We start from the raw sequence: 57419 nt of genomic DNA, 5'->3' as shown, positions 1-57419 counted from the left end.
GACAACATCGGCGCGGACATCACCCGCCTGCGCCGCTCGCGCAGCGACCGCTGGCTGGGCGGCGTCTGTGGCGGCCTCGGCCGCGTCTCCGGCATCGAGCCGTGGATCTGGCGCCTGTTGTTCGTGATGTTCGTGCTGACCTTTGGTTTCGGCCTGGCGATCTACATTCTGTTATGGATTTTCGTTCCAGACGAAGAACTGATTGGAAAATAAAAAATGAGTAAACAATTTGACGTAGTAGTCATCGGCGCCGGTCCCGGCGGTTATATCGCCGCCATCCGCGCCGCACAACTGGGTTTCTCCGTTGCTTGCGTCGACGCATGGGAAAATGAAAAAGGCGGCCCGGCGCCGGGCGGCACCTGCACCAACGTCGGTTGCATCCCGTCGAAAGCGCTGCTGCAATCGTCCGAGCACTTCGAGCACGCCGGCCACGCGTTCAAGGACCACGGCATCGATGTCGCCGGCCTGTCGCTGAACCTGCCGCAAATGCTCAAGCGCAAAGACCAGGTCGTCAAGCAGAACAACGACGGCATCCTGTTCCTGTTCAAGAAAAACAAGGTCACCTTCTTCCACGGCCGCGCCTCGTTCGCCGGTGCCGCCAGCGCCGAAGGCTACCCGCTGACGATCTCGGCGCCCGCCAACGAGACCATCAACGCCAAGCAAGTCATCATCGCCACCGGTTCCAACGCGCGTGAACTGCCGGGCGCACCGTTCGACGAGCAACTGATCCTGTCGAACACCGGCGCGCTGGCGATCCAGGGCGTACCCGCCAAGCTGGGCGTCATCGGCGCCGGCGTCATCGGCCTGGAAATGGGCTCCGTATGGCGCCGCCTGGGTGCGGAAGTGACCGTGCTCGAAGGCCTGCCAGTGTTCCTCGGCGCGGTCGACGAGCAGATCGCCAAGGAAGCCGGCAAGCTGTTCGCCAAGCAAGGCCTGTCGATCAACCTCGGTTGCAAGATCGGCGCGATCACCAAGGGCGACAACAATGTCACCGTGGTGTACGAGAACGCCAAGGGCGAGTCGATCACGTCCGTGTTCGACAAGCTGATCGTGTCGATCGGCCGCACCCCGAATACCGACGGCCTGGCCGCCGACAAGGTCGGCCTGTCGCTGGACGAGCGCGGCTTCGTGGCGGTCGATGGCGATTGCAAAACCAATCTGCCGGGCGTGTGGGCGATCGGCGACGTGGTGCGCGGCCCGATGCTGGCGCACAAGGCGGAAGAAGAGGGCGTTGCCGTTGCCGAGCGCATGGCCGGCCAGCATGGCCACACCAACTTCAACACCATTCCTTGGGTTATCTACACCTCGCCGGAAATCGCGTGGGTCGGCCAGACCGAGCAGCAACTGAAGGCGTCGGGCGTCGCTTACAAGGCCGGCACCTTCCCGTTCCTGGCCAATGGCCGCGCGCGCGCGCTGGGCGACACCTCGGGCATGGTCAAGTTCCTGGCCGATGCGACCACCGACGAAATCCTCGGCGTTCACATCATCGGACCGATGGCCTCCGAGCTGATCTCGGAAGCGGTCGTGGCGATGGAGTTCAAGGCTTCGGCCGAAGACATCGCGCGCATCTGCCACGCCCACCCGTCGTTGTCGGAAGCGACCAAAGAGGCAGCGCTGGCTATCGACAAGCGCACGCTGAACTTCTAAGACGGTCGCATCAAACCGCGCGCGGCTTCGTTGCGGCTCCTCGCCGTACAGGCGTACTGCCTTCGTCGCCGCGCCTCGCCGCACACGGTTTGAAGCAACCTTCGAGTCCAACAGGCGGACTGCGGGCGGACTGCGGTCCGCCCGTTTTTGTTTGCGCCGCCCACATAGAATCGAACACATGAACGTCGAAGAGTTTTATCAGCAAGCGCTGGAACAGCGCAATTTCAAGGCCGACGCGGCACAGCGCCGCGCCGTCGACCGTCTGCAGCTATGCTACGACGAATGGGTCGCGTACAAGGGCCAGCGCTCGAGCACGTTCAAGCGCCTGATCAACCGTCCCGACGTGCCCAAGGGCGTCTACATGTGGGGCGGGGTGGGGCGCGGCAAGTCGTTCCTGATGGACAGCTTCTATTCGGTGGTGCCGCTGGTGCGCAAGACGCGCCTGCACTTCCACGAGTTCATGCGCGGCGTGCACCGCCAGCTCGACGAGCTGACCGGCGTCGCCAATCCGCTCGACGAGGTGGCCAAGCGCATCGCCAAGAAATACCGTTTGATCTGCTTCGACGAATTCCACATCTCCGACGTGGCCGACGCCATGATCATGTACAACCTGCTGAAGGCGCTGTTCGACAACGGCGTGTCCTTCATCATGACGTCGAACTACGATCCGAAGCTGCTGTACCCGGACGGGCTGCACCGCGACCGCATCCTGCCGACCATCGAGCTGCTGTACGAGAAGCTCGACGTGATGAACATCGACGCCGGCATCGACTATCGCGGCCGCGCGCTCGAGCAGGTCGATTCCTACTACACGCCGATCAACGCCGAGACCGACCAGAAGTTGCGCGACGCCTACACCAGCATCGCCGAGACGGCCGACGAGGACCCGGTGGTGCGCATCGAGGCGCGCGAGATCCGCGCGTTGCGCCGCGCCGGTTCCATCATCTGGTTCGACTTCCACACCCTGTGCGGCGGGCCGCGCTCGCAGAACGACTATCTGGAAATCGCCAGCCGCTTCCATACCGTGATATTGTCCGGGATTCCGATGATGTCGGCGTCGATGTCGTCGGAGGCGCGCCGCTTCACGTGGCTGATCGATGTGTTTTACGACCAGGGCGTAAAGTTGTTGATGTCGGCCGAGGTCGAGCCGGAGGAGTTGTACACCACCGGCACCTTGGCCAACGAATTTCACCGCACGGTGTCGCGCATTGTCGAGATGCAGTCGCGCGAATACATGGATAAGGAACAGCGGGCAGCGGCCGGTTCGCTGGCCTGATGGCACAGGAAAGAATATGAGAGCAAGTTTGAAACCGTTGGGCGACATGATCGCCGTCGCCGTGCTGGCCGCAGTGGCCGCCGTGGCGGCGCCGGCCGTCGCGCAGGAGGCGACGTCGGTGGCGCCGCCGTCGCATTCGGTCGAGGAGGCCGACGCCACCTTGGCCAAGGTGGCCACGGAGCGTGCCGCCGTCAACGCCGAGTACGCATCCCGCGAGGCGGTGTGCAACGACAAATTCTTCGTCAACAATTGTCTCGACCAGGCCAAGGAGCAGCGCCGCGCCGCGTTGGCCAACCTGCGCGTGCTGGAAGTGGAAGCCGAGCATTTCAAGCGCGCCGATTCGGTGGCGCGCCGCGATGCCGAGCTGGCCGAGCGCGTGCGCAAGGACCAGGAGGAGCTGGCCCGGCGCGAAGCGTTGCCGCCCAAGCCGGTCAGGGATGTCGACAGCAAGCCGGAACCGGCGCCGCCGAAAGGCCGTCGCGTGGCCGAGCGCGAAGCCGACCATGCCGCCAAAATGAAACGCGAGGCGGCCGCGACGGCGGCGGCCGCCGACAAGCGCGCCGCCAACGTGGCCCGCTTCGAGCAAAAGAAAATCGACGCCGAGCGTCGTCAGGCCGAAGTCGCCAAGCGGGTGGCGGAGACCGAACGCAAGGTGTCGGCCAAGGTCGCGGCCGAGAAGAAGAAGGCGGCTGCGGCGGCGGCGGCGGCAGCGGCCGCCGCGAAAAAACAGCAGTAAGCCGGCGCCGCCGCGGCGCGCCGGTGTCTCAGCGGGCGGCGGGCGGGGCGGGCGCGACGAACTTGATGATCGCCATCGTGCAATTGTCGCCCTTGCCCTGCGCGCGCTCGGCGGCCTTGCCGATCAAGCGCTCGGCCGCCCGGCGCGGCGTGTTGCGCGCCACCGCGGCCGCCAGTTCCTGGTCGGCGAAACACTGCCACAGCCCATCCGAGCAGAGCAAAAATGCGTCGCCCGGCGCCAGCCCCTCATGCGTTTCCAGCGTGACGAACGGCGCCTTGAAGCTGTTCCCCAGAACATTGCTGAGCAGCCTGGAACCGCGGTGCTTCCTGGCCGCCTCCAGCGGCACCTTGTCGTCTTGCACCAGGTGCGCGATATACGCGCTGTCGTTGCTGCGCCCGACGCTGGTCTCGCCGCTGAAGCGGTAGACGCGCGCTTCGCCAGCGTGCGCCCAGACCGCCTGACCGGCCGGGGTCAGCACCAGCAGCGCCAGCGCGCAGTGCGGTTGCGCGCTGGCGGCGATCGGATTCATCTTGATGACTTGATGGGCCTCCAGCACTATCGCGGCGAGCAACTCCTTCAGCCGGGGGAGGCTGGGCACGTCGCCGACGCGGAACTGATCGAACAAGTGTTTGCTCGTTAGCAGCGCCTGGTCAGAGCCGACGGGACTGTTGTTGCCGTCGGCCAGCACCGCCAGCACATAGCCGGGCGCGCTCGGCGACGTCAGCAGGGCGACGCGGTCGTTTTGCTGTGGCCGGTTGCCGATGTGCTGGGCCGTGCCGGCTTCTATTTTATAAGCGCTCATATGGTTGACACTGTATCCTGAACGGCGGGCGAGCGGCGATATCGATCATTCTGTTGGCGGCGGAGCCGCCGTAGATTAAACTATGCACCGTGTCGCAGTTTGTTTGCAATATGCGTGTTGTTTCGGTGAAACTTTGTGTGGGTAGAGACCTAGAAATATGACTGATGTACAAGATATCCAGCGTCGTCTCATCGAACTCGACGTCGAACACCGCGATCTGGACGCGGTGATCGACATGCTCACCCTGGACGGACACCACGATCAGCTGCAACTGCGCCGCCTGAAAAAGCGCAAGTTGCAGTTGAAAGACCATATCACGCTGCTGAAAATGCAACTGGTGCCGGACGTGCCGGCGTAATGTCCGGCTTCCGCGCGCGCCTCAACTAAGTATATTTTGACCGAACACCTTCCAACGCCCGCCGACGCCACGCCCGCCGTAGTCGGGGCGACCCCAGACCTGCCCCCCGGTAAATACGATTCCGAGGTCGAGCGACTGTTCGGCGCCGGAGGACCGTTGGGTCCGGCTGTCGGCGATTTCAAGCCGCGCCGCTCGCAGACGGAAATGGCCAAGGCGGTCGCCGCCGCGATCGCCAGCCAGACCACCTTGATCGCCGAAGCCGGCACGGGCACGGGCAAGACGTTCGCCTACTTGGTGCCGGCCTTGCTGTGGGGCGGCAAGACGATCGTCTCGACCGGGACCAAAAACTTGCAGGACCAGCTGTTCCTGCGCGATATTCCGACTGTGCGCGCCGCCTTGCAGGCGCCGGTGTCGGTCGCGCTGCTCAAGGGCCGCTCGAACTACGTCTGCCATTACCACCTGGAACGCACGTTGCAGAACGGCCGCATGACCTCGCGCGACGACGTCGGCCACCTGCGCGAGATTTCGCGTTTCCTGAAAATGACCAGTTCCGGCGACAAGGCCGAGCTGGCGCGCGTGCCGGAAAACGCGCTGATCTGGAACCTGGTGACCTCGACCCGCGACAATTGCATGGGCGCCGAGTGCCAGTATTACCAGGATTGCTTCGTCATGAAGGCGCGCAAGGAAGCGCAGCAGGCCGACGTGGTCGTCGTCAACCACCACCTGTTCTTCGCCGACGTCGCCCTCAAGGATTCGGGCATCGCCGAGCTGCTGCCGTCGGCCAACACCATCATCTTCGATGAGGCGCACCAACTGCCGGACACTGCCACCTTGTTCTTCGGCGATACCTTTTCGACGTCGCAAATCCTCGAACTGTGCCGCGACGTGCTGGCCGAAGGCTTGTCGAACGCGCGCGACGGCGCCGATTGGGGCAAGGTCGTCACGGTGGTGGAGAAGGCCGCGCGCGACCTCAGGTTGACATTCCCGCAAGATATCGTGCGCCTGTCCTTGCCGCAAATCGCGCCGTCGAGCGACTTTTTTCCGGCCTTGCAGACCTTGAAGGACGAGCTGGACGGCATGCTGGCCGTGCTCGAAACCCAGGCGGCCCGCGCCGAGACGTTGGAACAGTGCCGCCAGCGCGGCATCGAACTGGCGCAAAAATTGTCGTCCTGGAAATTCGATCCGAAGGCGCGCGTCGAAAAAGGCGAGGAGGCGGTGTTCTGGGTCGAAGCCTACGCGTCGTCGTTGCAGCTGCATAAAACGCCTTTGTCGATCGCGCCGATCTTCAACGGCCAGCGCGAAGGCGTGCCGCGCAGCTGGATTTTCACGTCGGCGACGTTGGCGGTGAAGAATGATTTCAGCCATTTTTCCGAACAAATGGGACTGACGGACGAACCGTCGAAGACGTGGCCGAGCCCGTTTAATTACGAACAGCAAGGCCTTTTATATGTCCCGCAAGGTTTGCCGGACCCCAATTCCATCGGCTATACCGACGCGGTGCTCGACCTGGCGCTGCCGGTGATCGAGGCGGCCGGCGGAAAAACTTTTCTTTTGTGCACGACTTTGCGCGCCGTGAAGCGCGCCGCCGAGCGCCTGCGCGACGAGTTCGAGAAGCGCGGCCTGCCGTATCCGCTGTTTATCCAGGGCGACCGGGGCCGCACCGAGCTGCTCGACCAGTTCCGCAAGGCGGGAAATGGCGTGCTGATCGGTAGCCAGAGTTTCTGGGAAGGCGTCGACGTGCGCGGCGACGCCCTGTCCTTGGTGATTATCGACAAGCTGCCGTTCGCGCCGCCGGACGATCCGGTGCTCGCCGCGCGCATCGAGGTCATGGAAAAGCAGGGCAAAAACGGCTTCATGCACCACACCTTGCCGGAAGCGATCATCAACCTGAAGCAGGGCGCCGGCCGCCTGATCCGCGATGAAGGCGATCGCGGCGTGTTGATGTTGTGCGATCCGCGCGTCATTTCCAAGCCCTACGGCAAGCGGATCTGGCAGAGCCTGCCTTCGTTCAAGCGCACCCGCGAGCAGGCCGACGCGGTCGCTTTCTTCCAAAACAAGAATACCGAACAGTAACTTTCGGTATTTTTTCTCTTGCCCCATGCGGGCGATCACAGCGATTTTCGTCGGGCGGATTACCGCAGAGCGCGTAATCGGCCGGGAGCCGTCGCGGCTCGCGGCCGATGACGCGCCGCCCGCTCATCCGCGCTAGCGCGTCCCGATGCCTTGATTTTTCCTGAAATCATGCCAGATATTGGTGTGTTCTAACCAATTTCTGGCTTTTCTCGCCTGCGCGGCGACCGCTCGCCGCTTGAGCCAAAGCCATCCGACCGCCCGCTTGACCTAAGCCTTGCATATCGCACCCGTTTGCGTTGGCGCAAAGTGGCCGATGAGCGGATTGTTAGAGTTGGTTAAGCGCTGTTCCCCTAAGGAGCAGGATCGGAGGAGGCCATGACTATCCGCCACGGCTGTTTTTTCAGCTATGCACACGGCCAGCATGCATACATGAGCAAGTTCAAGAACGATTTGATCGATGCTCTGAAATGTTATCTGGAACCCCACTTCGACAACGAGAACGAATTGTTTGTCGACAGTGAGCAACTCGGCGGAGGCGACGACCTGGACGAGAAGATTGCCAGGGCGATGTGTGAAAGCGTTTGCATGATTGTGATTTACACACCGAAGTATGAAGCCCATGCCTACACCCGGCGTGAGTTTGCGGCAATGCAACTAATTGAAGACGAGCGCAAGAAATGGTACACGCTGCCCAGTCACTTGATTATCCCGGTCATCATGACCCAGCACCCGTTGAGCTTGCCGCCGCAGATTTCGGGTCCCGGCATGTACGTCGATTTCTCGCGGTACACGTTGGCGAGCGGGGACTTGAAAACCAACCCCGAGTTTTTGCCGGACATAAAAAAGATAGTCCTGCGGATCGCCCAGCATTACCACTACCTGAAACAGTGCACGCCGCCCGGGCATGACTGTGGTCGTTTCGTCATGCCGGACATTCCGCCCGAATGGCGCGCCGTCCCCCCTCCCCACTTCCCTCGTTAAAGGTTTGTTATGGAAACCACATCATTGTCTTTGCCACCGCTCACAGCCAACGGCGAAGTGGTTACTTTCTATTCTTACAAGGGCGGCACGGGGCGCACGATGGCCCTGTCCAATCTGGCCGTGTTGCTTGCAAGACAGCAAAACGCCACCACCCCGGTATTGATGATCGATTGGGACATGGAAGCGCCCGGCCTGCATCACTACTTCGAGCACGGCGAGGAGCGACCCGGCGTGCTGGAGTTTTTCGAAGCGTGCCGCGAGCAACTGCACCGGCGCCGCAAAGGCGCCGACGTGCTCGACGACGAGGAGCTCGCGCACGAAGTGCTGGCCGCGGTCGGATGGGAACAATACGTCAGCCGGGTCGACCAGAGCAGCCAGTTGTATCTGATGCGCGCCGGCCGTTTCGACGAAAGCTATGGCGAGCGGCTGGCGGCGCTGCACTGGGACGCGTTGTTCGACAGCTGCCCGGCGCTGTTCCGTTGCTTCGCCGACAAGCTGGCGCGCCACTTCCGGTACGTGCTGGTCGATTCGCGCACCGGCCGCACCGATACCGCCGGCATTTGCACGACCTTGCTGCCGCGCAAACTGGTGGTGGTGTTCACGCCCAACCGCCAGAGCCTGGAGGGGGTGCAGGCGCTGGTCACCCGCGCCACCGCCTACCGGCGCAGCCACGAGGACGAGCAGCGGCCGCTGGTGGTCTACCCGCTGCCGTCGCGCATCGAAATGGGCGACAGCACGCAGCGCTCGCAATGGCGGCGCGGCGACCCGCAGCATCATATCGTCGGTTACCAGCCGATCTTCGAGCGCCTCCTGTGCGAGTGCTACGGCATGCAGCACCTGTCGCTGGACAGTTATTTCGACGAAGTCCAGCTGCAACAGACCCGTACGTTCGCCTACGGCGAGCAGTTGGCGGTGCGGATGGACCAGGGCGGCGACCGTTTTTCGCTGACGCGCACCTTCGAGGCCTTCCTCGACTGGCTCGGTCCCGGCTATTTCCCGTGGCAGTCGAGCCGCGAGATCCACCTGCTGTCGGCCATCGAGGAGGCGCGCCAGGCGTTGGGGGAGGGCGGCGCGCGCGCCTTGTCGCAGCCGCTCGCGCGCGACCTCAACCTGTTGGGCGAGCTGTATCGCCGCGAAGGCAAGCTGCGCCAGGCGCTGGCCTGTTTCGAGGAAAGCCTGGGGCTGCGGCAGCGCGGCATGGGCGACGACCATGCCGATACGCTGATTAGTAAAAGCAACCTGGCCGGCGTGCTGCGCCAGCAGGGGCGGCTCGACGAGGCGCAGTTCCTGGAGGAGTGCATCGTCGAGGCCCGCGAGCGCTTGCTGGGGGCCGAGCACCTCGACACGCTGGCCGCGCGCGCCAATCTGGCGGCCACCCTGGCCGAGCAGGGCAAGGGCGCCGAGGCACTGGGCATCCAGGACTGCGTGCTGGACGCCTACCTGCGCATGCTCGGCTCGGAACATCTGCTGACCCTCTCCTGCAAGGCGGCGCGCGCCGACCTGCTGTTCCAGCGGGGCGACCTCGACCAGGCGCGGCGCGAGCAGGAGCAGGTGCTGGCCAAGCGCAAGCGCCTGCTCGGCGCCGAGCACGCCGACACCTTGCGCAGCAAGACCGCGCTGGCCTGTACTTTATTGGCGCAAAACGAGCATGACGAGGCGAGGGTGCTGTTCGACAAGGTGCTGCAGGCGCAGCTGCGCCGGCTGGGGCCGGACCACGCGGACACCCGCAGGACCCTGGAACTGCTCGCGCACGTGCAGCCGGACTTCTACGGCGCGGCGCCGGGCGCGCCGGCGGGGGCGCGGGACGGCTACGCGCCGGTGCGCGAACTGCACCAGGACGCGGCGATGGACGACTACGACGACGCGCTGGGGCTGGCGCCCAATCCGCGCGTGGCCATGTCGGTCACCAATCCGCGCCCGCGCGCCAGCGACGACCTGCTGACGCTCGACGAGCAGCTCGCCAGCGGCCGGCCGGCGTCGCGCTAGCGTAAATTTATCTGGTTGCGAACCGGTCCGGGTGCGCAGTCCGGGCGTTGCTTCAGGTAAAATCTCTGCATGAGAATCCTGATCAGTAATGACGACGGTTACCTTGCGCCGGGCATCAACGCCCTGGCCGCCGCGCTGGCGCCGATCGCCGACATCGTCGTCGTGGCGCCGGACAGCAACCGCTCCGGCTCGTCCAATTCGCTGTCGCTGGACCGGCCGCTGTCGGTGCAGCGGGCCGCCAACGGTTTCTATTTCGTCAACGGCACGCCGACCGATTGCGTGCACGTGGCGCTCACCGGCGTGCTCGACTACCGGCCCGACCTGGTCGTCTCCGGCATCAACAACGGCCCCAACATGGGCGACGACACGCTGTATTCGGGCACCGTGGCGGCCGCCACCGAGGCCTACCTGTTCGGTATTCCCGCCATCGCCTTTTCCCAGGGCGCGTTCGGCTGGGAGCACATCGACGACGCCGCCCGTCACGCGCGCGACATCGTCGAGCGCTATTATGAAGCGCTGCCGCGTCCGTACCTTCTCAACGTCAACATCCCCAACCTGCCGTATGCGCAGCTGACCCAGGTGGCCGCCACCCGGCTGGGCAAGCGCCACCAGTCGGAACCGGTGATCCGCTCGCAGGACCCGCGCGGCCGGGAAATTTTCTGGATCGGTCCGCCCGGCGCGACCAGGGACGCCGGCGAGGGCACCGACTTTTTTGCCTGCGCCAACGGCCGCACGTCGATCACGCCGCTGCAGGTCGATCTGACCCATAAAACGCAACTCGCGGCACTGGAAAAGGGCCTGGCATGAGCGACAAACCCCGGACCTTTCCGCTGCCGCTGTCGTCGGTAGTGGACAAGGGCGCCAAGAAGACCACCCTGTTCGCGCCGGTGGCCACGCCGCAGACGGCGACCCAGAACGCGGCGCGCCACGTGCCGCCGCAGCACGGTTATCCGGGGCCGCGTCCGGTGGCGGTGCCGTCCAAGGCCCACAGCTACGCGATGGAGCGGGCCCAGCCGGCGGTGGCGCCGGCGCCGCGCCAGAACCCGCTCGTGTCGGACGCGGTGCGCCGCGCCATGGTGCAGCGGGTGGCCAAGCAGGGCGTCAAGGACAACGTCGTGCTCGGCGCGCTGGAAAGCGTGCCGCGCCACATGTTCATGGAGGAGGCGCTGGCCTCGCAGGCCTATATCGACGCCTCGCTGCCGATCGGCCACCAGCAGACCATTTCCCAGCCATATATCGTGGCCCGCATGATCGAGGTGATGCGCAACGGCGGCCAGCTCAAGCGGGTGCTCGAGATCGGCACCGGCTGCGGCTACCAGGCGGCGGTGTTGTCAAGAGTGGCGCAAGAGGTTTATTCTATCGAGCGCATCAAGCCTCTGCATGAGCTCGCAAAGCACAACCTGCGGCCTCTGCGTGTGCCGAATCTACGGTTGCATTACGGAGATGGTATGCTTGGCCTGCCGCAAGCGGCGCCGTTCGATGGCATTATCCTGGCCGCGGCCGGTTTGGAGGTGCCGCGGGCATTGCTCGAACAGCTCGCCATCGGTGGCCGGCTGGTGGCGCCGGTCGGCGCCCGCGCGCAGCGTCTGGAACTGATTACACGCATCGGCAAGAAGGAATGGACCAGCGAAACGCTGGAAGATTGCCATTTCGTCCCGTTGCGTCCGGGCACGGTGTGATCGTTCACCGGTCCGCCTACGCATCAAACTGAAATTTAAGATGAGAATGACAACTAAAAGTAATGTGCTCGTACTGAGCCTGGCGCTCGCTTTGCTGAGCGCCTGCGGCACCACCCCGAACCAGGCCCCGGTGATCGACCGTCCGGTGTCGACCCCGCCAGTGAAATCCGCCACGCCGAGCGAAACGGCGCAAGTGTCGCGCGACGAGCGCGGCCTGTATACGGTCAAAAAGGGCGATACCTTGATCCGCATCGCGCTCGAATACGGTCAGAATTACCGCGATCTGGTGGCCTGGAACAATCTGGCCAACCCGAACGACATCAAGGTCGACCAGGTGCTGCGCGTGCTGCCGCCGGACGCCGCCGGCAACGGCAGCGGCGTGGAGACGGCCGCCGTGGCCATGCCGCCGAGCGACAAGACGCCGCCGCCGGCGCCGGTGGTCAAGAAGACCGGTCCGAAAGGCGAAAAGCGTCCGTACACCGACGCTGCGCTGGCCGAGCTGCAACGCGCCGACAATGGCAAGGACGTCGCCGCCAACGGCGCGGCGTCCCCGGCACCGGCCCCGGCCGCCGCCGCGGCGCCGGCGGTCCGTCCGCCGGCCGCGCCGGCGGCCCCGGCGGCCGGGTCGGCCGCCGCCGACGACGAGAAACTGAGCTGGATGTGGCCGTCCGAAGGCAAGGTCATCGCCACCTTCGACGAGGGCAAGAACAAGGGCGTCGACATCGCCGGCAAAGCTGGCCAGCACGTCGTGGCGGCGGGGGCCGGAAAAGTCATGTATGCCGGTAGCGGCATCCGTGGTTATGGTAATCTCGTTATTGTGAAGCACAGTAATAGCTTGTTGTCGGCCTACGCCCATAACCGCAGCATCGTGGTCAAGGAAGGCCAGACCGTGACCAAGGGACAAATGATTGCCGAGATGGGCGATTCGGACGCCGACTCCGTCAAGCTGCACTTCGAAATACGGCAGCAGGGCAAACCGGTGGACCCGTCCAAATTCCTGCCTAACCGCTAGCTGAGCCATGAAACCTACGCCGCACGACCCAATGGATGACGACTCGGCCCCGGAAGATTTCCAGGACGAGTCCAGCGATGATGAAGTCATCGACGCCATGGACGGTGCGGAGGGGGCGGACGGCGAGCGCGACGGCGCGCGCCTGCCCGAGGCGCCGGCGGTGCTCGAGGTCGACGAACTGAAAAAGGTGCTGGCGGCCGAACTGTCGACCGACACCACCCAGCACTACCTGAACCAGATCGGCACCCGGCCGCTGTTGACGGCGCCGCAGGAGGTGCACTACGCCACCCTGGCCAAGGCCGGCGACTTCAGCGCCCGCCAGACCATGATCGAGCACAACCTGCGCCTGGTGGTGTCCATCGCCAAGCACTACATCAACCGTGGCGTGGTGCTGCTCGACATGATCGAAGAGGGCAACATCGGCCTGATGCGCGCCATCGACAAGTTCGAGCCCGAGCGCGGCTTCCGCTTCTCGACCTACGCCACTTGGTGGATCCGCCAGAGCATCGAGCGCGCCATCATGAACCAGGCCCGCACGGTGCGCCTGCCGGTGCACATGGTGCGCGAACTGAATCAAATCCTGCGCGGCAAATACCATCTGGAAGCGCAGCACCACAACGGCAAGGACGCCACCGCCGAGGACATCGCCGAGCTGGTCGGCCGCCCGGTGGAGGAGGTGCAGGACATCCTGGCGCTGTCCGAGCACGCCACCTCGCTCGACGCCCCGCTCGACAACGATCCGCAATCGTCGCTGATGGACATGCTGCCCGGCGACAGCGAGGACAGTCCCGACGCCCGCGCCGAGCACCACGAAATGACGGTGCTGATGCGCGACTGGCTCACCAAGCTGCCCGACAAGCAGCGCATCGTCATCATGCGCCGCTTCGGCCTCGACAATGACGATCCCGCCACCCTGGAAACCCTGGCCGAGGAGATGGGCGTGACCCGCGAGCGCGTGCGCCAGATCCAGCAGGAAGCGCTGGTCAAACTCAAACGGGCCATGGCCGCGCGCGGCGTGGTGCGCGATTCGCTGCTGTAGCCCCTTCCCATTCTGCTATCATATCGGCCCCGGCACGAACCGCGGCCCGTGGCCCGCTCGTGCGACCGGCGCCGGCCATTCTTTCTCTAAAATTAAATTTTATGCAAGATATTATCCTCGACATCAAATCGCTCGACATGGACGCCCGTGGCGTCGGCCATTTGCAGAATGAAGACGGCTCGCAGGGCAAGGTGGTGTTTGTCGAGGGCGCTTTGCCGGGCGAAAAGGTCAGTTTCTACACGTTTAAAAAGAAGAAGAATTGGGAAATGGCGCGCATGACCGCGCTGCACCGCGAATCGCCGATGCGGGTCGCGCCCAAGTGCAAGCATTTCGACTACTGCGGCGGCTGCTCGATGCAGCATCTGGAGCCGACCGCGCAGGTGGCCATCAAGCAGCGCGTGCTGGAGGACAACCTGCGCCACATCGGCAAGGTCAGGCCGCTGACGGTGATGCGGCCGATGTACGGGCCGACCTGGGGCTACCGCTACCGCGCCCGGCTGTCGGTGCGCCACGTGGCCAAGAAGGGCACGGTGCTGGTCGGCTTCCACGAAAAGAAATCGGTGTTCGTCGCCGACATCGACAGCTGCGAGATCCTGCCGCGCCACGTGTCCGACCTGCTGCTGCCGCTGCGCGCGCTGATCGGCTCGCTGTCCCTGTACGACCAGGTGCCGCAGATCGAAGTGGCGATCGGCGAGGGTGTCACCGCGCTGGTGCTGCGCATCATGGCGCCGCTGACCGGCGACGACGAAGCCAAGTTGAAAGCCTTCGCCGACCTGCACGCTATCCAGTTCTGGTTGCAGACCAAGGGGCCGGAGACGGCCGCGCCGTTCTATCCGCTGGACCACGACCTGCATTACCTGCTGCCGGAATTCGGCATCAAGATGCCGTTCAAGCCGGTCGATTTCACGCAGGTCAACCACTACATCAACCGCGTGCTGGTGGGCAAGGCGCTGCGCCTGCTGGAAGTGCGTCCGCAAGACCGCGTCGCCGACCTGTTCTGCGGCCTGGGCAACTTCACCCTGCCGCTGGCGACGCAGGCGCGCGAGGTGGTCGGCATCGAGGGCAGCACCACCTTGTCGGAGCGGGCGCTGGACAACGCCAAGGCCAACGGGCTGTCGGACAAGACCACGTTCTACACGCGCAACCTGTTCGAGGTGACGGCCGACGATTTAATCGCGCTCGGCAAGTTCGACCGCATGCTGATCGACCCGCCGCGCGACGGCGCCATGGCGCTGAGCGAGGCGCTGGTGGCGTTGAGCCAGGCCCGCGCGGACCTGCTGCCCAAGCGCATCGTCTATGTGTCGTGCAGCCCGTCGACCCTGGCGCGCGACGCCGGCATCCTGGTCAACGCCGGCTATGTGCTCGACAAGGCCGGCGTGGTCAACATGTTCCCGCACACGTCGCACGTGGAGTCGATGGCGGTGTTCAACCTCGGCTAAGCGCGTGGCGCCGCGCCAATAAAAAAAGCCGGCGCTGGGCCGGCTTTTTTGCGTGCTGCTAACTTGCGATCTTAATCGCGGCTACCGCCGGCGATGCCCAGCAGCGACAACAGGCTGGTGAAGATGTTGTACACGTCGAGGTACAAACGCAAGGTGGCGCTGATGTAGTTGGTCTCGCCGCCGTTGACGATCTGCTGCACGTCATACAGGATGTAGGCGGAGAAGATCGCGATCGCCACCACCGAGATGACGATGCCCAGCGCCGGGATGTTCAGGAAGATGTTGGCCAGCGACGCCAAAATCAGCACGATGACGCCGGCGAACAGCCACGTGGCCATGCCCGAGAAGTCGCGCTTGGAGACCGTGGCGATCGATGCCAGCACCGCGAACACCGACGCCGTGCCGCCGAAGGCCGTCATGATCAGGAAGCCGCCGTTGGAGAAGCCCAGGATGCGCGACAGCAAAGGCGTCAACATCAGACCCATGAAGAACGTGAAGCCCAGCAGCAGGGCCACGCCGACGCCGGAATCCTTGTTCTTTTCGATCGCCCAGATGAAGCCGAACGCGCCGGCCAGGAACACCAGCGCCATCAGGCCGCCGCCCAGCGGCAGGTGCAGCGACACGCCCAGCGCCGCGCCGAACACGGTCGGTATCATCGACAACGCGAGCAGCCAGTACGTATTGCGCAGCACGTTGTGCTGTACGGCACGGCGACTGCCAGCCGACAGATCGTAAGTTTTTTCCATATTTATCATAGTGCCTCCCTCAAAGTGATTCGGTTTACCGCTTGTTAAAAGCATAGCACGTACGCGCCGAAATACCCAAAAACATGTACCAAAAGCACTTAATCCGGGCTTAAACGCGCATGGCGCCGTCAAAACCGGGCGTTTTCGCCCCGAAACGGGGCGTGCGCCTGCCAGCTTACATCCTTATCTGGTGCCCTTGCTCGGAATATGGGGTGTTCTATGGTAAAATCAAAGGTTGATTGAGCTATCAATTTTGTTTTAAACCTTTCTTTTTATTGGAGTTTTTCAAATGGCAATCGAACGCACCCTGTCGATCATCAAACCAGACGCAGTTGCAAAAAACGTTATCGGCCAAATCTACAGCCGTTTCGAAGGCGCTGGCCTGAAGATCGTTGCTGCTCAAATGAAGCAGCTGTCGCGTGAAGAGGCTGAAGGTTTCTACGCCGCGCACAAAGAGCGCGGCTTCTTCAAAGACCTGGTCGACTTCATGGTCTCGGGCCCAGTCATGATCCAGGCACTGGAAGGCGAAAACGCCGTCCTGAAAAACCGCGAACTGATGGGCGCCACCGATCCTAAGAAGGCTGAAAAAGGCACCATCCGTGCCGACTTCGCCGACTCGATCGACGCCAACGCCGTTCACGGTTCCGACGCTGTCGAAGCCGCCGCCGTTGAAATCGCTTACTTCTTCGGCAAGTAATTCGCGGTCGGTAATCCTGTAGTGCCCCGTTTCCGCCTCGCGCGGAAACGGAATTTTTTTAGAACTGTTTTGAAAACGACTATGAACGCACCTCTGACCAACTTGCTGGACTTCGATCCCGCGCAGCTCATCGCTTATTGCGCCGAGTTGGGGGAGAAGCCGTTCCGCGCCAAGCAACTGCAACGCTGGATCCATCAATTCGGCGCGTCGGACTTCGACGCCATGACCGATCTGGCCAAGTCGCTGCGCGACAAACTGAAAACCCGCGCCCATGTCGCCGCGCCGGCCATCATCAGCGACCACACGTCCACCGACGGCACGCGCAAATGGCTGGTCGACGTCGGCAACGGCAACGCCGTCGAAACCGTGTTCATCCCGGAAGAAAACCGCGGCACGCTGTGCATCTCGACCCAGGCCGGCTGCGCCGTCAACTGCCGCTTCTGCTCGACCGGCAAGCAGGGCTTTTCGCGCAACCTGAGCGTTGGCGAGATCATCGGCCAGCTGTGGATGGCCGAGTTCGAACTGCGCCGCACCAAGGGTATCGAGCCGGGCCCGAAGGGCGAGCGCCAGATCACCAACGTCGTCATGATGGGCATGGGCGAGCCGCTGCTGAACTTCGAGCCGACCGCCACCGCCCTCAAGCTGATGCTCGACGATAACGCCTACGGCCTGTCGCGCCGCCGCGTGACCCTGTCGACCTCCGGCGTGGTGCCGATGATGGACAAGCTGTCGCAGGAAGTGCCGGTGGCGCTGGCCGTGTCGCTGCACGCGTCCAACGACGAGCTGCGCAGCAGCCTGATTCCGCTCAACAAAAAGTATCCGCTCAAGGAGCTGATGGCCGCCTGCAAGCGCTATCTGGAGTTCGCCCCGCGCGACTTCATCACCTTCGAATACTGCATGCTCGACGGCGTCAACGACTCCGACGAGAACGCCCGCGAACTGATCGCGCTGGTGCAGGACCGCCAGTTCGGCGTCAACTGCAAATTCAACCTGATTCCGTTCAATCCGTTCCCGGAGTCCGGCCTGCTGCGCTCGAAGAATCCGCGCATCAAGGCCTTCGCCCAGATCCTGGTCGACGCCGGCATCGTCACCACCATCCGCAAGACCCGCGGCGACGATATCGACGCCGCCTGCGGCCAGTTGGCCGGCGAGGTCCAGGACCGCACCAAGGTCGCGCAGCGGATGGAAAAGATGGCCGAGTACCAGCAAAAGTTCGGCGCCAATTTCGGCAAGATCGTGGAGATCGCTTCCTGATGACGCTCCTGGCGCAGCGTAGCCGGCGGCTTGTCGCGCTCGGGTTGATCCCGGCGCTGGCGGGGACGTTGGCCGGTTGCGCCTCGGGGCCGGAACGCGGCAACAGCGGCCAGACCGAATTGACCACCGCGTCGGACCAGACCAGCGCCCAGCGCAAGGTCGAGATCCGCATGCAGCTGGCGGTCGGTTATTACGAGCAGGGCCAGTACCCGTTCGCGCTCGACGAGGTCAAGATGGCACTGCTGGCCGATCCGCAGCACGCCGACGCCTACGGCATGCGCGGCCTGATTTACCAGGCGATGGGCGAGAGCGGCCTGGCCGAGGACAACTTTGTCCGCGCGCGCAAACTGGCGCCGGCCAATCCGGATCTGGCCAACAATTATGGTTCCTTCCTGTGCCAGAACGGCCGGGTGGCGGAAGCGATGCCGCTGTTCGAGGCGGCATTGGGCAACCGCGGCTATCGTTCGCCGGCGTCGGCCGCGAACAACGCCGGCGCCTGCGCGCTGAAGTCCAGGGATTACGCCAGCGCGGAGCGTTATCTGCTGCAAGCCTTGCAGTGGACGCCCGACCTGCCGGCCACCAACGCCAATCTGGCGCGGGTATATTTTGAAAAGCGCGATTATGTGCGCGCCAATTTCTTCATAACCCGTCTGAACAAGGTGGCAAAGATGGAGAGCCTGACGGCCGATGTGCTGTGGCTCGGGATTAAGGTGCAGCATAAGGTGGGCGACAAGGGGGCTGAAGATGGCTGGGCGACGCAACTGCGCCGCCTCCACCCCGGCTCGACCGAATATGCTGCTTATCAACGTGGGGCGTTTGATGAGTGAGACAGGGATACCAATGAATTCAGAGTGGGCAGAAGCGCCGAAAAGAGACCAGGGCGGCACCAGCCTGGCCACGCCCGGAGCACAACTGGCCGCCCAGCGCGAAGCGATGGGCATGTCGGTGGAACAGATCGCGGACCAGCTCAAGCTGGCGCCGCGCCAGGTCGTCGCGCTCGAAGCGGGCGATTACGCCTCCTTGCCTAACATGGCGGTGGTGCGCGGCTTCGTGCGCGCCTACGCCAAGGTCGTCAAGCTGGACCCGACGCCGCTGGTGGCGATGATCGCGGTGATCTCGCCGACCAGCCCCGAGGCCGCGCCGCCGCGCACGCAGCGCGCCGCCGAGTTTTCGGAGTCGCGCTTCCCGCTGATGACGGACCGTTCGTCCGGCCGCGGCGGCTGGATCGTGGGCGCCGTCGTGGTGGCCGCCGCGCTGATCGGCGGCGGCGTGTACGCCTACCAGAGCGGGTTGATCTCGACCTCGATGTTCGAGCGCGCCGGCGGCGATGCCGCCTCCAGCGCCAGCGCCGTGACCGAGCTGCCCAAGCCGATCGATGCGACCATGCCGCTGGAGACCACCTTGGTCAAGCCGGGCCAGGAAACGGCGCCGCTGCAGTCGCCGAACGTGCCGCTGATTTCGGTGCCGCCGCCAGGCACGTCGACCAACCCGGCCGACGCCGCCAGCGCCCCGGCAGGCACCGCCGCCGCGGCTGCCGCGACGACCACCACCGCGCCGGCCGCCGCGACGACCACCACCGCGCCGGCCACCACCAGCGCGCCGGCCGCGCAGGTGCTGCCGCCGGCCGCCGCGCCGGCAGCGGCCAGCGGCACCCAGCTGGTGCTGGAAGTGACCAGCGATTCGTGGGTGGAGATCCGCCGTCCCGGCACCAAGCCGCTGATTTCGCGCCTGGTCAAGGCGGGCAGCACCGAGACCTTCGACATCAAGGACCCGGCGCTGCTGATCGTCGGCAAACCGGATGGCGTGAAAGCGACCCTGGGCGGCGCGCCATTGGCGCTGCCACCGGTCGCCGGCGGCACGATCTCCCGCGTGAATATCAAGTAATTTAGTCAGCAAGTAGTCAACAAGTTAAACCAGCCAGCACGAGCAAACAGCCATGTCTTCTACGCAAACAGCTATTCCTTCGGGACCGTCGAATCGCCGCGCCAGCCGCAGCGTGCTGGTCGCGCACGGCCAGCGCAAGATCTGGGTCGGCGGCGACGCCCCGGTGGTGGTGCAGTCGATGACCAACACCGATACCGCCAACGCGATCGAGACCGCGATCCAGATCCGCGACCTGGCGCGCGCCGGTTCGGAGCTGGTGCGCCTGACGGTGGACCGTCCCGAGGCCGCCGAGGCGGTGCCGTACATCCGCGAACAATTGGACAAGATGGACGTGGACGTGCCGCTGGTGGGCGACTTCCACTACAACGGCCACACCTTGCTCAACGATTATCCGGAATGCGCCAAGGCGCTGTCGAAATACCGCATCAATCCGGGCAACGTCGGCAAGGGCGCCAAGCGCGATACGCAGTTCGCGCAGATGATCGAAGTGGCCGCGCGCTACGACAAGCCGGTGCGCATCGGCGTCAACTGGGGCAGCCTGGATCAGGCGCTGCTGGCGCGCATCATGGACGAAAACGCCGGCCGCGCCGAGCCGTGGAGCGCGCAGGCGGTGATGTACGAGGCGCTGATCACCTCCGCCATCGAAAACGCCGTGCGCGCCGAGGAACTGGGCCTGGGCCGCGACAAGATCATCCTGTCGTGTAAAGTCTCGGGCGTGCAGGATTTGATCGCCGTCTACCGCGAGCTGGCCAAGCGCTGCGACTACCCGCTGCACCTGGGCCTGACCGAGGCCGGCATGGGCAGCAAGGGCATCGTCGCCTCGACGGCGGCGTTGTCGGTGCTGCTGCAAGAGGGCATCGGCGACACCATCCGCATTTCGCTGACGCCGGAACCGGGCGGCGACCGCACCAAGGAAGTGGTGGTCGGCCAGGAGATTTTGCAGACCATGGGCCTGCGCAAATTCACGCCGATGGTGATCGCGTGCCCGGGTTGCGGCCGCACCACCTCGACCACGTTCCAGGAACTGGCCGACAACATCCAGACCTATCTGCGCGACTCGATGCCGGAGTGGAAAAAGACCTATCCGGGCGTGGAGGCGATGAACGTGGCCGTCATGGGCTGCATCGTCAACGGCCCGGGCGAATCGAAGCACGCCAACATCGGCATCAGTTTGCCGGGCACCGGCGAGTCGCCGGCGGCGCCGGTGTTCGTCGACGGCGCCAAGTTCGCGACCCTGCGCGGTGAGCGCATCGTCGAGGAATTTCAAGAGATCGTCCTGAATTACGTTAAGAAGAACTACAGTAAAGAATATGTCCAAAACTGAAAAGATCACCGCCGTCAAAGGCATGAACGATATCCTGCCGACCGATTCGCATATGTGGCAGCTGTTTGAAAACACCGCGCAATCGGTGGTGCAAAGCTATGGCTTCCAGCAGATCCGCACGCCGATCGTCGAAGACACCGCGCTGTTCAAGCGCGCCATCGGCGCCGTCACCGACATCGTCGAGAAGGAAATGTACTCGTTCACCGATTCGATGAACGGCGACGAGCTGACCCTGCGCCCCGAAGGCACGGCCGGCGCGGTGCGCGCGGTGATCGAGCACAATCTGGTCTACGAAGGCCCCAAGCGCCTGTGGTACACCGGCCCGATGTTCCGCCACGAGCGTCCGCAGCGCGGCCGCTATCGCCAGTTCTACCAGTTCGGCTGCGAAGCCGTCGGCTTCAACGGCCCGGATATCGACGCGGAACTGATCATGATGTGTCGCCGCCTGTGGGACGACCTGGGGCTGGAAAACATCCGCCTCGAACTGAACTCGATCGGCGACGCCGAAGAGCGCGCGCGCCACCGCGTCGACCTGATCGCCTACCTGGAAAAGCACGAGGACATCCTCGACGCCGAAGCCAAGCGCCGCCTGCACAGCAACCCGCTGCGCATCCTCGACACCAAGAATCCGGCGATGCAGGAGATGGTCGACGGCGCGCCCAAGCTGATGGAATACCTGGGCGAGGAGTCGCTGGCCCACTTCAACGGCGTGCGCAAGATCCTCGACCACAACAACATCCCCTACGTGATCAACAACCGCCTGGTGCGCGGCCTCGATTACTACAACCGCACCGTGTTCGAATGGGTCACCGACGCACTGGGCTCGCAGGGCACCGTGTGCGCCGGCGGCCGTTACGACCCGCTGATCGCGTCGTTCGGCGGCAAGCCGACGCCCGCCGTCGGTTTCGCCATGGGCATCGAGCGCCTGCTGGAACTGATGAAGGAAGCCGGCGAGCCGGAACAACCGAACCAGTGCGACGTCTACCTGGTGCACCAGGGCGAGGCCGCGCAGATGCAGGCCTTCGTGCTGGGCGAGCGTATCCGCGACGCCGGCCTCGATGTGGTCATGCACGCCTCGACCGCCAACGGTGCCGGCAGCTTCAAGACGCAGATGAAGAAGGCCGACGGCAGCGGCGCTTCGTTCGCCGTCATCATCGGCGAAGACGAAGTGGCCAAGCACACCGCCACCGTCAAGGCGATGCGCGCGGAGGAGGGCGACATGCAGCAGTCGACGGTGCCGTTCGACGACGTCGTCGATTTCCTGGTCGACCAGATCACCGGCAGCGGCGATCACCACCACCACGTGCACGACGAGCATTGCAATCACTAAGCCGCAACCAGGCTGACACCGAGCGGTTTTATTAAAACGCATTCATTAATCCTCTAGCAGACGAACTGACATGGCATACGATCTCGAAGAACAAGAACAACTCGCTACTCTTAAAGCTTGGTGGGAAAAATACGGCAACCTGGCCTCGTGGGTGCTGATCGCCTGCCTGGCCGCCTATTCCGGCTGGGCGGGTTGGAACTACTACCAGCGCAACCAATCGAACCAGGCCTCGGCGCTGTATGAGGAACTGCAAACGGCCGTGCAAGCCAAGGACAACGCCAAGGTGCTGCGCGCCGCCGGCGACATGCAATCGAAGTTCGGCAACACCACCTACGCGCCGATGGCCGCGCTGGTGGCGGCCAAGAGCAGCTTCGACGCCAACGACGTCAAGTCGGCCAAGGCGCAGCTGCAGTGGGCGATCGACCATGGCGCCGACGAATTCAAGGCCCTGGCCAAGATTCGCCTGGCCGGCATCCTGCTCGACGAAAAAGCCTACGACGAAGCGCTGAAGGCGTTGTCGGGCGATGTGGCGCCGCAGTTCGCCGGCGCCGTCGCCGACCGCAAGGGCGACATCCTGGCCGCGCAAAACAAGATCGCCGAAGCCCGCGCCGCCTACCAGGCCGCGCTGGACGCGACCGACAAGAAAAACCCGGGCCGCCAGCTGATCCAGCTGAAGTTCGAGGCCATCGGCGGCTCCGTGCCGGCCGAAGCCAAGGACGCCAAAAGCGCCGCCTGATTGACGCCGTCACGACGTCATGCCGCAAGGGCGCCACGGCGCCCGCTTAGCTCTCCAGATCAAGGTTAAAAAATGCGTATTACCGAAAAAGTTATTGCTGCAAGTGTGTTCGCGATGTTGGCCGGTTGTTCCTTGTTTGGTTCGAAAGACACCAAGAACCAGCCGGCGCCGCTGGTGGAGCTCAAGGGCGGCATGGTGCCCAAGACCGTGTGGAAGTACTCGATGAACAAGGCCGGCACCGCCGTCTTCACGCCGGCCGTCGTCGGCGAGCACGTCTACGTGGCCGATGGCGACGGCGTGCTGGCGCGCCTGGACGCGGCCACCGGCAAGGAGGCGTGGCGCATCAAGACCGGCGTCGACCTGACCGCCGGCGTCGGCAGCGACGGTGAAACGGTCGTCGTCGGCGGCAAAAAGGGCGTGATCCTGGCCTATGACGCCAACGGCAAGGAACTGTGGAAGGGCCAGGCCAGCAGCGAAGTGCTGTCGTCCCCGGTGGTCGGCGGCGGCGTGGTGGTGGTGCGCAGCGTCGACAACCTGATTACCGCCTACGACGCCAAGACCGGCGTCAAAAAATGGAGCGTGGCGCGCACCACGCCGGCCCTGACCCTGCGCAACGCGCCGGGCATGGCCATCAACGGCCCCAATGTGTACGTGGCCCAGCCGGGCGGCAAGCTGCTGGTGCTGGCGCTGGCCGGCGGCCTGCAGCGCTTCGAGCTGGTGGTCGGCGAGCCGCGCGGCGCGACCGAGCTGGAACGCGTGACCGACATCGCCGGCACCCCGGTGATCTTCGAAAAAGATGTCTGCGCCGTGTCGTACCAGGGCCGCGTGGCCTGCTTCGACGCCACCAACGGCGCGCCGCACTGGAGCAAGCCGACTTCGTCCGACGTGGGCGTGGCGGTGGACCAGCGTTTTGTATTCGTCTCCGACGACAAAGGCGAAGTTGCAGCCTACAGCCGCGAAAGCGGCGGCAACGCCTGGAAGAACGACAAGATGTCGTATCGCCGCCTGTCGACCCCCGTGTCGTTCGGCCGCGCTGTGGCCGTTGGCGACTACCAGGGCTACGTCCACTTCCTGTCGCGGGAAGATGGTTCGTACATAGGTCGTGCCGCGACCGACGGAAGCCCGATCCAATCGGACCCCGTCATCGCCGGCGCGAATTTGATTTTTCAAACCCAATCAGGGACAGTGACCGCTCTCGCGGTCGAGTAATACAATGAAGCCGGTAATCGCACTAGTGGGTCGACCCAATGTAGGGAAATCGACCTTGTTTAATCGTCTGACCCGCTCGCGCGATGCGCTGGTGGCGGACTTGCCTGGGTTGACGCGGGATCGTCACTATGGCGAGGGCCGTGTCGGCGAACGTCCCTTCCTCGTCATCGACACGGGCGGCTTCGAGCCGGTCGCCAAGGAAGGCATCATGCATCAGATGGCCAAGCAGACCAAGCAGGCCGTGGCCGAAGCCGACCTGGTCGTCTTCCTGGTCGACGGCCGCCAGGGCCTGACGCCGCATGACAAAACCATCACCGACTTCCTGCGTAAAAGCGGCCGTCCGGTCATGCTGGTCGTGAACAAGTCCGAGGGCATGCGCTACACCGCCGTCGTCGCCGAGTTCTACGAGCTGGGACTGGGCGAGCCGTACTCGATCTCGTCGGCCCACGGCGACGGCGTCGCCGACCTGGTGGAGGAGGCGCTCGACCTGGCCTTCGCCCAGCGTCCGGACGACCCCGAGGAACTGGGGCGCGCCGACCACGGCATCAAGATCGCGCTGGTGGGCCGCCCGAACGTGGGCAAGTCGACCCTGATCAACACGCTGGTCGGCGAAGAGCGCGTCATCGCTTTCGACATGCCAGGCACCACCCGCGATTCGATCGAGATTCCGTTCGAGCGCGAAGGCAAGCAGTACACCCTGATCGACACGGCCGGCATCCGCCGCCGCGGCAAGGTGTTCGAGGCGATCGAGAAATTCTCGGTGGTCAAAACGCTGCAGTCGATCTCGGAGGCCAACGTGGTCGTGCTGATGCTCGACGCCCAGCAGGACATCTCCGAGCAGGACGCCCACATCGCCGGCTTCGTGCTCGAGACGGGCCGCGCGCTGGTGATCGCCGTCAACAAGTGGGACGGCTTGCGCACCGACGAGCGCGACGAGATCAAGATCGATATCGACCGCAAGCTCGACTTCCTGTCGTTCGCCAAGATGCACTTCATCTCGGCGTTGAAATCGCAGGGCATCGGCCCGCTGATGAAGTCGGTCGACGCGGCCTACGCCGCCGCCACGGCCAACCTGTCGACGCCGAAGCTGACGCGCGCGCTGATCGAGGCGGTGGAAAAGCAGGAGCCGCGCCGCAAGGGGTCGATCCGTCCGAAGCTGCGCTATGCGCACCAGGGCGGCATGAATCCGCCGGTGATCGTTATCCACGGCAACGCCCTGGACGCCGTCGGCGAGCCGTACAAGCGTTATCTGGAAAAACATTTCCGCGACACGTTCCAGCTGGTCGGCACGCCGTTGCGCATCGAGCTGCGCACCGGTAAAAACCCGTTCTCGAAGACGCCCGCCAAATAAGAAAAAAATAAGAGAATTTTGGCTCTTTTGTACGGGACTCCCCTGCAAAAATTGTCAAAACAGGTTACAGTGGCTTAGAAGCACCATTCCCGGCGTGGCGAGCGGTGTTTCAGCGGAAATCATTTGACTTTCGCTGGGCCACGTACTTGAAATTAAGCGTTTCGCCTCCAATTCCAACACAACAACATAAAATGGAGCTGTTATGAGCAACAAAGGGCAACTGTTACAAGACCCATTCCTCAATGCCTTGCGCAAAGAGCATGTTCCTGTCTCGATCTATCTGGTCAACGGCATCAAGCTGCAGGGCCACATTGAATCGTTCGATCAGTACGTCGTACTGCTGCGCAACACCGTGACCCAGATGGTCTACAAACACGCCATCTCCACGGTAGTGCCGGCCCGCGCCGTCAATCTCAACATTGAATCCGAAGCGGAATAAGCGCTTGCATCTCGGCTTCTTCCCAACTTGCCTGACCGTCTTATGCGCGCAGCTCTAGTCGGTATCGATTTCGGTCAGGGCGACTTTGCCGCCAGCGTCGAGGAACTGCAACTGCTGGCCCGTTCAGCAGGCGCGGAGCCTGTCACGACGATCACGGCAAAGCGTTCATCCCCTGACGCGGCGTATTTCGTCGGTAGCGGCAAGGCCGACGAGATCGGTCTGGCCGTGCTCGACCACGCCATCGAAATCGTCATCTTCAACCACGCGCTGTCGCCGGCCCAGCAACGCAACCTGGAAAAGCGCCTGCAGATCCGGGTGCTCGACCGTACCAGCCTGATCCTCGACATTTTCGCCCAGCGCGCCGCCTCCCACGAGGGCAAGCTGCAGGTGGAACTGGCGCAGCTGCAGCATCTGGCCACGCGCCTGATCCGCGGCTGGACCCACCTGGAACGGCAAAAGGGCGGTATCGGCTTGCGCGGTCCGGGCGAGACGCAGCTTGAAACCGACCGCCGGCTGATCGGCGAGCGGGTCAAGGCCCTGCGCGCGCGCCTCGGCAAGCTGCGCAAGCAGCACGAGACGCAGCGCCGTTCGCGTGGACGCAGCCAGACGTTCTCGGTGTCGCTGGTCGGCTATACCAACGCCGGCAAATCGACCTTGTTCAACGCGGTGACCAAGGCCGGCGTCTACGTCGCCGACCAGTTGTTCGCCACGTTGGACACGACCTCGCGCCGCGTCTACATGGGGCAGGAAGTGGGCAACGTGGTGTTCTCGGACACCGTCGGTTTCGTGCGCGAGCTGCCGCACCAGCTGGTGGCGGCGTTCCGCGCCACGCTGGAAGAGACCATCCACGCCGATTTGCTGCTGCACGTCGTCGACGCCTCGTCGCCGGTGCGCATGGAGCAGATCGAGCAGGTCAACCTGGTGCTCAAGGAGATCGGCGCCGATCATATTCCGCAGATTCTGGTGTGGAACAAGATCGACGCGGCCGGCCTGGAGCCGTCTGTGGAAAGGGATGAATATGCTAAAATTTCCCGCGTTTTCCTCAGCGCGCGCACCGGCCAGGGCGTCGATCTGCTGCGCGAAGCGGTGGTCGAATGGGCCAAGGCGGCGCCCGGCGCAAGGCTGAACCAGGCCTACCCGACTGGCGACATGGAAGAATTCGAACAAGCGGATCAAGCGGACGACGACGAGGCAGCCGACGGCGGCGCCGACCCGGCCTCCGATTCGGAAGCAGATAGCAGTCCCACCCCTAATCACGTTGGATCACACTGATGCGTGTCTCCTCAATTATGAAACGTCTTGGCCTCAAGCCGTCGCTGAACGATCCCCGCTGGGGCTCGGACAAGAAGGACGGCGAGCCGCAAGCGAACGAAGGCAAAAAGCCCGGCGAAGGCCCTCCCGACATGGAGCAGCTGTGGCGCGATTTCAATCAGCGCCTCAATAGCTTCTTCGGCCAGAAGAAGGGTCCCGAGGGCCCGAACAACGGCGGCCCGGCCGGTCCCGGCGCGCCGCGTCCCGACATGGCCGGCATGCGCGCCACGGCCGGCGCCATCGGCGTCGTCGCGGCGCTGATCTGGCTCGCCAGCGGTTCGTTCATCGTGCAGGAGGGCCAGACCGGTATCGTCTACACCTTCGGTAAAGTGAGCCACACCACCGGTTCCGGTTTCAACTGGCGCTGGCCGTATCCGTTCCAGAGCGACGAGACGGTCAAGGTATCGCAGATGCGGATGGTCGAAATCGGCTACCGCGGCAACGTCAAGAACAAGCAGGCGCGCGAATCGCTGATGCTGACCGACGACGAAAACATCATCGACATGCAGTTCGCCGTGCAATTCAAGCTGAAGGACCCGGTGGCCTGGCTGATGAACAACCGCGACGAGGAGGACACCGTACGCCAGGTGGCCGAGACCTCGATCCGCGAAATCGTCGGCAAGAACAAGATGGACTACGTGCTGTACGAAGGCCGCGACAAGGTGGCCTACGAGACGCAGCAGCTGATGCAGCTGATTCTCGACCGCTACGCCTCGGGCGTGCTCATTTCGAACGTGACGCTGCAGGCGGTGCAACCGCCGGAGCAGGTGCAAGTCGCCTTCGACGACGCCGTCAAGGCCGGACAGGATCTGGAGCGCCAGAAGAACGAAGGCCAGGCCTACGCCAACGACGTCATTCCAAAGGCGCGCGGCTACGCTTCGCGCCTGCTGCAGGAGGCCGAAGCCTATCGCTCGATGGTCACCGAGAACGCCACCGGTAACGCCTCGCGCTTCAAGCAGGTGCTGACCGAGTACCAGAAGGCGCCGGGCGTGACGCGCGACCGCATGTATCTGGAAACCATGCAGCAGATTTATTCGAGCGCCAGCAAGGTGATGGTCGACGCCAAGAGCGGCAGCAACCTGCTGTATCTGCCGTTGGACAAGCTGATCGCCCAGGCGGCGGCGACCGACGCGACCGCGGCCCAGGCCAGGGCGGCGCAGGCTTCGCCGCCACCGGTGGCCACCTTGCCGTCGGAGGTCATGCCATCGGTTGAAGTAACCCGCCAGCGCGATTCGCGCTCGCGAGAGTCCGGACGTGACCGGGAGGGTCGTTAATGAATCGCATAGCTAGTTCCCTCATTGCTGTTTTCGTCGTGCTGCTGTTGCTGTCGTCGATGGTGTTCGTGGTCGACCAGCGCAAGTACGCGATCGTCTTCGCGCTGGGCCAGATCAAGGAAGTCATTCGCGAGCCGGGGCTGCATTTCAAACTGCCGCCGCCGTTCCAGAATGTGCTGTACCTGGATAACCGCATCCTGACCATCGAGTCGGCCGACGCCGAGCGCTTCATCACCGCCGAGAAGATGAACATCCTGGTCGACAGCTTCGTCAAGTGGCGCATCGGCCGCAACGAAGGCCAGGCCAAGCTGTACTACGTCACCTTCGGCGGCGACGAGACCCGCGCGCGCGACCGCATGTCGGTCATCGTCAAGGCCGCGCTGAACGAGGAAATCACCAAGCACACCGTTAGCGAAGTCATTTCGGGCAAACGCGGCAAGGTGATGGAGGCGATCCGCACCAAGGTGGTCCAGGAAGCGGCGCAGATCGGCGTCGAGATCATCGACGTGCGCCTCAAGCGCGTCGAATACGTCGAGCAGATCAACAACTCGGTGTACGACCGCATGAAGGCCGAGCGCCTGCGCGTGGCCAACGAGCTGCGTTCGACCGGTTCGGCCGAATCGGAGAAGATCCGCGCCGACGCCGACCGCCAGCGCGCCGTGATCCTGGCCGAAGCCTATCGCGAAGCGGAAACCATGCGCGGCGAGGGCGACGCCAAGGCGTCGGCCATCTACGCCGAGGCGTTCGGCCGCAATCCGGAGTTCTACAAGTTCTATCGCAGCCTGGAAGCCTATCGCGCCACCTTCAAGAACCACGGCGACGTGATGGTGATGGATTCGAGCTCGGACTACTTCAAGTACTTCAAGAGCTCGGGCACCGGCGGCGCGCCGTCGGCGCCGGCCGCGCCGAAGAAGTAAGCCGGCGGCGGCAAAAATGGAGGGGCGGATACCGGACTGGTATCCGCCCCTTTTTACCTGCGCGGCCGCTTCGCTCGGCGGGTTGGATCGTTCAATCGAGACCGGTCTTGCCGGGCGCCCAATACGCCTTGCTCTGGCGCCGTCCGGCGGCCAGGTTCTCCCGCTTCAGCAGCTTGCCCATGCGTTGAATGGCGCCGGCGCGGCCCGTCAGGACGACGTCCGCCTCCGGGTGCGCCCGCAGCAGGTCCGCCAGGCGCGCTTCCATCCCGGCGACATGGCCGTCGTTCTCGAGGCGCGGGCACAGCGCGGCGCCTTGCATCTGCAGCCGTTCGATCACCGGCGCCGCATCGGCGGCCCGCCAGACTTCGAACAGGCCAAGGACGGCCGGCGCGGCCATCTGATCGGCCAGCGCCGCCGCCAGGCCCAGTGACGTCTCGTCGCCGACCACGATGACGGTCGATTGCGGCCGTACCGGCTGTAACAGCCGCACCGACCTGCGCGGGCCGAAGACAACGCAGTCGTCGCCCGGGCGCAGCGCGCCCGCCCACCGGGCGCCCGGCCCCCCGGCGTGCAGGTAGACCAGGATGCGGGTGCGGCCGCCCACGGCGTCCCAGCCCATCGGCGTATAAGTGCGCCGGGTCCAGCCGCCCAGCTGGACCTGGATCTTGTCTCCGGGCGTCCAGCCGGCATCGCGCAGCGCCTCGCCGCCCAGTGTGACGATGCGGAAGGCGTCGCCGATATCCTCGATGTCCAGCACCCGCGCGCGGCGGGTGAACATCTTGAGCAGCGCCGATTCCAGCAGGCCGGCGCGTTTTTTCAGGGGAGGGATGGCGAGGTCGTTCATTGGGGAGGCTCCGGGTCGTGGTCAGGGATCGGTGCTATCGGCGTCCGGCGCGGATAGCGTATCGATAGCAGGTAGACGTATCAGGCGCCCGATTTATTGTGGGGCGGGACGCCGGCGCGATCGGCTCGCCGGCGCGCCCGTGGCCCGCTTCGGCGGCTCCCGGCCCCGCGGCGGGCGGCGATTTTTTCCCGCCGGTCCGCCATTTCGCGTAAAATATCAGGTTCGGCCCGCCGCTTTTATGGCAGCGCCACGTTCGCCGCATTATTCGTTTTTTAATTTTTCCGTATCCAGTTTCCCATGCCGAATTGGCTTTTGCCCGAGAACATCGCCGACGTTTTGCCGTCGGAAGCCCGCAAGATCGAAGAGTTGCGTCGTCTGATGCTGGATAATTTCCGTCTCTACGGTTATGAACTGGTCATGCCGCCGCTGCTCGAATACGTCGAGTCGCTGCTGGCCGGCGCCGGCGAGGACACCGATCTGCGCACCTTCAAGCTGGTCGACCAGATCTCCGGCCGCATGCTCGGCATCCGCGCCGACATGACCACGCAAGTGGCGCGCATCGACGCCCACCTGCTGAACCGCGATTCGGTCACCCGCCTGTGCTACGCCGGCAGCGTGCTGCACACCCGTCCTTCGGGCCTGCACACCACCCGCGAACCGCTGCAGATCGGCGCCGAGATGTACGGCCACGCCGGCCTGGAGGCCGACGCCGAGATCTTGGAGCTGTCGCTCGCTTCCTTGGCGCTGGCCGGGTTCAACGAGGTGCGGCTGGACCTGACCCATGTCGGCGTGCTGCTGGCGATCATCGAAGGCGACGCCGCCGCCGTCAAGGACGAAGCGGCGTTGTATCTGCTGCTGCGCTCCAAGGACGTGCCGGGCCTGCAGGCGATTTCCGCCAACTACGCGCCGCCGGTGCGTGCAGCGTTGCTGGCGCTGCCGAACCTGTACGGCGACGTCGGCGTATTGAAGAAGGCGCGCGAGACGCTGCCGGAACTGCCGGGCATCGCCAAGGCGCTGGCCGAACTGGCCGCGCTGGCCGCGTCCGCGCTGGGCCGCGCCGAGGTGGCGATCGACTTGGCCGACCTGCGCGGCTACCAGTACGAACGGGGCGCGATGTTCGCCCTGTATGTGCCAGGCTTGCCGAACGCGGTGGCGCGCGGCGGCCGTTACGATCACGTAGGCGAAGCTTTTGGCCGGGCGCGTCCCGCCACCGGCTTCTCGCTCGACCTGCGCGAGCTGGCGCGCCTGTTGCCGACCGCGGAACGCAAGCATTCGATCCGCGCTCCGTGGGGCAACGCGCCTGAATTGAGGGAAAAAATCGCCGAGCTGCGCAAGTCCGGCGAAGTGGTGATCCAAAGTATGCCGGGTCACAGCAACGAGCTGGACGAGTTCGAGTGCGACCGCGCTCTGGTACTCGACGATAGTGGTAGCAACTGGATTCTTAAAAACTTAGGTTAGTGTGATGTCAAAGAAAAACGCAAAGAACGTCGTCGTCATCGGTACCCAGTGGGGCGATGAGGGCAAGGGCAAGATCGTCGACTGGTTGACCGATCATGCACAAGGTGTGGTCCGCTTCCAGGGCGGCCACAACGCCGGCCATACGCTGGTCATCGGCGGCGTCAAGACCGCGCTGCAGCTGATCCCGTCGGGCATCATGCGTCCGGGCGTGGCCTGCTACATCGGTAACGGTGTGGTGGTGTCGGTGCCGGACGTGCTGCGCGAAATCGACAAGCTGGAAAAAGTCGGCGTCGAAGTCGCCTCGCGCCTGAAGGTGTCGGACGCCGCGCCGGTGATCCTGCCTTACCACGCCGCGCTGGACCTGGCCCGTGAAGCCGCCCGCGGCGAAGCGAAGATCGGCACCACCGGCAAGGGCATCGGCCCGGCCTACGAAGACAAGGTGGCGCGCCGCGCCATCCGCGTCGCCGACCTGCTGAACGAAAAGCGCTTCGCCGAAAAGCTGGCCGAGAACCTCGACTACCACAACTTCGTGCTGGAGCACTACCTCAAGGCCCCGCGCATCGAATACCAGAAAACCCTGGACGACGCGCTGGCCTACGTGCCGCGCCTGCGCCCGATGGTGACCGACGTTTCGAGCGCGCTGTACGCCGCGCACAAGGCCGGCGCCAACCTGCTGTTCGAAGGCGCGCAAGGCTCGCTGCTGGACGTCGACCACGGCACCTATCCGTTCGTCACCTCGTCGAACTGCGTGGCCGGCAACGCCGCCGCCGGCGCCGGCGTCGGTCCGAACATGCTGCACTACATCATGGGCATCACCAAGGCCTACACCACCCGCGTCGGTTCCGGCCCGTTCCCTTCGGAGCTGCCGACCGATGCCGGCGTCGGCCACCACCTGGCGCAAGTGGGCCACGAGTTCGGCACCGTCACGGGCCGCGCACGTCGCTGCGGCTGGTTCGACGCCGCGCTGCTGCGCCGCTCGGTCCAGATCAACGGCGTGACCGGCATGTGCCTGACCAAGCTCGATGTACTGGACGGCCTGGAGTCGCTCAAGCTGTGCACCGGCTACACCATCGACGGCGTGGCGGTCGACATCTTCCCGTCGGGCGCCGAGGAAGCCGCGCGCTGCGTGCCGGTGTACGAAGAAATGCCGGGTTGGACCGAAAGCACCGTCGGCGCGAAGTCGCTGGCGGCGCTGCCGGCCACCGCCCGCGCCTACATTAAACGTATCGAAGAGTTGGTCGGCGTGCCGGTCGACATGGTATCGACCGGTCCGGATCGTGAAGAGACGATCGTCCTGCGTCATCCGTTCGAATAACAGGGAGTCAATATGAGCGATCCGCAATCGAACGAAAAACACCTGTGGGTATCCTGGGACGAGTACCACCGCCTGATCGAGCGCCTGGCGCTGAAGGTCCATGAATCGGGCTGGAAGTTCGACATGGTGCTGTGCCTGGCGCGCGGCGGCGTGCGTCCGGGCGACGTCTTCTCGCGCATCTTCGACGTGCCGCTGGCGATCCTGTCGACCAGCAGCTACCGCGAAGAAGCGGGCACCGTGCGCGGTGACCTGGACATCGCCAAGTACATGACGATGACCAAGGGCCCGCTGTCCGGCAAGATCCTGCTGGTCGACGACCTGGCCGATTCCGGCGTGACCCTGATCAAGGTGATGAAGCATTTGAAGGACAACTTCGAAGGCGTCACCGATGTGAAATCGGCCGTGATCTGGACCAAGGGCAGCTCGGCCTTCAAGCCGGACTACCAGATGGAGGAACTGCCGCACAATCCTTGGATCCACCAGCCGTTCGAGGACTACGACGGTCTGCGTCCGCATCAGCTGGCGGCATGGATCAAAAAAGGCGAATCGGCGAAGTAAGCTGTTCGACCAAGGGAGCTTCGGCTCCCTTTTTTATTCAATAAAAAAAACACATGACCCAAGACTTCTTCCAGACCTTCATTTTGCTGGTTCTCGTGACCGACCCTTTCGGCAACGTGCCGCTGTTCGCCAGCGTGCTCAATCCGGTGCCGCCGGCGCGCCGCTCGCGCATCGTGATCCGCGAATGCGCGATCGCGTTCGTGCTGCTGTTGATCTTCATGTTCTTCGGCCGTCATTTCCTCGCGGCGCTGCACTTGTCGGAAGTGGCGCTGCGCATCGGCGGCGCGGTGATCCTGCTGCTGATTTCGATCCGCATGATCTTCCCGCACCCGGACGGCGTGTTGGGCCGCACCGATGGCGGCGAACCGTTCATCGTGCCGCTGGCGATCCCCGCGCTGGCCGGTCCGTCGGCGCTGGCGACCGTGCTGCTGTTCTCCAGCGAGAGCACCGGCGAGGTGATGGTGCACGTGGCCGCGCTGGCGGCGGTGGCGGTGGTGTGGCTGCTGGTGTTCCTCAGCGCCGAGCGGCTGCAGAAGGTGCTCGGACCGCAGGTGATGACGGCGTTCGAACGCCTGATGGGCCTGATCCTGACGGCGATGTCGGTCGAGATGCTGTTGAGCGGTATCCGGGAATTCGTCAAGACCCTGTAAATGCTACATCTGCCGGAAGTGGTGCAGGTAGCTGCGGCTGACCGGCAGCACTTCGCCACGTCCGCGCAGCTTCAGTTCCGCCGTCTCGTTGACACCCCGGACCACTTCCGCCACGTGCGCCAGGTTGACGATCACCGAGCGGTGCGTTTGCGCGAAGCGCTCCGGATCGAGCTGCTCGGCCAGCTCGCGGATGCTCTTGCGGATCAGCGCCTCGCCTTCCTCCCACACCACCAGCGTGTATTTTTCCTCGGCCTTCATATAGCAAACCTGCTCGACCGGAATCAGCCTCACGCTCGTCCCCACCGACGCCTTGATCCATTGCAGCCAGCGCCGCGCCTCGACGCGCTGGCCGAGCCGCCCGGCCAACTGGTCCAGCATCGCATCCAGCGCCGCGCCACCCGGCAGCGGACCGTCCAGCTGCCGGCGCAGGCGCTGCACGGTGTCCGCCAGCCGCGCCGGATCGATCGGCTTGACCAGATAATCGACCGCGCCGTGCTCGAAGGCTTGCAATGCGTACTGCTCGTACGCGGTGACGAACACCAGGTGCGCACGCCGGCCCAGCGCGCGCGCCGCCTCGATGCCGCTCATGCCCGGCATGTGGATGTCCAAAAAAACCACCTGCGGCTTATGCAGTTCGAACAGTTCGACCGCCTCGCCGCCGTTGCGGGCGTCGTCCAGCACGCGCAGCTCGGGCCACAAGGTGGCGAGGTGGCTGCGCAGCCGCTCGCGCAGCAGCGGCTCGTCGTCGGCGATCAATGCGGTTGGTTGATTCACTTTTTTTCTCCGGGCTGAAAATGCAGTTCGACGCGCATGCCGTGCGGCGTCTGCTCGTGCAGGTCGACGCGCGCACCGGCGCCGTAGAAGCCATGCAGGCGGCTGCGCAAATTGGACAGGCCGGTGCCCGGTTGCGCCGTCTCCGACATGCCGACGCCGCTGTCGGCGACCCACAGCATCACGTGGCCGCTGGCGGCGTCGTAGTCTCCGCCGACGTCGATATGGCCGCCGCAAGGAGATGGGTCGATGCCATGGCGGACCGCGTTTTCCACCAAGGTCAATAAGGCCATCGCGGGAAAGCGCATCGGCTCCAACCCAGGCAAGCCGGCGACGGAAAACCGCAGCCGGTCCGGCATCCGCATGTGCATCAGCTCCAGATAGGCGCGCACCAGTTGAAGCTCGCTGCCCAGGGTGGCGTCGGCGTCGCCCAGGCGCGGCATGGCCGCGCGCAAGTAGGCGATCAGGTGGCGCAGCACCGGCCCCGCGGTGGCAGAGCCGGCGGCCACCAGCGCCTCGACGTTGGCCAGCGTGTTGAACAGGAAGTGCGGCTCGATCTGCGCCTGCAACAGCCGCAGACGAGTATCGACCAGTTCGCGTTCGAGCCTGTTCTTCTCGAGTTCGATCTGCAAGCGGTCGGCCCGCTCGCGCTCCCTGCGTTCGGCGCGCATCGCCAGCAGCGAGAAGGGCACACCGAAGACAACCCCCAGCACCACCATCATGACGTAGCCGGACAGCGTCTGAACATCGCTCAGGTAGGTGATGAAGTGGCGGCCTTGCGCGCCGATCGCGGTCAGCAGCGCCGCCAGCGGCGCGGCCAGCACCACCGCCATCACGCGCGCCTTGCCGGTGGCGAGCCAGCGCGGGCGCAGCCGGTCCGCCGCCGAATACGCGAACAACAGCACCGCGCCGATAAATCCGATATGGCCGAACACGGTGGGATATGGCGTGCGGCTCATCTTGTGCAACAGCCACGACAGCAACAACGTGAACACGGCGACCACGAGCGTCTGCCGCGCGGTCGGCAAGAACCTGGCTGGGCGGGGAAGGGGAGCGTTCGGCGTCATCGCCTAACGATAACCGCTCGCCGCTCGTCGTTCAAGCCCTAAAAACCGCCGTTGGTCGCATCGTTCGCGCCCGCGCGTCGGACGGCGGCCGCAGGGTAGCTATCGTGGTGGCTACCTAACAGCCCGGGAGCAAACCATGACATCCGCACTTTCCATCGATTCCGCGCCATCGCGCAGGCGCACGGCCGAGGCCCGGGCGGCGCTCGCGCTGAGCGCCGCCGCGCGCTTCTGGTTCGTCGCCACGGTCGTCGGGCAGCTGGTATTCGCCGCGTACATCGTCTTGCTGTACGGCGGCGCGGCCGCTGGCGGCGATTGGAACGGCTGGAACAAGGTCATGTCGCACGGCTTCGTGCGCGCTGACCTGGCGGGCAATATCGTCACCGCCGCGCACCTGCTGCTGGCGGCGGTGATCATGGTTGGCGGCACGCTGCAGCTGATACCCCAACTGCGTGCGCGGGCGCCGTCGTTCCATCGCTGGAACGGGCGGGTCTACCTCGCCGGCGCAGTCGTGGCGGCGCTGAGCGGCTTGTACATGCTGTGGTTCCGGGGCGCCGTCGGCGACACGGTGCAGCACCTCGGCACAAGTTTGAACGCGGTGCTGGTCGTCGCCTGCGCAGCCATGACGGTGCGGCGCGCGCTCGCGCGCGACTTCAGCGCGCACCGGCGCTGGGCGCTGCGCCTGTTCCTGTGCGTGAGCGGCGTGTGGTTCTTCCGCGTGGGCCTGATGTTCTGGCTCGCGGTCAACGGCGGCCCGGCCGGCTTCGATATCGACACCTTCACCGGACCTTTTCTGAGCTTTCTGTCGTTCGCCCAGTATTTGCTGCCGCTGGCGGTGCTCGAACTGTACCTGCGCTGCGGCGGGGTGGCGGCGCGCTGCGCCACCGCCTTGCTGCTTGCGGTGCTGACGGTGGCGATGGCGCTCGGCATCGCGGTGGCGACGATGGGCATGTGGTGGCCACGCATGTAATCGCAATGCGCGCCGTGCCGGCTCCAGGTATCGGCCGCTGAAATCGAACACGGTCGGGCCGGCGCCGCGCCGCCGCCGCCGGCCATGCGAGCGATGCGCGCGGGGGGCGAAAGTTATAAAAAAGTCTTTACAGTGCGCGGCGAACGCGAGTAGACTTTTCAAAACACCAATGTAACCGGTTACATTTCATAAAAGTGATCGGTTATATTTTTTTGATGCGAATGTAACCGGTTACATTTCCTGAAAGCAGCAAGAATGGCGATAACGATCAAGGACGTGGCGCAGGAGGCCGGCGTGTCGGTGGCGTCGGTGTCGCGCGCGCTCAACGGCCACGCCAGCATCACCGACGACACCCGCAAACACGTTCTGGCGGTGGTCAAGCGGATGCGCTACATGCCGCACGTCGGCGCCCGCAGCCTGACCACCAGCTTCACCAACACCATCGGCGTGCTGCTGCCGGATTTGTACGGTGAGTTCTTTTCCGAGATCATTCGCGGCATCGACGTCGCCGCGCGCGCCCGCGGCCTGCATCTGATGGTATCGAGCCTGCACGGCGACGCCGACGAAGTGGCGTTGTCGATCCGCGCCATGCGCGGCCGCGTCGACGGGCTGCTGGTGATGTCGCCCCATGTCGACGCGGCGCTGCTGTCCGATAACCTGCCCGAAGACCTGCCGATCGTTTTGATGAGCACCGCCGCCGGTGGCGCGCAGTACGCGTCCATCTCGTTCGACAACTACAGCGGCGCCTACGCGATGGTGGCGCATCTGGTCGGGCAGGGCTACGGGCGCATCGCCTTCCTCGCCGGCCCGGCCGGTAACTTCGAGGCGCAGGAGCGGCTGCGCGGTTACCACGCGGCGTTGGCCGCGCTGGCGCCGCGGGCGATGGCGCAAGTGTTCGAGGGCGACTTCTCCGAGGAGTCGGGACAGCGCGTCGGCCGGGCGCTGGCGGTTGCGGCCGACCGGCCGGACGCGCTGTTCGCGGCCAACGACATGATGGCCATCGGCGCGTTGCTCGAGCTGCGCCAGCACGGCCTGGAGCTGCCGCGCGATATCGCGCTGGCCGGCTTCGACGATATTCGTATCGCGCGGTACGTCAGTCCGGCATTGACGACCGTTCGGGTTCCGATCGCCGATCTGGGGGTGCGGGCGTTGGAGCGCCTGCATGCGCAAATCGGGCAGCCCGGGAACACGCCGGTGACCGCGCAGACACTGGCCGCCGAGCTGGTGGTGCGCGCTTCGACCGGAGGTGGCCAGCACTGTTAGTAGTAGCGTCATGCCTTGGTAGTACACACAAAAAAAAGTACACAAAAACAGGAGACAACCATGAACAACACTCAACGGCACACGCCGTCCCTACGCCTGTCCGCAATGGCCGCAGCATTGGCCGCAGCATTGTTGACAGCCATCCCGGCGCACGCGCAACTGAGCAGCGCCACCATCCAGGGCCAGGTCACCAATGGTACGGCGCCCTCGGCGGGCAACCCGGTCACCGCCACCAACCAGTCCAACGGCTACGTCTACAACACCGTGACGCGCGCCGACGGCAGCTACGTGCTGACCGGCGTCGCCCCTGGCACCTACGAGATCAAGGTCGGCGATCAGAAATCCGAGCCGGTCACCGTCAGCGTCGGCCAGACCAGCCAGGTCAACCTGGCGCTGCAAAGCGGCGTGCAGCAGGTGGTGATCACCGGCTCGGCGTCGCGCCGCGATGTCGCCGGCTCCGAGGTCGGCACGTCGGTTTCGCGCGAGCAGATCGAGAAGCTGCCGCAGGTCACCCGTAATTTCCTGTCCTTCGCCGATCTGGCGCCGGGGGTGCGCTTCAGTGTCGACAACAGCGGCAACGTCAAGCTGCAATCCGGCTCGCAGAACCAGGACAACGTCAACGTTTTCATCGATGGCGTCAGCCAGAAGAACAACATCCTGCGCGGCGGCGTCTCCGGCCTCGATACGAGTCGCGGCAATCCGTTCCCGCAATCGGCGATCGCCGAGTACAAGGTGATCGCGCAAAACTACAAGGCCGAATTCGACCAGGTCTCGAGCGCCGCGATCACCGCCATCACCAAATCCGGCGGCAACGAGCTGCATGGCGACGCCTTCTGGGACCACACCGGCACCAATCTCACGGCCAAGGACCCGTTCCAGAAGGAGTCGGAGCAGCGCGGCATCGGGCGTCCCAAGTCCTCGCAGGACCAATACGGCATGACATTGGGTGGTCCGATCAAGAAGGATGTCGCGCACTTCTTCTTCGCCTACGAGGGCAAGAAGATCGACAGCCCGCGCCAGGTGATCGCCCAGCGCACCGACCTGCTGCCCAACGCCGGTATCGTGCCGTCGCTGCTTTCGCAGCAGGGTTCCGCCGTTTCGAAGTTCAAGGAGGATCTGTTCCTGGTGAAGCTGGACGCGCAGATCGCGAAGAACCAGCGAGTGGAAGCGACCGCGCGCATCCGGCGCGAGACCGACATGATCCCGGAGGACGTGAAACTGAGCGTGCCTGAGAACTCCCTCAATCGCAGCAACGACGAGGACCGGCTGGACTTCAAGCACGAGTGGAGCAATGATAACTTCCTCAACGAAGCGCGCATCGGTTACGAGAAGTACAGCTGGAACCCCCATTCGAACGCGAACGCGCCCTACATCAAATACCAGGTCTCGCCGAGCAATACGGACAACAACGTCGTCGACGTGATCATCGTCGGCGGCTCGCCGAACAACCAGTTCCGCGAGCAAAGCGGGTTGCTGTTCCAGGACGACCTGACCTACACCGGCACGAGCGGACACACGCTGAAAGCCGGTATCAAGGTCAAGCACATCACCTATGATTTGTCGGGCACCGCCCGCGCCGTCGACAAGCGTATCGAGCGGATCGACACCGTCACGGGGCTGCCGAGTTTAATCCGTGTCGAAGAGGCGATACCCGCCAGTGGCGTGAATTTTTCGAACAACCAGTACGGCGTCTATTTGCAGGACGACTGGCAGGCCAGCGAAAAACTGCTGCTCAATCTCGGCATGCGCTACGACTACGAAGACAATATGCTGAACGACGGCTATGCAACGCCGGCCGACCGCGTGGCGCTGTTCGGTCGGCAGGACCCGAGGGCCGGCGCCCCCGCAGGCCAGACCTACGCGCAGTCCTTGGCCAAGGGCGGCATCAATATCGCCGACTATATCAGCAACGGCAATAGCCGCAAGGCCTTCAAGAAGGCCTTCGCGCCACGCCTTGGACTGTCATACGACATCAATGGGGACCGCGCTTCGGTGCTGTTCGCCGGCTGGGGCAGGGCGTACGACCGCACCATCGCCAACCACGCGCTGGATGAGGCGCAGAAAAACGCGCAGGCCAACGGCGAGATCTGGATGATCAAAAACGATCACAAGATGGCTTACACCGATCAATGGAGTTTCGGTCTGCGCCAGGCGCTGGGTATCTGGAACGGCGAGGCGGGTTACACCAATTCGCGCAGCCGCAACCAGTTCAACTGGTTCGGCGGCAATCGCGATCCCCAAGGCGGCTGGGGCGACGCCGCCCCGATCGATCCGTATTGGGGCTCCGTGTCCGGTTACGGCACGCTGATATTGGGCGACTTTATCTCGCAGGCCAAGACCGAATCGGCGTACCTGAAGATGGATAAGCCGTATAGCAAGTCTTCGACGTGGAGCCTGGGCGCGACCTACACCTACAGCCGTGGCGAGACCACCAACAAGGAGTGGACCAGCGATATCTTCAACTGGACCCATGGACGCTATGCCAACGCCTGGAATCCGTCGACCGACGTCGAACGCCACCGCCTGGTGGTGGCAGGCGTATCCGATGGCTGGCTGCCGTGGGGGCTGATGTTGTCCGGGAAGGTGACCGTGGGTTCGGGCCTGCCTTACCGCATGACCAATTGCTCGAACGGCTTCACACAATGCGTGTCCGCCAAGGGCGATGGCGACGCCTTCCACCAGGTGGATGTGGGACTGTCGAAGGAGGTCGGGTTCCGCTTCGGCCGCGTGGCGCTGCGCGCCGACGTGCTCAATCTGTTCAACAGCATCAACTACGGCGGCTACGATGGCTGGGTCGGTGGTCCGGGCAATCCGCAGAACCGTCTGGGTGGCGACAACCGTAACCTCGGTACGCCAAACTCGATGGGCGGCCAGATGCGCACCTTGAAGTTCAGCGCGCGTTACGCGTTCTAAGGAGGTTCGTGTTCATGACCGTATTTTCCAAGCCTCGCGTCCTGCACACCGCCGCCAGCGTGGCGTTCGCCGTTTCCGCCTTGTTCGCCGGCGCCGGGGTGGCGCAGGCGCGCGATGCGGCGCTGCCGCCGATGTTCGACGATCTCCAGCGCCGCACCTTCGACTTTTTCTGGGAGACCGCCAACCCGGCCAATGGCCTGGTGCCGGACCGGCATCCGACGCCGTCGTTTTCCAGCGTGGCGGCGGTGGGCTTCGGCCTGACCGCGTATCCGATCGGTGTCGAACGCGGCTACGTCACGCGCCAGCAGGCGCGCGAGCGCGTGCTGGCCACCTTGCGCTTCTTCCGCAATGCGCCGCAGGGCGACGCCAAGGGCACCTCCACCAGCGGCTACAAGGGCTTCTTCTATCATTTCCTCGATATGAAGACCGGCCTGCGGTACGACAAGGTCGAGCTGTCGACCGTCGACACGGCGCTGTTCCTGGCCGGCGCGCTGTTCTGCCAGTCCTATTTCGACGGCGACGACCCGGCCGAGAAGGAGATCCGCAAGCTGGCCGCCGAGATCTACGAGCGGGTCGACTGGACCTGGGCGCAGGCGCGCAAGCCTTCTATCGCGCTGGGATGGCATCCGGAGTCCGGCTTCATCCCGTACGATTGGAAAGGCTACAACGAGGCGATGCTGGTCTACGTGCTGGCGCTCGGATCGCCCACCCATCCGGTGCAGCCGGAGGCGTGGAAAGCCTGGACCAGCACCTACGGAGACAGCCTGGAAGGCAAGGGCGACCAGGAGTATCTGGCCTATCCGTCGCTGTTCATCCACCAGTACAGCCACGTATGGATCGACTTCCGGGGCATCCGCGACGAGTACATGGGCAAGCGCGGCTACGACTATTTCGAAAACAGCCGCCGCGCCACCTATGCGCAGCAGGCCTACGCGATCGCCAACCCGCTGCGCTGCAAAGGCTACGGCGCCAATGTCTGGGGCATCACCGCCAGCGACGGCCCGGTGGATAAAACCCTCGACTACGGCGGCATCAAGCTGCCGTTCCGCACCTATACGGCGCGCGGGATCGGTGGCCTGAAACACTATGACGATTGCACCCTGGCGCCGACGGCCGCCGCGTCGTCGCTGCCGTTCGCGCCGGAGATCGTGGTGCCGGCGGTGCTGGAGATGAAACAGCGTTACGGCGAGTGGATCTATGGCCGCTACGGCTTCCTGGACGCGTTCAATCCAAGCTTTGACTACGATATCCCGGTCTCGCAAGGGCGCACGATCAAGGGCAAGGGCTGGGTCGACAACGACTATCTGGGCATCGACCAGGGGCCGATCCTCGCCATGACGGAGAACTATCGCAGCGATTTCGTCTGGCGCGTGATGCGCGGCCACCCGGTGATCCGGCGCGGCCTGGAACGCGCGGGCTTCACGGGCGGCTGGTTGCGGCAGCCGGAGAAGGTCAAGCCGGCGGCAGAGATGGCGCCGGCCCAATGATGCGATGGTTGTCTCTGCGCCGATGCGTTGCGCGCGCGATGTTGCTGTCGCTGGCCTGCGGCCTGCTGGCATCGTGCGCGCCGCGCAAGCAGGAGGGCGTCGTGCTCAAGTTCTGGGCCATGGGGCGCGAGGGCGAGGTGGTCACGGCGCTGATGCCGGAGTTCGAGCGCACCCACCCGGGCGTGCGGGTCGAAGTCCAGCAGCTGCCGTGGACCGCCGCGCACGAAAAGCTGCTGACCGCGTTCGCCGGCGACGTCATGCCCGACATTTTCCAGCTTGGGAATACGTGGGTGCCGGAGTTCGCCGTGCTGGGCGCCCTGCTGCCGTTGGACGCGCAGGTCGCCGCCTCGACGCTGGTGACGCCGGCCGACTATTTCCCCGGGATCTGGGATACCAATATCGTCGACGGCAAGCTGTGGGGCGCGCCATGGTATGTCGACACCCGCGTCTTGTTCTACCGGCGCGATATGCTGGCCCGCGCCGGTTACGCCAAGCCGCCGCAAACCTGGACCGAATGGATGAAGGCGATGAACGCCATCAAGCGCCGGGTGGGGCCGGAAAACTACGCCATCCTGCTGCCCAGCGATGAATTCGAGCCGCTGATGGCGCTGGCCTTGCAGAACGACGAGCCGTTGCTGCGTGACGGCGGCCGTTACGGCAATTTCCGCAGTGCCGGATTCCGCCGCAGCCTGCAGCTGTACGCCGACATGTTCGCGCAGAAGCTCGCGCCGATGAACCGCATCACCAACGTCTATCACGAATTCGGCATGGGCTACGTGTCCTTCTACATTTCCGGCCCGTGGAACATGGGCGAGTTCAAACGCCGCCTGCCGGCCGATCAGCAACAGCACTGGATGACCGCGATCTTGCCCGGGCCTTCCGGTCCGGCGGCATCGATTGCCGGCGGTTCCAGCCTGGTGCTGTCGGCGTCGTCCAAACATCCGCGCGAAGCGTGGCAATTGATCGAATACCTGTCCCGAACCGATACGGCCGCGCGCTTCCACGAGTTGACGGGCGACTTGCCGCCGCGCCGCAGCAACTGGAGCGCGCCGCGCCTTGCCAACGACGTCTATGCCCAGGCGTTCCGGCAGCAGTTCGAACGGGTGAAGCCCGCGCCCAAGGTGCCCGAGTGGGAACGCATCGCCACCGAGATGCGGCTCGTCGCCGAGCGCGTAACGCACGGGGAACTGACGGTCGACCAGGCGGTGGTGGCGCTCGACGCCAAGGCCGACCATATCCTGGAAAAGCGCCGCTGGATGCTGGCGCGCAAGGAGGCGCGATGAACTCGCGCCGCGCCGCGTGGTGCTTTGCCGGCCCCGCGCTGCTGGTCATCGGCGTGTTCTTCTTCCTGCCGGTGCTGGCCGCGCTGGTGATGAGCCTTACCGATTTCGATATTTACGCGTTGGCGAATCTGGACAATCTGCGTTTCGTCGGCCTGCGCAACTACGCCGAACTGCTGCAAACGCCGCTGTTCTGGCAGGCGCTGGGCAATACGCTGTACTTCGTCGTGGTCGGCGTGCCGCTGTCGATCGCCGCCTCGCTGGGCGCCGCGCTGCTGCTCAATTCCCGGCTGACGTGGTTCAAGGGCCTGTTCCGCACCGCCTTCTTCGCGCCGGTGGTGACGTCGCTGGTGGCGGTGGCGGTGATCTGGCGCTACCTGCTACATACGCGCTACGGCATGATCAACCATGGCCTCGATCAACTGGGGATAGCGCCGGTGGATTGGCTGAACGATCCCGATTGGGCGATGCCGGCGATTATCCTGTTCGCGGTCTGGAAGAACTTCGGCTACAACATGATCATCTTCCTCGCCGGCCTGCAAAGCATTCCGGACGATCTGTACGAAGCGGCGGGGCTCGACGGCGCCGGCGTGTGGGGGCAGTTCCGCTTCATCACCTGGCCGATGCTCGGACCGACGATGCTGATGGTGAGTATCCTCAGCATGTCCGGATACTTCCAGCTGTTCGCCGAGCCGTATGTGATGACGCAGGGTGGGCCGGTGCAAAGCACCGTCAGCGTGCTGTATTTCATGTACGAGCAGGGTTTCAAATGGTGGAACCTGGGCGCGGCATCGGCGGTGGCCTTCGTGCTGTTCGTGATCATGTTCGGCGTCACGCTGCTGCAACTGCGCTTTGCCAAAGGAGCGGAAGCATGACCGCCTTGTCCTGGAAGCCGCGCGCGCTGGCGCTCAATGGCTTGATGCTTGTCGCCGGCGCGCTGACCTTGTTCCCGCTTTTATGGATGGTATCCGTGTCGCTGATGGCGCCCGGCGAGTCGAGCGCGTTCCCGCTGCCGTTCGTGCCGAGCGCCGCGACGCTGCATAGCTACCGCGAGTTGTTCAGCCAAGCCGGCATCGGCAAATATCTGCTTAACAGCGTGTTGCTGTCGTGCGCGGCGACGGCGCTGTCGTTGCTGTTTAATGTAAGCGCCGGCTACGCCTTCGCCAAGCTGCAGTTCCGTGGGCGCGACCGGATCTTCAAAGTCATGCTCGGCGCGCTGGTGATACCTAGCCAGGTGGCGATGCTGCCGCTGTTCCTGTTGCTGAAGTATCTGGGCCTGGTCAATACCTACGGCGCGGTGCTGGTGCCTGCGATGGCGGGCATCTTCGGCATCTTCCTGGTGCGGCAGTACGCGTTGACGATACCGGACGCGCTGCTGGAGGCGGCGCGCATGGACGGCGCCAGCGAGTTCCGCATCTTCCGCGTGATCGTGCTGCCGCTGCTCACGCCCATCCTGGTCACGCTGGGTATCTTTACCTTCCTCGGGACGTGGAACGACTTCATGTGGCCGTTGATCGTACTGACCGATAAAGACCTCTATACGTTGCCGGTGGCGCTGGCGTCGCTGTCGCGCGAACACGTTCAGGATAACGAGTTGATGATGGCCGGCTCGGTGTTGACCATTTTGCCAGTGCTGCTGCTGTTCCTCGGCCTTCAGCGGTACTACATCCAGGGGCTGCTGGTCGGGAGCGTCAAAGGATGAAGCTCATGCGAATGCTGGCTGCGGGCCTGGTCGCCGCGCTGATGGCGAAAGCCATCGCGGCGGAGCCGCAGCGCGTGCTCGACGACTTTTCGTCTGTCGGCGCGTGGCAGGCGCAGGCCTCCGACGGCGTGGTGTCCGCCGCCAGCGCCGCCGATGGCGGCCTTCGGCTGGATTTCGACTTCGCCGGCAAAGGTGGTTACGCTTTCGTGCGCCGTGCGTTGCCCCTGGATCTGCCGGAAAACTACGAGATCTCGTTCTACGTGCGCGCCGACGCGCCGACCAACCATTTCGAGTTCAAGATGACAGATGCCAGCGGCGATAACGTCTGGTGGTTCCCACAGCAGAACTTCAGCTTCCCGAAACAGTGGCAACTGGTGCGCATCAAGAAGCGCCAGGTGCTGTTCGCGTGGGGACCGACAAAGGATCGCGTGCTCAAACACGCGGACCGTATCGAATTTGTCGTCAGCGCCGGCAGCGGCGGCGGCAAAGGCTCTGTCTACGTTAAGCACTTGACGATTCGTGCGCTGCCGCCGGTCCCGGATACCTGGCCAAAGCCGGTCGCGCAGGCTACTTCCCACTTGGCCGGCGGAGCGGCCGCGCTGGCGGTCGATGGCGATGCCGGTACGACGTGGGTTGGCAGGAAGAGTAAAAATGAGCCGCAGCGCCTGACGATCGATCTTGGCGCGCAGCGCGAGTTCGGCGGCTTGGTGCTGCACTGGCAGGGCCGCCGCTACGCGAGCAGCTACGATATCGAGCTCTCGTCCGATGGCGTTCAATGGCGGACGGCGCGCCGTGTCGTTACTGGCAACGGCGGAGAAGATCCGTTGCGCCTGGCGGAGTCCGAGGCGCGCTACATCCGGCTGGTGATGCGCGACGGCCCGTCGTCGGCGTATGCGCTGCAGGAAGTCGATCTGAAGGATCTGGCCTGGGGTGCGACACCGAACCAGTTTATCGAGGGCGTGGCGGGCGGCGCCCGGCGGGGACTGTATCCACGTGGCTTCTCGGGCCAGCAGTCTTATTGGACACTGGTGGGCGTCGATGGCGGCGGCGATCACAGCGCGCTCATTTCCGAGGATGGCGCGCTGGAGTCGAAGCAGGGTGGCTTTTCGGTCGAGCCGTTTGTCCGCGACGGCAACCGGCTGGTAACTTGGGCCGATGTGAAGGTGAGCCAGAGTTTGCGCGATGGCTATCTGCCTGTTCCCTCGGTGCTGTGGCGGCACCCGGATTGGACGCTCTCCGTGACCGCCGCAGCCGACGGCACGCCGGCGTCATCGCAACTGCTGGCGAAGTACGAGCTGAAAAACCTGGGCGCTACCGCGCGGCGCATGCAGCTGGTACTGGCAGTGCGTCCGTTCCAGGTCAATGCGCCACGCCAGTTCCTCAATACGCCGGGAGGCTTTAGTGCCATTCACGATTTGCGATGGGATGGCAAGGCGATCATAGTCAACGGCGATAGCAGGATCCATCCTTTGCAAGCGCCCGCCGGCGTAGCCTTGTCATCGTTCGACGGCGGTCTCCTGCCCGGCGCCCATCCTGCAAGTGTTGGCGGGCGTAGCCTGCATGACGAAACAGGTATGGCCTCGGCGGCGATGACTTACGACGTGGTGCTGCCGCCGCATGGAAGCGTTGTGATCGGCGCCGTGCTGCCGATGGCGGGCGGTTCGGAGGCGTTCGCCATTCCGCCCGCCAGCCGGAACGCCGCCGCATGGATGGCGCAGCGTCAGGAAGCGGTAGCGGCACAGTGGCGCGACAAGCTGAATCGGGTAACGCTAAAGGTGCCTGCAGCCGGCCGGCAGATGGCCGACACATTGCGCTCGTCGCTGGCGCACATGCTAATGACGCGCGAGGGCGCATCGCTGCAACCCGGCACGCGCTCCTACCGACGCTCCTGGATACGCGATGGCGCGATGATGTCGGAAGCCCTGTTGCGACTCGGTCAGCCCGACATCGCGGCGGAATACCTGCGCTGGTACGCGCCGTACCAGTTCGACAACGGCAAAGTGCCATGCTGCGTCGATCGCCGCGGCGCCGATCCCGTGCCGGAGAACGATAGCCACGGACAGTTGATCTTCCTCGCGGCGGAGCTGTATCGCTATACCCGGGACACGGCCGCGCTGGCCGACGCCTGGCCCCGTGTCGATGCCGCCGCGCGCTACATGGAGACCTTGCGCCAGTCCGAGCGCATCGAGGCGAACCGTGCGCCGGAGCGCCGCGCGTTTTATGGCTTGATGCCGGCGTCCATCAGTCACGAGGGGTATTCGGAAAAACCGATGCATTCATATTGGGATGACTTCTGGGCGATGCGCGGCTATAAGGACGCCGTTCATGTCGCAGCGGCGCTTGGGAAAGCCGGTGACGAGCGACGCCTGGCGGCGGCGCGTGACGAGTTCCGGCACGATCTCTATGCATCGTTGAATGCCGCAACAGAGGTCCATAACATCGATTACCTCCCCGGTGCGGCGGAACTGGGCGACTTCGATCCCACCTCGTCGACCATTGCGCTGACGCCCGGCGGCGAGCAGCAGTTCCTGCCGCCGGCGATGCTGAAGGCGACCTACGATAAATATTGGGACTTCTTCCTGGCCCGGCGCGACGGCCGCAAGGCGTGGGAGGATTACACGCCCTATGAACTGCGCAATGTCAGCGCCTTTGTGCGCCTGGGTTGGCGCGAACGGGCGGCCCAATTGCTGGAGTACTTCTATGCGGACCAGCGTCCGGCCAAGTGGAACCAGTGGGCCGAGGTGGTCGGGCGCGACATGCGGCAGCCGCGTTTTGTCGGCGACATGCCGCACGGCTGGATATCGTCCGACTACATCCGCGCGGCGCTCGATTCGTTCGCGTACGAACGGGAGGAGGATCAAGCGCTGTTGCTGGCCGAAGGCGTGCCGGTGGACTGGTTGCGCGGGGAAGGCATCGGTCTTCACGGACTGCGCACGCCCTACGGCCCGCTCAGCTACAAGCTGGCCGCCGCCAACGGCGCGCTCTCCTTGCATGTCGAGACCATGCAACATAACCCTCCCGGTGGCGTGGTCTTCACCTGGCCCTGGGACAGCGCACCCGGCGCGGCGACGCTGAACGGCGAGCCGGTCACGTGGCAAAACCGGCAGATCAGGATCGATAGGCTGCCGGCGGTACTGAAAATCAATGGCGCACCGTTATAACTTCGAGATCACAAGGATCATCAAATGAGTAAATCCATCCAGTTTCCCGCCGCTTTCCTATGGGGCAGTGCGACGTCGGCGTATCAGATCGAAGGTTCGCCGCTGGCCGACGGCGCGGGGCCGAGCATCTGGCAGCGGTTCTGCGCGGTGCCGGGTAATGTGCGCGATGGCGACAACGGCGACGTCGCCTGCGATCATTACAACCGCTACAAGGAGGACGTCGCGCTGATGGTCAAGTTGGGACTGAAAGCCTATCGCTTCAGCGTGTCGTGGAGCCGCATCCTGCCGCAAGGGCGGGGCGCCGTGAATCCGGCGGGACTGGATTTCTACAGCCGTTTGATCGACGAGCTGATTGCCAACGGTATCGAACCTATGCTCACGTTGTACCACTGGGATTTACCCGCCGCGCTGGACGACCGGGGCGGCTGGCTCAATCCGGACATCGCCGACTGGTTCACCGACTATGCGCGCGTACTGTTCGAGGCCTTCGATGGGCGGGTCAAGTCGTGGGCCACGCTAAACGAGCCGTGGGTGGTTACCGATGGCGGCTACATGCACGGCACTTTGGCGCCGGGCCATCGCAGCGTGCACGAAGCGGCGCTGGCCAGCCATAACCTGATGCGCGCGCACGGCAGCGCCGTCAAGGCATACCGGGAAATGGGCAAGCACCAAATCGGCATCGTGGTCAATATCGAACCTAAGTATCCGGCCAGCCAATCGCAGGCGGATCTCGACGCCACGCGGCGTGCCGACGCCTACATGAACCGCCAATACCTCGACCCGATCTTCCTCGGCGCCTATCCGCCGGAACTCAAACAGATGTTCGGCGACGCCTGGCCGGACTGGCCCGCCGCCGATTTCGAATTGATCGGGCAGAAGCTGGACTTCGTCGGCATTAATTATTACACCCGCAGCGTGGTGCGCGACGAGCCCTCCAACTGGCCGTTGAAAGTGGCGCCGGTGCGCCAGAACCAGGCCACCTACACCGAGACGGGATGGGAGGTGTTCCCGCAGGGGTTGACCGATACGCTGCTCAACTTCAAACGCCTTTACGGGGACACGCCGCTGTACGTGATGGAAAACGGTTCGGCGTTCTACGATCCACCTCGGGCCGAGGGCGGGCGTGTACACGATCCCTTGCGCGTCGATTGCCTGCGCAAAAACATGGGCGCCATTAGCGCCGCGCTGGAAGCGGGCGTCGATTTGCGGGGCTACATGGTATGGTCGCTGCTGGACAACCTGGAGTGGTCGCTGGGCTTTTCCAAGCGCTTCGGCATCATCCACGTCAACTTTGAAACGCAGCAGCGCACGCTGAAGGACAGCGCGCTGCTGTACGCCGATATCGTCGCCAGCAATGGCGCTTGCCTCAATCTGGAAGCCGGACATCACAATGAATAATCGTTTCGATAACATCCCTGCGCAAGAAGCGCGGTTGCTCTCCAACGGCAGCTTCACCACGCTGATCACCGGCGCCGGAACGGGTTTCAGCCGGGTCGGCGACACGGCCCTGTCGCGCTGGAGCGGTGACCGCGTCGAGGACGGCGAGGGCTATTTCATCTATCTGCGCGACACCGTCAGCGGCGAGGTCTGGTCACTGGGTTTGCAGCCCGGCGGTCCGGGGGACGCGGTCAGGACCTCCGGCGGCGAGGCTGGCAGCTTCTGGATAGGCGTCTCGGCGCATGGCATCGCGGCGCATATGGAGATCGCTGTCGATCCCGCGCGCGACCTCGAACTGCGCAGCGTGGTGCTCAAGAACACCGGCTCGACCGAGCGCCATATCGAGGTGACCAGCTATCTTGAAGTGGTGTTGAACCGCCAAGCGGATGAAGCCTCGCATCCGGCGTTTTCCAAGTTGTTTGTGCAGACCGAGTTCGATGCCGCCACGGGCGCACTGCTGGCAAGGCGCAGGCCGCGCGGCGAGGGCGACGCGGCGCTGTGGATGGTGCATGCCGCCGCCGGTGGCGACGCCGCCGGCTTCGACACCGATCGCACGCGTTTTGTGGGGCGCGGACGGGACCTGGGCCGGCCTGCCGGCATGGACGGAGAACTGTCCAACACGGTCGGAAATGTGCTCGACCCGGCGTTTAGCTTGCGCCGCGCGGTGACGCTGGCGCCCGGCGCGCACACCAGCGTGGCATTTGTCCTCGGCGCGGCGGACAGTCGCGAGCACGCGCTCGCGTTGGTCGGCGGCCTAGAACCGGCGGATCGCACAGCGATCAATGCCGCCCGCGCCGCCCAGCAGGCGCTGGAGCAACGACTGGGTTTGAGCTCGGACGAGGCGACTTACCTGCAGCGGTTGGCCGGTGCGATGTTATATGGCGATTCGGCGGTGCGTGCACCCCGCCACACCGCGCGTGGGGTGGAGGCTTCCGCCGATATCGCTTCGGTTGTATCGTCCTACGCGCTTCCGGCCGGGCCGTTGGCCGTCCTGTGGGTCGATGGCGCGGACGACGCCAACGCGCAGTTGCTGCTGCGTGCGCGCGCCTATTGGGGCGCGCATGGCTGGGTGGTCGACCTTTTACTGCTGGACGGTGACGGCTCGCGCAAGAACGCCGAAGGCGTCCATGTGCGCAAACCGGATCAATTCAAAAAGCAGGATCTCGCCTTGATCGAAATGACCGCGGTACTGGTTGTGCGCGGCCCGATGCCGGCGCTGGAGACCGATGACGGCGCCGCCACACAGCCGCCTGCCATGGACGCTGCGCAACCGGATGGACCGGCGACGCTACCAGGCCGCGCCGTGCTGCATCACTTCAATGGCTATGGCGGATTTTCCGATGCGGGCGACGAGTATGTGATCCGCATGGACTGGAATAGCGCCAATGGATTGCGGCGCCCACCGCTGGCCTGGACCAACGCCATATCGAACGAGGAATTCGGCTTCCTGGTCAGCGAAAGCGGTTCCGGCTACACCTGGAGCCGCAACAGCCGCATCCACCGGTTGACGCCTTGGTCCAACGATCCGATCCGCGACCCGCACGGCGAGGCGCTGTACCTGCGCGACGAGGACAGTGGCCGGTTCTGGTCCCCGGTGCCTGGTCCGGCCCCGGCGCGGGCGGGCTACGAGGCGGCGCACGGCTTTGGCTACACGCGCTTCAATCACTTCAGCCATGGCCTGGAGCAGGAGACGGTGATGTTCGTGCCGCGCCATGATCCGGTGAAGATCGTTCGTGTGCGCGTGACCAATCGCGACGCGGTGGCTCGCCGGCTGTCGGTGTTCTCGTACCAGCGGCTGGTCCTGGGCGGCACGCCGGCCGAGAGCAGCCGGTTCGTCATCACCGAGTGGGATGCCTCGGGCACGCTGCTGGCGACCAATCCGCTCGCCGGCCAGTTCGCCGACGGTGTGACGTTCGCCGCCGCGTTGCCGGGCGATGGCGTGGTGGTACACCACAGTGCCGACCGCGAAGCCTTCGTCGGCCGGCACGGCGACCTTGCCAAGCCAGCCGCGCTGGCCGCCGCACGGTTGGACGGCGTGACAGGCGCCGGCCTTGATCCCTGCGCGGCGTTCCAGACGACGCATGAACTGGCGCCGGGCGCCACGCTGGAATGGGTTGTGCTGCTGGGGGAGACGCGGGAACGCGCGGCGGCGCTGGAACTGGTGGAACGCTACGCCGCGCCCGGCGCGGTGCAGCGGGCATTCGCTGAAATCACCGCGTTCTGGCGGCACACCGTCGGCGCGGTGCAAGTGCGCACGCCGGTGCCTGCCATCGACTTGATGCAGAACGGCTGGCTGGCCTACCAGAACCTGAGCTGCCGCATCTGGGGTCGCTCGGCGTTCTACCAGTCCGGTGGTGCGTTGGGTTACCGCGACCAGTTGCAGGATTCAAGTGCGATGATCTACTCGCGCCCCGACCTGACGCGCCAGCAGATCCGCATCCACGCGGCGCACCAGTTTGTCGAAGGCGATGTGCTGCACTGGTGGCATACTGCGCCGATGGAACGCGGACTGCGCACGCGCTTCTCCGACGACCTTCTATGGCTGCCGTACGTGGCCGCCTTCTACGTCAAAACCACCGGCGACTGGAGCGTGCTCGATGAAGTCGAACCGTTCCTGACGGCGCCATTGCTGGAGGACGGCGAGGACGAGGTCTATTTGAAGCCGTCGCTGTCGGGCGAAAGCGCCGTCGTCTACGAGCATTGCTGCCGCGCGCTGGACCGCTCGCTGACGCAGGGCGCGCACGGCTTGCCGCTGATGGGCACCGGCGACTGGAACGACGGCATGAACCGCGTCGGCCGCGAAGGACGCGGCGAAAGCGTATGGATGGGATTTTTCCTGTCGCGCATCATCAAGGACTTCCTGCCGATCTGCGAGCGGCGCGGCGATACCGCGCGCATCGCCATCTACAGCGCGTATCACGATCATCTGGACCAGGCGCTGAACGATGGCGGCTGGGACGGCGAATGGTATCGCCGCGCCTATTACGACAATGGCGCCGTCATCGGTTCCAAGGACAGCGACGAGTGCCAGATCGACGCGCTGGCGCAGGCGTGGGCGGTCATCTCCGAGGCGGCGCCACCGGCACGCGCCGCACAGGCGCTGGACGCGCTGGAGCAGCGGCTGGTGTCCGAACAGGACGGCCTGATACGGCTGCTGACGCCCGCTTTCGTCAACACGCCCAACGATCCTGGCTATATCAAGGGCTACGTGGCCGGCGTGCGCGAAAACGGCGGCCAGTACACCCATGCCGCCTGCTGGGTCGTACGGGCGATGGCCGAAGCGGGGCGCCGCGACCGCGCCGCGCGGCTGCTGGAGATGCTCAGCCCTGTGACCCATGCGCGCGACGCGGCGGCGGTGGCGGTGTATCAGGTCGAGCCGTATGTGATCGCCGCCGACGTCTATGGCGAGGCGCCGCATGTGGGGCGCGGCGGCTGGACCTGGTACACGGGATCGTCCGGCTGGATGTACCGCGTGGGACTGGAGTCGGTGTTGGGCTTCAGCATCGAGGACGGCGACACGATCGTGCTGGCGCCGCGCATCCCGGACGATTGGCCGGAATACACCATCCGCCATCAGCTGCCCGATGACGGTGGCAGCTACGAGATCACGGTGCGCAATCCGGGCCGTAGCGCCAGGGATGTCGTAGCGGTTACCCTCGACGGCACGGCGCTTGCGGCCGACGACGGCGTGGCGCGCATTCCGCTGCTGCGCGACGGCGCGGTCCACCGCGTCGAACTGGTCCTGGGTTGAGGGGAAGTCATGGCTGGAGTAGACATTCGCGGCATACGCAAGGGATTCGGCCAGCAGCCCATCCTGCGCGGCATAGACCTGAGCATCGCCGATGGCGAGTTCGTGGTGTTCGTGGGGCCGTCGGGTTGCGGCAAATCGACCTTGCTGCGCACGATCTGCGGGCTGGAAACCGCCGACGAGGGCACGGTGACGATCGGCGGGCGTGACATGACGCACGTGACGCCGGCCGCGCGCGGCATCGCCATGGTGTTCCAGAGCTATGCCTTATACCCGCACATGACGGTGTTCGACAACATGGGCTTCGCGCTGAAGATGGCGGGATTGTCGCGCGACGAGATCCGCGCCAAGGTGGAGCAGGCGGCGGCCACGCTGCGTATCGAGCCGCTGTTGCAGCGCAAGCCGAAGCAACTGTCGGGCGGACAGCGCCAAAGGGTGGCGATCGGCCGCGCGATCGTTCGTCAGCCGCAGGTGTTCCTGTTCGACGAACCGCTGTCCAATCTCGATGCGTCGCTGCGTGTGCAGATGCGCATCGAGCTGAAAAACCTGCACCGCACGCTGGGCAGCACGATGATCTACGTCACCCACGACCAGGTGGAGGCGATGACCCTGGCCGACCGCATCGTGGTTCTGCGCGGCGGACAGGTGGAGCAGGTGGGTGCGCCGCTGGAGCTGTATCAGCGGCCCGCCAATATGTTCGTCGCCGGCTTCCTGGGTTCGCCGGCGATGAACTTCCTGAGCGGCGTGGTCGAGCTGCTGGCCGGGCAGTCCATGGCGGTGCGGCTGGCCGGCGGCGCTCTGGTGCCGATCGGTGCGCGCGATGGCCTGGTTCCGGGATCGCCGGTGTCGCTGGGCGTGCGCGCCGAGCACATGGCGCTGGCGGCACCCGAGGCTGGCGGCGGTGTCGCCGGTATTCCGGTCACGGTGCAGGCGGCCGAATTGCTGGGCGACGCCAGCTACATTTATCTGACGCCGGATGGCGGCGCGACCCAGTTGATCGCCAGGGTGGATGCCGAGGCGCGCTGGCAGGGCGGCCAGACCGCCGTTATTCGCGTCGAGCAGGCGCGCTGGCATGTTTTCGATGAAGCGGGGCTGGCCGTCTATTAATTTGCCATGCGTGCAACCCGGCGCGCGCGTGGCCGTCCGGCCAAAGATCGCTTGACCGGGAGATTTTAACGGCCTATAGTTAGATGACTGTCTAATTAGATGAATGACTAATGAATGCCTCCAACAACGCGTTTAAAGCCATCGCCGATCCGGCGCGGCGCGAGATTCTGCGGCTGCTGCGGCAAGGCGAGATGACGGCGGGCGATCTGGCGGGGCATTTTGATATGAGCAAACCTTCGATGTCCCATCATTTTGCGGTGCTCGGCGAGGCTGACCTGATCACTCGGCGGCGGGACGGGCAGACCATCTGGTATGGGCTTAATACCACGGTGCTGCAGGATGTGTTGGCGTGGGTGATGGACCTGACCGACGCCGACTCCAAGCCTTCGCAAAAGACAGAACAAAAAGGGAGAAAAAAATGAGAACGCGTTATCTCGTGGTTTGCCTGTCGCTGATCGCCGCCGCCTGTGCCGCGCTTATGTACTATTGGCCGTTGCTGCCCGCGGAGGTGCCTGTGCACTGGAACATCGAAGGCCGGGTGGACGGCCATGCCGGGCGCGCCGTGATGTGGGTGGTCGGTCCCGGCAGCATGGCGCTGTTCACGCTGGTGGGATTGGCGTTGCCGGTCCTGTCGCCGCGTCGCTTCGGCATCACGGAGTTCCTGTCGACCTACTACTACATCGCCGGATTGGTTGTCTGCATGCTCGGCTACGTGTTCGCGCTGGTGCTGATCGCCGGGACAGGCGGCACGGTGCCGATGCAGCGCGCGGTGCCGGCGGGGCTGTTCCTGTTGCTTGTCCTGATGGGTAACCCGATGGGCAAGGTGCGCCGCAATTTTTATGTCGGCATCCGCACGCCCTGGACGTTGGCCAGTGAGCGCGTGTGGTACGCCACGCACCGCATGGCGGGGCGGCTGATGGTCGCCAGCGGGTTGCTCGGTTTGCTGGCGCTATCGATGCGCGCGCCGGGGTGGAGCATCCTGCTACTGGGGCTGGCGTGGGCGCCGCTCGTGGTCCTTTACTCGCTGCTGCACTATAAAAGACTGCAGAAAAGTCATTCACTCGAATCGCACTAACCGGAGGTTTATCCATGCGCTGTAAATTGTTATTGGCTATGCTGGTGCTGTCCTGCACCGCCCACGCGGGCAGCTACACCGAACGCGCCGTCACGCAGGCCGTCGACGGTGGCACGCTGTATGGCACGGAGCTGATACCGGAGGGCGGCGCCAGGGTGCCGGTGGTGCTGCTGCATTCCGGTTCCGGCCCGACGGACCGCGACGGTAACAGCGAGGCGGCCTCGCTGCTCAACAACTCCCTGCGCATGCTGGCCGAATCGCTGGCGCAGCAGGGCGTCGCGACGGTGCGCTACGATAAGCGCGGCGTCGCGTCCAGCGCCGCCCTGGTCAAGGAGGAATCCGATCTGCGCCTCGATAGCTATGTCGACGACGCCGTGGTGTGGATGCGCCAGCTGCGCGCCGACAAGCGCTTCTCGAAGGTGGTGATGGCGGGGCACAGCGAAGGGGCGCTGATCGCGCTGGTGGCGTGCCAGCGCGCCAAGGCCGATGCCTGCGTGTCGATCTCCGGCCCTGGCCATCCGTTGGCCGACATCCTGCGCGACCAGCTCAAGCCCAAGCTGCCGCCCGCGCTGGCAGGCGCGAACGAACGCATACTGGTCGCGCTGGAGCAGGGCAAAGCGGTGGAGGATGTGCCGCCGGAGCTGATGATGTTGTACCGGCCGTCGGTGCAGCCGTATTTGATATCGTCCTTCAAGACCGACCCGCGCAAGGCGATCGCCGCGCTGAAAATGCCGGTGCTGATCGCGCAGGGGGCGACCGATATCCAGGTCGCGGTGAAGGAGGCGCAGGCGCTGTCTGCCGCCGCGCCGTCGGCCAAGCTGGTGGTCATCGACGGCATGAACCACGTGCTGAAAATGGTGCCCGCCAATCCAGCGGCGCAGCGGGCATCGTATAGCGATCCTGGCCTGCCGCTGTCCCCGCAATTGAGCGAAGCCGTGGCGGCGTTTGTCAAACAGCGCTGACGTGGTTCAGCTGTCGCGCCGTTCGACCTTGCCGTCGGTGTGGCGGGCGAAGCGCGTGGGGTCGTCGCCATGCACCGGCGCGCCGTCCGGCCATGGCCAGCCACCGAAGCCGGTCTGGCGGTAGTCCGCGTGGGCCTGGCGGATCTCCTGTTCG

Annotated in this window: 50 protein-coding genes and 1 pseudogene (2 of these 51 only partly in view); 45 read left to right on the top strand and 6 right to left on the bottom strand. The window is 64.6% G+C overall.

Annotation, left to right across the window (positions count from 1 at the left end; translation table 11 throughout):
• From BMX85_RS05405 to BMX85_RS05390, 4 genes are all read left to right on the top strand, one after another.
• Window positions 1-213, top strand: partial view of a PspC domain-containing protein gene (locus tag BMX85_RS05405; protein WP_090314607.1) — the 3' portion only. 120 nt of this gene lie to the left of the window's left edge; the window shows 213 of its 333 coding nt (coding positions 121-333); its start codon lies off the left edge, out of view; its stop codon occupies window positions 211-213.
• A 3-nt stretch (window positions 214-216) separates the two neighbouring features.
• Window positions 217-1647 (top strand): dihydrolipoyl dehydrogenase, encoded by a 1431-nt coding sequence (lpdA, locus tag BMX85_RS05400; RefSeq protein WP_090314606.1) that lies wholly within the window; start codon window positions 217-219, stop codon window positions 1645-1647.
• 178 nt (window positions 1648-1825) lie between these two features.
• A complete protein-coding gene (gene zapE, locus BMX85_RS05395) occupies window positions 1826-2923 on the top strand; it encodes a cell division protein ZapE (RefSeq protein WP_090314605.1) in 1098 nt (365 codons plus the stop codon).
• A 16-nt stretch (window positions 2924-2939) separates the two neighbouring features.
• Window positions 2940-3659, top strand: a complete 720-nt coding sequence (locus tag BMX85_RS05390; RefSeq protein WP_090314604.1) for a hypothetical protein — start codon at window positions 2940-2942, stop codon at window positions 3657-3659.
• A gap of 28 nt (window positions 3660-3687) precedes the next feature.
• Here the strand turns inward: BMX85_RS05390 and BMX85_RS05385 are convergent, their stop codons facing one another.
• The gene (locus tag BMX85_RS05385) at window positions 3688-4461 is read right to left on the bottom strand and encodes a PP2C family protein-serine/threonine phosphatase (RefSeq protein ID WP_090314603.1); all 774 of its coding nucleotides are present in this window, start codon (window positions 4459-4461) and stop codon (window positions 3688-3690) included.
• Window positions 4462-4618: 157 nt separating this feature from the next.
• Here BMX85_RS05385 and BMX85_RS05380 point away from each other — a divergent pair, with 157 nt between their 5' ends.
• The 9 genes from BMX85_RS05380 to rlmD all read left to right on the top strand — a co-directional run bounded on the left by BMX85_RS05380 (window position 4619) and on the right by rlmD (window position 15028).
• Entirely contained in the window at window positions 4619-4819 is a 201-nt protein-coding gene (locus tag BMX85_RS05380) for a YdcH family protein (protein WP_008450659.1), read from the top strand.
• 36 nt (window positions 4820-4855) lie between these two features.
• Window positions 4856-6892 carry a DNA repair helicase YoaA gene (locus BMX85_RS05375; RefSeq protein ID WP_090314602.1) on the top strand — a complete coding sequence of 679 codons (2037 nt, stop codon included), beginning with the start codon at window positions 4856-4858 and terminating at the stop codon, window positions 6890-6892.
• 375 nt (window positions 6893-7267) lie between these two features.
• Entirely contained in the window at window positions 7268-7873 is a 606-nt protein-coding gene (locus BMX85_RS05370) for a toll/interleukin-1 receptor domain-containing protein (protein WP_090314601.1), read from the top strand.
• Between the two features lie 99 nt (window positions 7874-7972).
• Window positions 7973-9859, top strand: coding sequence for a tetratricopeptide repeat protein (locus BMX85_RS05365; RefSeq protein ID WP_229210284.1), 1887 nt, complete (start codon window positions 7973-7975; stop codon window positions 9857-9859).
• Between the two features lie 69 nt (window positions 9860-9928).
• Complete coding sequence (gene surE / locus BMX85_RS05360; protein WP_090314599.1) at window positions 9929-10666, top strand: 5'/3'-nucleotidase SurE; 738 nt, start codon at window positions 9929-9931, stop codon at window positions 10664-10666.
• Window positions 10663-11538, top strand: coding sequence for a protein-L-isoaspartate(D-aspartate) O-methyltransferase (locus tag BMX85_RS05355; protein WP_090314598.1), 876 nt, complete (start codon window positions 10663-10665; stop codon window positions 11536-11538). The genes surE and BMX85_RS05355 overlap by 4 nt, the downstream gene beginning before the upstream one ends.
• Window positions 11539-11584: 46 nt before the next feature.
• Window positions 11585-12550, top strand: a complete 966-nt coding sequence (locus BMX85_RS05350) for a peptidoglycan DD-metalloendopeptidase family protein (RefSeq protein ID WP_090314597.1) — start codon at window positions 11585-11587, stop codon at window positions 12548-12550.
• 7 nt (window positions 12551-12557) lie between these two features.
• Complete coding sequence (rpoS, locus tag BMX85_RS05345) at window positions 12558-13589, top strand: RNA polymerase sigma factor RpoS (protein WP_090314596.1); 1032 nt, start codon at window positions 12558-12560, stop codon at window positions 13587-13589.
• Window positions 13590-13690: 101 nt separating this feature from the next.
• Window positions 13691-15028 (top strand): 23S rRNA (uracil(1939)-C(5))-methyltransferase RlmD, encoded by a 1338-nt coding sequence (rlmD, locus tag BMX85_RS05340; protein ID WP_090314595.1) that lies wholly within the window; start codon window positions 13691-13693, stop codon window positions 15026-15028.
• A gap of 71 nt (window positions 15029-15099) precedes the next feature.
• Here rlmD and BMX85_RS05335 read toward each other — a convergent pair whose 3' ends face one another.
• On the bottom strand, window positions 15100-15783 hold the full coding sequence (locus tag BMX85_RS05335; protein ID WP_090314594.1) for a Bax inhibitor-1/YccA family protein: 684 nt from the start codon (window positions 15781-15783) through the stop codon (window positions 15100-15102).
• 280 nt (window positions 15784-16063) lie between these two features.
• On the opposite strand from BMX85_RS05335, the gene ndk reads away from it, so the two are divergent.
• The 13 genes from ndk (at window position 16064) to hflC (ending at window position 29500) form a co-directional block, all read left to right on the top strand.
• A complete protein-coding gene (gene ndk / locus BMX85_RS05330; RefSeq protein WP_090314593.1) occupies window positions 16064-16471 on the top strand; it encodes a nucleoside-diphosphate kinase in 408 nt (135 codons plus the stop codon).
• A gap of 81 nt (window positions 16472-16552) precedes the next feature.
• On the top strand, window positions 16553-17725 hold the full coding sequence (gene rlmN, locus BMX85_RS05325; RefSeq protein ID WP_090314592.1) for a dual-specificity RNA methyltransferase RlmN: 1173 nt from the start codon (window positions 16553-16555) through the stop codon (window positions 17723-17725).
• Window positions 17725-18552, top strand: a complete 828-nt coding sequence (gene pilW, locus BMX85_RS05320; RefSeq protein WP_090314591.1) for a type IV pilus biogenesis/stability protein PilW — start codon at window positions 17725-17727, stop codon at window positions 18550-18552. The genes rlmN and pilW overlap by 1 nt, the downstream gene beginning before the upstream one ends.
• A gap of 13 nt (window positions 18553-18565) precedes the next feature.
• Entirely contained in the window at window positions 18566-19609 is a 1044-nt protein-coding gene (locus tag BMX85_RS05315) for a helix-turn-helix domain-containing protein (protein ID WP_090314590.1), read from the top strand.
• 52 nt (window positions 19610-19661) lie between these two features.
• On the top strand, window positions 19662-20933 hold the full coding sequence (gene ispG / locus BMX85_RS05310) for a flavodoxin-dependent (E)-4-hydroxy-3-methylbut-2-enyl-diphosphate synthase (protein ID WP_090314589.1): 1272 nt from the start codon (window positions 19662-19664) through the stop codon (window positions 20931-20933).
• Window positions 20920-22263 carry a histidine--tRNA ligase gene (gene hisS / locus BMX85_RS05305; protein ID WP_090314588.1) on the top strand — a complete coding sequence of 448 codons (1344 nt, stop codon included), beginning with the start codon at window positions 20920-20922 and terminating at the stop codon, window positions 22261-22263. The genes ispG and hisS overlap by 14 nt, the downstream gene beginning before the upstream one ends.
• A gap of 70 nt (window positions 22264-22333) precedes the next feature.
• Window positions 22334-22999: a YfgM family protein gene (locus BMX85_RS05300; RefSeq protein ID WP_090314587.1), complete on the top strand. Its 666-nt coding sequence runs from the start codon at window positions 22334-22336 to the stop codon at window positions 22997-22999.
• 72 nt (window positions 23000-23071) lie between these two features.
• Window positions 23072-24208 (top strand): outer membrane protein assembly factor BamB, encoded by a 1137-nt coding sequence (gene bamB, locus BMX85_RS05295; protein WP_090314586.1) that lies wholly within the window; start codon window positions 23072-23074, stop codon window positions 24206-24208.
• 4 nt (window positions 24209-24212) lie between these two features.
• Entirely contained in the window at window positions 24213-25559 is a 1347-nt protein-coding gene (gene der, locus BMX85_RS05290) for a ribosome biogenesis GTPase Der (protein ID WP_090314585.1), read from the top strand.
• 202 nt (window positions 25560-25761) lie between these two features.
• Window positions 25762-25998 carry an RNA chaperone Hfq gene (gene hfq, locus BMX85_RS05285; protein ID WP_008450615.1) on the top strand — a complete coding sequence of 79 codons (237 nt, stop codon included), beginning with the start codon at window positions 25762-25764 and terminating at the stop codon, window positions 25996-25998.
• 42 nt (window positions 25999-26040) lie between these two features.
• Window positions 26041-27270, top strand: a complete 1230-nt coding sequence (hflX, locus tag BMX85_RS05280) for a GTPase HflX (protein ID WP_090314584.1) — start codon at window positions 26041-26043, stop codon at window positions 27268-27270.
• A 17-nt stretch (window positions 27271-27287) separates the two neighbouring features.
• Window positions 27288-28583, top strand: coding sequence for an FtsH protease activity modulator HflK (gene hflK, locus BMX85_RS05275; protein WP_229210283.1), 1296 nt, complete (start codon window positions 27288-27290; stop codon window positions 28581-28583).
• A complete protein-coding gene (gene hflC / locus BMX85_RS05270; RefSeq protein WP_090314582.1) occupies window positions 28583-29500 on the top strand; it encodes a protease modulator HflC in 918 nt (305 codons plus the stop codon). The genes hflK and hflC overlap by 1 nt, the downstream gene beginning before the upstream one ends.
• A 91-nt stretch (window positions 29501-29591) precedes the next feature.
• On the opposite strand, the gene BMX85_RS05265 is transcribed toward hflC, so the two are convergent.
• Window positions 29592-30344 carry a siderophore-interacting protein gene (locus BMX85_RS05265; RefSeq protein ID WP_090314581.1) on the bottom strand — a complete coding sequence of 251 codons (753 nt, stop codon included), beginning with the start codon at window positions 30342-30344 and terminating at the stop codon, window positions 29592-29594.
• Between the two features lie 297 nt (window positions 30345-30641).
• On the opposite strand from BMX85_RS05265, the gene BMX85_RS05260 reads away from it, so the two are divergent.
• Genes BMX85_RS05260 through BMX85_RS05245 form a run of 4 tightly spaced genes read left to right on the top strand, consistent with a single transcriptional unit; the run spans window position 30642 to window position 34325 of the window.
• Window positions 30642-31802: an ATP phosphoribosyltransferase regulatory subunit gene (locus BMX85_RS05260; RefSeq protein ID WP_090314580.1), complete on the top strand. Its 1161-nt coding sequence runs from the start codon at window positions 30642-30644 to the stop codon at window positions 31800-31802.
• A 4-nt stretch (window positions 31803-31806) separates the two neighbouring features.
• Window positions 31807-33117: an adenylosuccinate synthase gene (locus BMX85_RS05255; RefSeq protein WP_090315249.1), complete on the top strand. Its 1311-nt coding sequence runs from the start codon at window positions 31807-31809 to the stop codon at window positions 33115-33117.
• Window positions 33118-33129: 12 nt separating this feature from the next.
• Window positions 33130-33675: a phosphoribosyltransferase gene (locus tag BMX85_RS05250; RefSeq protein ID WP_090314579.1), complete on the top strand. Its 546-nt coding sequence runs from the start codon at window positions 33130-33132 to the stop codon at window positions 33673-33675.
• A gap of 53 nt (window positions 33676-33728) precedes the next feature.
• Window positions 33729-34325, top strand: a complete 597-nt coding sequence (locus tag BMX85_RS05245; RefSeq protein WP_090314578.1) for a MarC family protein — start codon at window positions 33729-33731, stop codon at window positions 34323-34325.
• 3 nt (window positions 34326-34328) lie between these two features.
• Here BMX85_RS05245 and BMX85_RS05240 read toward each other — a convergent pair whose 3' ends face one another.
• Together BMX85_RS05240 and BMX85_RS05235 are read right to left on the bottom strand one after the other, a co-directional pair.
• Entirely contained in the window at window positions 34329-35099 is a 771-nt protein-coding gene (locus tag BMX85_RS05240; protein WP_090314577.1) for a LytR/AlgR family response regulator transcription factor, read from the bottom strand.
• Entirely contained in the window at window positions 35096-36100 is a 1005-nt protein-coding gene (locus BMX85_RS05235; RefSeq protein WP_218147301.1) for a sensor histidine kinase, read from the bottom strand. Before BMX85_RS05235 ends, BMX85_RS05240 begins: the two co-directional genes overlap by 4 nt.
• 199 nt (window positions 36101-36299) lie before the next feature.
• Between BMX85_RS05235 and BMX85_RS05230 the strand changes: the two genes are divergently transcribed.
• From BMX85_RS05230 to BMX85_RS05165, 15 genes and pseudogenes are all read left to right on the top strand, one after another.
• Complete coding sequence (locus BMX85_RS05230; RefSeq protein ID WP_090314575.1) at window positions 36300-37130, top strand: DUF2306 domain-containing protein; 831 nt, start codon at window positions 36300-36302, stop codon at window positions 37128-37130.
• Window positions 37131-37385: 255 nt separating this feature from the next.
• Window positions 37386-38393 (top strand): LacI family DNA-binding transcriptional regulator, encoded by a 1008-nt coding sequence (locus BMX85_RS05225; protein WP_090314574.1) that lies wholly within the window; start codon window positions 37386-37388, stop codon window positions 38391-38393.
• 60 nt (window positions 38394-38453) lie between these two features.
• A complete protein-coding gene (locus tag BMX85_RS05220) occupies window positions 38454-41306 on the top strand; it encodes a TonB-dependent receptor (protein WP_090314573.1) in 2853 nt (950 codons plus the stop codon).
• Window positions 41307-41320: 14 nt separating this feature from the next.
• Complete coding sequence (locus BMX85_RS05215) at window positions 41321-42793, top strand: glucoamylase family protein (RefSeq protein ID WP_090315247.1); 1473 nt, start codon at window positions 41321-41323, stop codon at window positions 42791-42793.
• 38 nt (window positions 42794-42831) lie between these two features.
• Window positions 42832-44076, top strand: a complete 1245-nt coding sequence (locus BMX85_RS05210; protein WP_090314572.1) for a sugar ABC transporter substrate-binding protein — start codon at window positions 42832-42834, stop codon at window positions 44074-44076.
• Window positions 44073-44948 carry a carbohydrate ABC transporter permease gene (locus BMX85_RS05205; RefSeq protein ID WP_090314571.1) on the top strand — a complete coding sequence of 292 codons (876 nt, stop codon included), beginning with the start codon at window positions 44073-44075 and terminating at the stop codon, window positions 44946-44948. The genes BMX85_RS05210 and BMX85_RS05205 overlap by 4 nt, the downstream gene beginning before the upstream one ends.
• A complete protein-coding gene (locus BMX85_RS05200) occupies window positions 44945-45775 on the top strand; it encodes a carbohydrate ABC transporter permease (RefSeq protein WP_090314570.1) in 831 nt (276 codons plus the stop codon). The genes BMX85_RS05205 and BMX85_RS05200 overlap by 4 nt, the downstream gene beginning before the upstream one ends.
• Window positions 45772-48936, top strand: a complete 3165-nt coding sequence (locus tag BMX85_RS05195) for a discoidin domain-containing protein (RefSeq protein ID WP_218147300.1) — start codon at window positions 45772-45774, stop codon at window positions 48934-48936. The genes BMX85_RS05200 and BMX85_RS05195 overlap by 4 nt, the downstream gene beginning before the upstream one ends.
• Before the next feature lie 24 nt (window positions 48937-48960).
• A complete protein-coding gene (locus tag BMX85_RS05190; protein WP_090314568.1) occupies window positions 48961-50334 on the top strand; it encodes a GH1 family beta-glucosidase in 1374 nt (457 codons plus the stop codon).
• Window positions 50327-54124, top strand: coding sequence for a GH36-type glycosyl hydrolase domain-containing protein (locus tag BMX85_RS05185; protein ID WP_177196648.1), 3798 nt, complete (start codon window positions 50327-50329; stop codon window positions 54122-54124). The genes BMX85_RS05190 and BMX85_RS05185 overlap by 8 nt, the downstream gene beginning before the upstream one ends.
• A gap of 9 nt (window positions 54125-54133) precedes the next feature.
• Window positions 54134-55228, top strand: a complete 1095-nt coding sequence (locus tag BMX85_RS05180) for an ABC transporter ATP-binding protein (protein WP_090314567.1) — start codon at window positions 54134-54136, stop codon at window positions 55226-55228.
• A 110-nt stretch (window positions 55229-55338) separates the two neighbouring features.
• Complete coding sequence (locus BMX85_RS05175) at window positions 55339-55650, top strand: autorepressor SdpR family transcription factor (RefSeq protein ID WP_090314566.1); 312 nt, start codon at window positions 55339-55341, stop codon at window positions 55648-55650.
• Window positions 55647-55787, top strand: a pseudogene (locus BMX85_RS31545) (DUF1648 domain-containing protein); the annotation flags it as partial. The gene BMX85_RS05175 and the pseudogene BMX85_RS31545, both read left to right, overlap by 4 nt.
• 141 nt (window positions 55788-55928) lie before the next feature.
• Window positions 55929-56303, top strand: a complete 375-nt coding sequence (locus BMX85_RS31540) for an SdpI family protein (protein WP_373923318.1) — start codon at window positions 55929-55931, stop codon at window positions 56301-56303.
• 14 nt (window positions 56304-56317) lie between these two features.
• The gene (locus BMX85_RS05165; protein WP_090314564.1) at window positions 56318-57265 is read left to right on the top strand and encodes an alpha/beta hydrolase; all 948 of its coding nucleotides are present in this window, start codon (window positions 56318-56320) and stop codon (window positions 57263-57265) included.
• 6 nt (window positions 57266-57271) lie between these two features.
• On the opposite strand, the gene BMX85_RS05160 is transcribed toward BMX85_RS05165, so the two are convergent.
• Window positions 57272-57419: the 3' end of a pirin family protein gene (locus tag BMX85_RS05160; RefSeq protein ID WP_090314563.1), read on the bottom strand. 878 nt of this gene lie beyond the right edge of the window; only the last 148 of its 1026 coding nucleotides appear in the window; the start codon falls outside the window, past its right edge; the stop codon is at window positions 57272-57274.

Source organism: Duganella sp. CF517 (assembly GCF_900110275.1).
Classification (GTDB): Bacteria; Pseudomonadota; Gammaproteobacteria; order Burkholderiales; family Burkholderiaceae_D; genus Rugamonas.
The sequence above is the reverse complement of the archived record's forward strand: the minus strand, read 5'-3'. Positions and strand labels throughout refer to the sequence as shown.

Bases quoted from the DNA above. Each gene is read 5' to 3' on its own strand.
- lpdA (WP_090314606.1), top strand. From the start codon at position 217: ATGAGTAAACAATTTGACGTAGTAGTCATCGGCGCCGGTCCCGGCGGT.
- zapE (WP_090314605.1), top strand. From the start codon at position 1,826: ATGAACGTCGAAGAGTTTTATCAGCAAGCGCTGGAACAGCGCAATTTC.
- BMX85_RS05390 (WP_090314604.1), top strand. From the start codon at position 2,940: ATGAGAGCAAGTTTGAAACCGTTGGGCGACATGATCGCCGTCGCCGTG.
- BMX85_RS05385 (WP_090314603.1), bottom strand. From the start codon at position 4,461: ATGAGCGCTTATAAAATAGAAGCCGGCACGGCCCAGCACATCGGCAAC.
- BMX85_RS05380 (WP_008450659.1), top strand. From the start codon at position 4,619: ATGACTGATGTACAAGATATCCAGCGTCGTCTCATCGAACTCGACGTC.
- BMX85_RS05370 (WP_090314601.1), top strand. From the start codon at position 7,268: ATGACTATCCGCCACGGCTGTTTTTTCAGCTATGCACACGGCCAGCAT.
- BMX85_RS05365 (WP_229210284.1), top strand. From the start codon at position 7,973: ATGGCCCTGTCCAATCTGGCCGTGTTGCTTGCAAGACAGCAAAACGCC.
- surE (WP_090314599.1), top strand. From the start codon at position 9,929: ATGAGAATCCTGATCAGTAATGACGACGGTTACCTTGCGCCGGGCATC.
- BMX85_RS05355 (WP_090314598.1), top strand. From the start codon at position 10,663: ATGAGCGACAAACCCCGGACCTTTCCGCTGCCGCTGTCGTCGGTAGTG.
- BMX85_RS05350 (WP_090314597.1), top strand. From the start codon at position 11,585: ATGACAACTAAAAGTAATGTGCTCGTACTGAGCCTGGCGCTCGCTTTG.
- rpoS (WP_090314596.1), top strand. From the start codon at position 12,558: ATGAAACCTACGCCGCACGACCCAATGGATGACGACTCGGCCCCGGAA.
- rlmD (WP_090314595.1), top strand. From the start codon at position 13,691: ATGCAAGATATTATCCTCGACATCAAATCGCTCGACATGGACGCCCGT.
- BMX85_RS05335 (WP_090314594.1), bottom strand. From the start codon at position 15,783: ATGATAAATATGGAAAAAACTTACGATCTGTCGGCTGGCAGTCGCCGT.
- ndk (WP_090314593.1), top strand. From the start codon at position 16,064: ATGGCAATCGAACGCACCCTGTCGATCATCAAACCAGACGCAGTTGCA.
- rlmN (WP_090314592.1), top strand. From the start codon at position 16,553: ATGAACGCACCTCTGACCAACTTGCTGGACTTCGATCCCGCGCAGCTC.
- pilW (WP_090314591.1), top strand. From the start codon at position 17,725: ATGACGCTCCTGGCGCAGCGTAGCCGGCGGCTTGTCGCGCTCGGGTTG.
- BMX85_RS05315 (WP_090314590.1), top strand. From the start codon at position 18,566: ATGAATTCAGAGTGGGCAGAAGCGCCGAAAAGAGACCAGGGCGGCACC.
- ispG (WP_090314589.1), top strand. From the start codon at position 19,662: ATGTCTTCTACGCAAACAGCTATTCCTTCGGGACCGTCGAATCGCCGC.
- hisS (WP_090314588.1), top strand. From the start codon at position 20,920: ATGTCCAAAACTGAAAAGATCACCGCCGTCAAAGGCATGAACGATATC.
- BMX85_RS05300 (WP_090314587.1), top strand. From the start codon at position 22,334: ATGGCATACGATCTCGAAGAACAAGAACAACTCGCTACTCTTAAAGCT.
- bamB (WP_090314586.1), top strand. From the start codon at position 23,072: ATGCGTATTACCGAAAAAGTTATTGCTGCAAGTGTGTTCGCGATGTTG.
- der (WP_090314585.1), top strand. From the start codon at position 24,213: ATGAAGCCGGTAATCGCACTAGTGGGTCGACCCAATGTAGGGAAATCG.
- hfq (WP_008450615.1), top strand. From the start codon at position 25,762: ATGAGCAACAAAGGGCAACTGTTACAAGACCCATTCCTCAATGCCTTG.
- hflX (WP_090314584.1), top strand. From the start codon at position 26,041: ATGCGCGCAGCTCTAGTCGGTATCGATTTCGGTCAGGGCGACTTTGCC.
- hflK (WP_229210283.1), top strand. From the start codon at position 27,288: ATGAAACGTCTTGGCCTCAAGCCGTCGCTGAACGATCCCCGCTGGGGC.
- hflC (WP_090314582.1), top strand. From the start codon at position 28,583: ATGAATCGCATAGCTAGTTCCCTCATTGCTGTTTTCGTCGTGCTGCTG.
- BMX85_RS05265 (WP_090314581.1), bottom strand. From the start codon at position 30,344: ATGAACGACCTCGCCATCCCTCCCCTGAAAAAACGCGCCGGCCTGCTG.
- BMX85_RS05260 (WP_090314580.1), top strand. From the start codon at position 30,642: ATGCCGAATTGGCTTTTGCCCGAGAACATCGCCGACGTTTTGCCGTCG.
- BMX85_RS05255 (WP_090315249.1), top strand. From the start codon at position 31,807: ATGTCAAAGAAAAACGCAAAGAACGTCGTCGTCATCGGTACCCAGTGG.
- BMX85_RS05250 (WP_090314579.1), top strand. From the start codon at position 33,130: ATGAGCGATCCGCAATCGAACGAAAAACACCTGTGGGTATCCTGGGAC.
- BMX85_RS05245 (WP_090314578.1), top strand. From the start codon at position 33,729: ATGACCCAAGACTTCTTCCAGACCTTCATTTTGCTGGTTCTCGTGACC.
- BMX85_RS05230 (WP_090314575.1), top strand. From the start codon at position 36,300: ATGACATCCGCACTTTCCATCGATTCCGCGCCATCGCGCAGGCGCACG.
- BMX85_RS05225 (WP_090314574.1), top strand. From the start codon at position 37,386: ATGGCGATAACGATCAAGGACGTGGCGCAGGAGGCCGGCGTGTCGGTG.
- BMX85_RS05220 (WP_090314573.1), top strand. From the start codon at position 38,454: ATGAACAACACTCAACGGCACACGCCGTCCCTACGCCTGTCCGCAATG.
- BMX85_RS05215 (WP_090315247.1), top strand. From the start codon at position 41,321: ATGACCGTATTTTCCAAGCCTCGCGTCCTGCACACCGCCGCCAGCGTG.
- BMX85_RS05210 (WP_090314572.1), top strand. From the start codon at position 42,832: ATGTTGCTGTCGCTGGCCTGCGGCCTGCTGGCATCGTGCGCGCCGCGC.
- BMX85_RS05205 (WP_090314571.1), top strand. From the start codon at position 44,073: ATGAACTCGCGCCGCGCCGCGTGGTGCTTTGCCGGCCCCGCGCTGCTG.
- BMX85_RS05200 (WP_090314570.1), top strand. From the start codon at position 44,945: ATGACCGCCTTGTCCTGGAAGCCGCGCGCGCTGGCGCTCAATGGCTTG.
- BMX85_RS05195 (WP_218147300.1), top strand. From the start codon at position 45,772: ATGAAGCTCATGCGAATGCTGGCTGCGGGCCTGGTCGCCGCGCTGATG.
- BMX85_RS05190 (WP_090314568.1), top strand. From the start codon at position 48,961: ATGAGTAAATCCATCCAGTTTCCCGCCGCTTTCCTATGGGGCAGTGCG.
- BMX85_RS05185 (WP_177196648.1), top strand. From the start codon at position 50,327: ATGAATAATCGTTTCGATAACATCCCTGCGCAAGAAGCGCGGTTGCTC.
- BMX85_RS05180 (WP_090314567.1), top strand. From the start codon at position 54,134: ATGGCTGGAGTAGACATTCGCGGCATACGCAAGGGATTCGGCCAGCAG.
- BMX85_RS05175 (WP_090314566.1), top strand. From the start codon at position 55,339: ATGAATGCCTCCAACAACGCGTTTAAAGCCATCGCCGATCCGGCGCGG.
- BMX85_RS31540 (WP_373923318.1), top strand. From the start codon at position 55,929: ATGCTCGGCTACGTGTTCGCGCTGGTGCTGATCGCCGGGACAGGCGGC.
- BMX85_RS05165 (WP_090314564.1), top strand. From the start codon at position 56,318: ATGCGCTGTAAATTGTTATTGGCTATGCTGGTGCTGTCCTGCACCGCC.